Annotated in this window: 45 protein-coding genes (2 of these 45 running past the window's edge); 31 read left to right on the plus strand and 14 right to left on the minus strand. The window is 64.9% G+C overall.

Annotation, left to right across the window (positions count from 1 at the left end):
• The 3 genes from GL284_RS02855 to serB all read right to left on the minus strand — a co-directional run.
• On the minus strand, positions 1-524 hold the 5' end (the start) of the coding sequence (locus GL284_RS02855; protein WP_155043137.1) for an ABC transporter substrate-binding protein. It extends 952 nt beyond the left edge of the window; only the first 524 of its 1,476 coding nucleotides appear in the window; its start codon is at positions 522-524; its stop codon lies beyond the left edge, outside the window.
• A 58-nt stretch (positions 525-582) separates the two neighbouring features.
• Entirely contained in the window at positions 583-1,275 is a 693-nt protein-coding gene (locus GL284_RS02860) for a CDP-alcohol phosphatidyltransferase family protein (RefSeq protein WP_155043138.1), read from the minus strand.
• Between the two features lie 75 nt (positions 1,276-1,350).
• Entirely contained in the window at positions 1,351-2,226 is an 876-nt protein-coding gene (gene serB, locus GL284_RS02865; RefSeq protein WP_155043139.1) for a phosphoserine phosphatase SerB, read from the minus strand.
• A 195-nt stretch (positions 2,227-2,421) separates the two neighbouring features.
• On the opposite strand from serB, the gene GL284_RS02870 reads away from it, so the two are divergent.
• The 5 genes from GL284_RS02870 (at position 2,422) to hspQ (ending at position 7,054) form a co-directional block, all read left to right on the plus strand.
• Positions 2,422-3,576, plus strand: a complete 1,155-nt coding sequence (locus GL284_RS02870) for a phosphoserine transaminase (protein WP_155043140.1) — start codon at positions 2,422-2,424, stop codon at positions 3,574-3,576.
• A 128-nt stretch (positions 3,577-3,704) separates the two neighbouring features.
• Positions 3,705-5,294, plus strand: coding sequence for a phosphoglycerate dehydrogenase (gene serA / locus GL284_RS02875; RefSeq protein ID WP_155043141.1), 1,590 nt, complete (start codon positions 3,705-3,707; stop codon positions 5,292-5,294).
• A 61-nt stretch (positions 5,295-5,355) separates the two neighbouring features.
• Positions 5,356-6,105, plus strand: a complete 750-nt coding sequence (locus tag GL284_RS02880; RefSeq protein WP_155043142.1) for a metallophosphoesterase family protein — start codon at positions 5,356-5,358, stop codon at positions 6,103-6,105.
• A gap of 65 nt (positions 6,106-6,170) precedes the next feature.
• Positions 6,171-6,632, plus strand: coding sequence for a CreA family protein (locus tag GL284_RS02885; RefSeq protein WP_155043143.1), 462 nt, complete (start codon positions 6,171-6,173; stop codon positions 6,630-6,632).
• A gap of 89 nt (positions 6,633-6,721) precedes the next feature.
• A complete protein-coding gene (gene hspQ / locus GL284_RS02890) occupies positions 6,722-7,054 on the plus strand; it encodes a heat shock protein HspQ (protein WP_155043144.1) in 333 nt (110 codons plus the stop codon).
• Between the two features lie 31 nt (positions 7,055-7,085).
• Here the strand turns inward: hspQ and GL284_RS02895 are convergent, their stop codons facing one another.
• Positions 7,086-7,667 carry an ATP-binding protein gene (locus GL284_RS02895; protein ID WP_155043145.1) on the minus strand — a complete coding sequence of 194 codons (582 nt, stop codon included), beginning with the start codon at positions 7,665-7,667 and terminating at the stop codon, positions 7,086-7,088.
• Positions 7,664-7,978 carry an STAS domain-containing protein gene (locus GL284_RS02900; protein ID WP_230382952.1) on the minus strand — a complete coding sequence of 105 codons (315 nt, stop codon included), beginning with the start codon at positions 7,976-7,978 and terminating at the stop codon, positions 7,664-7,666. Before GL284_RS02900 ends, GL284_RS02895 begins: the two co-directional genes overlap by 4 nt.
• A gap of 330 nt (positions 7,979-8,308) precedes the next feature.
• Here GL284_RS02900 and GL284_RS02905 point away from each other — a divergent pair, with 330 nt between their 5' ends.
• The 7 genes from GL284_RS02905 to GL284_RS02935 all read left to right on the plus strand — a co-directional run bounded on the left by GL284_RS02905 (position 8,309) and on the right by GL284_RS02935 (position 16,233).
• Positions 8,309-8,689 (plus strand): hypothetical protein, encoded by a 381-nt coding sequence (locus GL284_RS02905; RefSeq protein ID WP_155043147.1) that lies wholly within the window; start codon positions 8,309-8,311, stop codon positions 8,687-8,689.
• 23 nt (positions 8,690-8,712) lie between these two features.
• Positions 8,713-10,659, plus strand: a complete 1,947-nt coding sequence (locus GL284_RS02910) for a M10 family metallopeptidase (RefSeq protein ID WP_155043148.1) — start codon at positions 8,713-8,715, stop codon at positions 10,657-10,659.
• Positions 10,660-10,844: 185 nt separating this feature from the next.
• Positions 10,845-12,251 carry a circularly permuted type 2 ATP-grasp protein gene (locus GL284_RS02915; protein ID WP_155043149.1) on the plus strand — a complete coding sequence of 469 codons (1,407 nt, stop codon included), beginning with the start codon at positions 10,845-10,847 and terminating at the stop codon, positions 12,249-12,251.
• A 10-nt stretch (positions 12,252-12,261) separates the two neighbouring features.
• On the plus strand, positions 12,262-13,221 hold the full coding sequence (locus GL284_RS02920) for an alpha-E domain-containing protein (protein ID WP_155043150.1): 960 nt from the start codon (positions 12,262-12,264) through the stop codon (positions 13,219-13,221).
• 10 nt (positions 13,222-13,231) lie between these two features.
• Entirely contained in the window at positions 13,232-14,032 is an 801-nt protein-coding gene (locus tag GL284_RS02925; protein WP_155043151.1) for a transglutaminase family protein, read from the plus strand.
• A gap of 74 nt (positions 14,033-14,106) precedes the next feature.
• Positions 14,107-14,832, plus strand: coding sequence for an Ntn hydrolase family protein (locus GL284_RS02930; protein WP_155043152.1), 726 nt, complete (start codon positions 14,107-14,109; stop codon positions 14,830-14,832).
• A gap of 123 nt (positions 14,833-14,955) precedes the next feature.
• Complete coding sequence (locus GL284_RS02935; RefSeq protein WP_196216727.1) at positions 14,956-16,233, plus strand: glycosyltransferase 61 family protein; 1,278 nt, start codon at positions 14,956-14,958, stop codon at positions 16,231-16,233.
• Here the strand turns inward: GL284_RS02935 and mutS are convergent.
• On the minus strand, positions 16,224-18,845 hold the full coding sequence (mutS, locus tag GL284_RS02940) for a DNA mismatch repair protein MutS (protein WP_155043154.1): 2,622 nt from the start codon (positions 18,843-18,845) through the stop codon (positions 16,224-16,226). The genes GL284_RS02935 and mutS overlap by 10 nt on opposite strands.
• A gap of 138 nt (positions 18,846-18,983) precedes the next feature.
• Here mutS and GL284_RS02945 point away from each other — a divergent pair, with 138 nt between their 5' ends.
• From GL284_RS02945 to GL284_RS02980, 8 genes are all read left to right on the plus strand, one after another.
• On the plus strand, positions 18,984-19,823 hold the full coding sequence (locus GL284_RS02945) for a 2-keto-4-pentenoate hydratase (protein ID WP_155043155.1): 840 nt from the start codon (positions 18,984-18,986) through the stop codon (positions 19,821-19,823).
• A gap of 139 nt (positions 19,824-19,962) precedes the next feature.
• Positions 19,963-21,069 carry an ABC transporter substrate-binding protein gene (locus GL284_RS02950; RefSeq protein WP_155043156.1) on the plus strand — a complete coding sequence of 369 codons (1,107 nt, stop codon included), beginning with the start codon at positions 19,963-19,965 and terminating at the stop codon, positions 21,067-21,069.
• An 81-nt stretch (positions 21,070-21,150) separates the two neighbouring features.
• Entirely contained in the window at positions 21,151-21,996 is an 846-nt protein-coding gene (locus GL284_RS02955; RefSeq protein WP_155043157.1) for an ABC transporter permease, read from the plus strand.
• On the plus strand, positions 21,993-22,775 hold the full coding sequence (locus GL284_RS02960) for an ABC transporter permease (protein ID WP_155043158.1): 783 nt from the start codon (positions 21,993-21,995) through the stop codon (positions 22,773-22,775). Before GL284_RS02955 ends, GL284_RS02960 begins: the two co-directional genes overlap by 4 nt.
• A complete protein-coding gene (locus GL284_RS02965; protein ID WP_155043159.1) occupies positions 22,772-23,812 on the plus strand; it encodes an ABC transporter ATP-binding protein in 1,041 nt (346 codons plus the stop codon). Before GL284_RS02960 ends, GL284_RS02965 begins: the two co-directional genes overlap by 4 nt.
• A 143-nt stretch (positions 23,813-23,955) precedes the next feature.
• Positions 23,956-25,971: a Hint domain-containing protein gene (locus tag GL284_RS02970; protein WP_155043160.1), complete on the plus strand. Its 2,016-nt coding sequence runs from the start codon at positions 23,956-23,958 to the stop codon at positions 25,969-25,971.
• Positions 25,972-26,169: 198 nt separating this feature from the next.
• Complete coding sequence (locus tag GL284_RS02975) at positions 26,170-28,293, plus strand: Hint domain-containing protein (protein ID WP_196216728.1); 2,124 nt, start codon at positions 26,170-26,172, stop codon at positions 28,291-28,293.
• Between the two features lie 149 nt (positions 28,294-28,442).
• On the plus strand, positions 28,443-29,687 hold the full coding sequence (locus GL284_RS02980; RefSeq protein ID WP_155043162.1) for a glycosyltransferase: 1,245 nt from the start codon (positions 28,443-28,445) through the stop codon (positions 29,685-29,687).
• On the opposite strand, the gene GL284_RS02985 is transcribed toward GL284_RS02980, so the two are convergent.
• Positions 29,623-30,390, minus strand: coding sequence for a WecB/TagA/CpsF family glycosyltransferase (locus tag GL284_RS02985; protein ID WP_155043163.1), 768 nt, complete (start codon positions 30,388-30,390; stop codon positions 29,623-29,625). The two genes, GL284_RS02980 and GL284_RS02985, sit on opposite strands and share 65 nt — an antisense overlap.
• 112 nt (positions 30,391-30,502) lie before the next feature.
• Here GL284_RS02985 and GL284_RS02990 point away from each other — a divergent pair, with 112 nt between their 5' ends.
• The 5 genes from GL284_RS02990 (at position 30,503) to GL284_RS03010 (ending at position 44,455) form a co-directional block, all read left to right on the plus strand.
• On the plus strand, positions 30,503-31,924 hold the full coding sequence (locus GL284_RS02990) for a hypothetical protein (protein WP_196216729.1): 1,422 nt from the start codon (positions 30,503-30,505) through the stop codon (positions 31,922-31,924).
• Between the two features lie 101 nt (positions 31,925-32,025).
• Positions 32,026-38,286, plus strand: coding sequence for a type I polyketide synthase (locus GL284_RS02995; RefSeq protein ID WP_155043164.1), 6,261 nt, complete (start codon positions 32,026-32,028; stop codon positions 38,284-38,286).
• 3 nt (positions 38,287-38,289) lie between these two features.
• Complete coding sequence (locus tag GL284_RS03000; protein WP_155043165.1) at positions 38,290-39,249, plus strand: glycosyltransferase family 2 protein; 960 nt, start codon at positions 38,290-38,292, stop codon at positions 39,247-39,249.
• On the plus strand, positions 39,246-43,835 hold the full coding sequence (locus tag GL284_RS03005) for a MupA/Atu3671 family FMN-dependent luciferase-like monooxygenase (RefSeq protein ID WP_155043166.1): 4,590 nt from the start codon (positions 39,246-39,248) through the stop codon (positions 43,833-43,835). Before GL284_RS03000 ends, GL284_RS03005 begins: the two co-directional genes overlap by 4 nt.
• A complete protein-coding gene (locus GL284_RS03010) occupies positions 43,832-44,455 on the plus strand; it encodes a 4'-phosphopantetheinyl transferase family protein (protein ID WP_341870310.1) in 624 nt (207 codons plus the stop codon). Before GL284_RS03005 ends, GL284_RS03010 begins: the two co-directional genes overlap by 4 nt.
• On the opposite strand, the gene GL284_RS03015 is transcribed toward GL284_RS03010, so the two are convergent.
• Both GL284_RS03015 and GL284_RS03020 read right to left on the minus strand, forming a co-directional pair.
• Positions 44,436-45,626 (minus strand): glycosyltransferase family 4 protein, encoded by a 1,191-nt coding sequence (locus GL284_RS03015; RefSeq protein WP_155043277.1) that lies wholly within the window; start codon positions 45,624-45,626, stop codon positions 44,436-44,438. The genes GL284_RS03010 and GL284_RS03015 overlap by 20 nt on opposite strands.
• A 410-nt stretch (positions 45,627-46,036) precedes the next feature.
• Entirely contained in the window at positions 46,037-46,648 is a 612-nt protein-coding gene (locus tag GL284_RS03020; protein WP_341870311.1) for a sugar transferase, read from the minus strand.
• 400 nt (positions 46,649-47,048) lie between these two features.
• On the opposite strand from GL284_RS03020, the gene GL284_RS03025 reads away from it, so the two are divergent.
• Positions 47,049-47,825 (plus strand): hypothetical protein, encoded by a 777-nt coding sequence (locus GL284_RS03025; RefSeq protein WP_155043168.1) that lies wholly within the window; start codon positions 47,049-47,051, stop codon positions 47,823-47,825.
• Positions 47,826-47,838: 13 nt separating this feature from the next.
• Here the strand turns inward: GL284_RS03025 and GL284_RS03030 are convergent, their stop codons facing one another.
• Both GL284_RS03030 and GL284_RS03035 read right to left on the minus strand, forming a co-directional pair.
• Positions 47,839-48,666 (minus strand): glycosyltransferase, encoded by an 828-nt coding sequence (locus GL284_RS03030; RefSeq protein WP_155043169.1) that lies wholly within the window; start codon positions 48,664-48,666, stop codon positions 47,839-47,841.
• Positions 48,663-49,610: a glycosyltransferase family 2 protein gene (locus tag GL284_RS03035; protein ID WP_341870312.1), complete on the minus strand. Its 948-nt coding sequence runs from the start codon at positions 49,608-49,610 to the stop codon at positions 48,663-48,665. Before GL284_RS03035 ends, GL284_RS03030 begins: the two co-directional genes overlap by 4 nt.
• Positions 49,611-49,810: 200 nt before the next feature.
• Between GL284_RS03035 and GL284_RS03040 the strand changes: the two genes are divergently transcribed.
• From GL284_RS03040 to GL284_RS03050, 3 genes are read left to right on the plus strand one after another with little or no spacing between them, the layout of a single operon-like run.
• Positions 49,811-50,521 carry a P-loop NTPase family protein gene (locus GL284_RS03040; protein ID WP_155043171.1) on the plus strand — a complete coding sequence of 237 codons (711 nt, stop codon included), beginning with the start codon at positions 49,811-49,813 and terminating at the stop codon, positions 50,519-50,521.
• Positions 50,522-50,562: 41 nt separating this feature from the next.
• A complete protein-coding gene (locus GL284_RS03045; protein ID WP_155043172.1) occupies positions 50,563-52,047 on the plus strand; it encodes a GumC family protein in 1,485 nt (494 codons plus the stop codon).
• Positions 52,047-53,405 carry an oligosaccharide flippase family protein gene (locus tag GL284_RS03050; protein WP_155043173.1) on the plus strand — a complete coding sequence of 453 codons (1,359 nt, stop codon included), beginning with the start codon at positions 52,047-52,049 and terminating at the stop codon, positions 53,403-53,405. The genes GL284_RS03045 and GL284_RS03050 overlap by 1 nt, the downstream gene beginning before the upstream one ends.
• Before the next feature lie 19 nt (positions 53,406-53,424).
• Here GL284_RS03050 and trhO read toward each other — a convergent pair whose 3' ends face one another.
• Positions 53,425-54,324: an oxygen-dependent tRNA uridine(34) hydroxylase TrhO gene (trhO, locus tag GL284_RS03055; RefSeq protein ID WP_155043279.1), complete on the minus strand. Its 900-nt coding sequence runs from the start codon at positions 54,322-54,324 to the stop codon at positions 53,425-53,427.
• Positions 54,325-54,419: 95 nt separating this feature from the next.
• Here trhO and pncA point away from each other — a divergent pair, with 95 nt between their 5' ends.
• Together pncA and pncB are read left to right on the plus strand one after the other, a co-directional pair.
• Positions 54,420-55,016, plus strand: a complete 597-nt coding sequence (gene pncA, locus GL284_RS03060; protein ID WP_155043174.1) for a bifunctional nicotinamidase/pyrazinamidase — start codon at positions 54,420-54,422, stop codon at positions 55,014-55,016.
• Positions 55,013-56,323 carry a nicotinate phosphoribosyltransferase gene (gene pncB, locus GL284_RS03065; protein ID WP_155043175.1) on the plus strand — a complete coding sequence of 437 codons (1,311 nt, stop codon included), beginning with the start codon at positions 55,013-55,015 and terminating at the stop codon, positions 56,321-56,323. The genes pncA and pncB overlap by 4 nt, the downstream gene beginning before the upstream one ends.
• Here the strand turns inward: pncB and GL284_RS03070 are convergent.
• Positions 56,320-57,441: a Hint domain-containing protein gene (locus GL284_RS03070; protein WP_230382953.1), complete on the minus strand. Its 1,122-nt coding sequence runs from the start codon at positions 57,439-57,441 to the stop codon at positions 56,320-56,322. The genes pncB and GL284_RS03070 overlap by 4 nt on opposite strands.
• A gap of 221 nt (positions 57,442-57,662) precedes the next feature.
• A protein-coding gene (locus GL284_RS03075) for an NAD+ synthase (protein WP_341870313.1) crosses the window boundary here: on the minus strand, positions 57,663-57,671 show its 3' end. 1,662 nt of this gene lie beyond the right edge of the window; 9 of the gene's 1,671 nt are visible here — the last part of the coding sequence; the start codon falls outside the window, past its right edge; the stop codon is at positions 57,663-57,665.

A 57,671-nucleotide genomic window follows, 5' to 3' on the forward strand; every position in this document is an offset into this window, starting at 1 on the left:
TGTGTGGCGATCTGCGCTATACTGGCCTGATCGACCATCACCGCATCGCCCCATGCCATCTTGAACGGCAAGCTGCCATCGGCGGCCTTCAGCGTGACGCGGACCGAAAGGGGGCCTTGCGGCTGAACGCTTTCGATGCCCTGAAACAGCGCCTTTTGCGCATTCGTGCTGTCGGCTGCCCGCGCGCGATCCAGAGAGAACACCACATCCTGCGCGTCGAAGCTGCTGCCATCGTGGAAGGTGACGTTCGGGCGCAGCTGGAACAGATAGGCCTTGCCGCCATCCTGGGCCTGCCAGCTTTCCGCCAGTCCGGGCAGGACCTGACCATCGGGGCCGATGCGGGTCAGGCCCGCGAAGACATTGGCATAGACGATTTCATCGACGGCAGCGGCGGCATTGCCGGTCGGATCAAGCGTCGGCGGTTCCAGCACCATGCCAAGGGTGATGCCGGTCTGGGGCTGGGCCAGCGCCGGGCTGGCCAGCATTGCCGCCAGCGCGGCTGCCTGCGTGATCCTTGCGAACATGGCCCTTCCCCCGTGCTGTGCGCCCGTGGCCGCAGAGTTCCGGCTGCGGCCCGCAAGATCAAGCCCGCTTGCGCAGCAGTTCCTGTGCAAAGCCCGCGCAGAGCAGCCACAGCGAGGTGATGAGCAGCCCCCAGCGCGCGAAGCTTTGCGGGTGGAAATCCACCATGACCGCCCAGACCGCAAAGACCACCCACGCCCCGCACATCGGCAGCGAGATCCAGCGCCAGCGCTCGGTCCGGACGGGGTGGATGAATTTCACATTGGCGAACATGGCCACGGCCAGCGCCACCACGATCAGCAGGATGATCCAGAAATTCGGCTTCAGCGCGAACAGCACCAGCACGACCATGTTCCAGCAGGCCGGGAAGCCCGCAAAGGAATTGTCCTTGGTCTTCATCCGCGTGTCCGAGAAATAGATCACGCTGCCATAGGTGATGGCGATGATGCAGATCCAGCCGGTCCAGCCGGGCAGCAGCCCCGACATGAAAAGCGCATAGGCCGGGATGAACACATAGGTCAGATAATCGATGATGAGATCCATCAGGACCCCGTCATAGGTCGGCCAGTTCTGCGTCACCTGATAGCGGCGCGCCAGCGGGCCGTCGATGCCATCGACGATCAGCGCGATGACCAGCCAGAAGAACATCTGCGACCATTCGGCATTCGCCGCGGCCAGCAGGGCAAGCATCGACAGGACCGCGCCGGTGGCGGTCAGCAGATGGACGGTCAGGGCTTTGAGGCGCAGGGTCATCCCATGGTTTCTGTCATTGAACGGACGCAATCGCAAGTTTGTGTTCGGATTTTCCGGCACGCTGTCTTGCGCGGATCATTGGATGAATTCTTCTGCCGCGTAACCTTGCAGATAAAGCAGCGCCGTCAGATCGCCGTGGTTGATGCGGACATTGACCTGCTGGGCGACAACGGGCTTGGCGTGCAGCGCAACGCCGGTGCCGGCCAGTTGCAGCATGCCCAGATCGTTTGCGCCGTCGCCCACGGCCAGCACATCGGCGGGCGTCAGGCCCTTGGCGGCGGCAATGTCGTTCAGCGCATCGACCTTGGCCTCACGGCCCAGAACCGGCAGCGCGACATGTCCGGTCAGCACGCCCTGATCGGCCAGAAGCGTATTGGCGCGGTGTTCATCGAACCCCAGCGCGGTCGAGACCGGGCCGGTAAAGACCGTGAACCCGCCCGAGACCAGCGCCGTATAGGCCCCCTGCGCCTTCATCGTGGCGATCAGCGTGCGGCCTCCGGGGGTCAGGGTGATGCGGCTGTCCAAGACCTGATCCACCACCGATTCGGAGAGACCGGCCAGCAGGCCGACACGGGCGATCAGGGCTTCGTGGAAGTTCAGCTCTCCGTTCATGGCCTGCGCGGTGATGGCGGCGACGCGTTCGCCGACGCCCGCCATATCGGCCAGTTCGTCGATGCATTCCTGCTGGATCATGGTGCTGTCCATATCGGCCAGCAGGATGGCCTTGCGGCGCCCGGCGGTGGGCTGGATGACAAGGTCGATGCCCTGCACCTGCAGATCCTGCCAGACTTGCCAGAAATCGGCGGGTTCGGCCTCGACCGGGAATTCGGCGGCGATGCCGGGGGCCAGCGTGATGACATGCCCGCCCTGCCATGCCTGGTGCAGATCCTGAATCAGCCGGTCGCTCAGATCGGCGCGGGCCGGGGCGGCAAGCAGGGTCACGGTGAACATGGGCAGATCCTTGCGCGGAAGATTTGGTGCAGCACTAGCCAATGCCGGGCGGGGGATCAATCGGGCGCATTTGTCCTGTGGAACTGTCGTGCAAATGGGTTGCAAATTTCGCTTGCGGGAATCTGCGGCGGTCTTTATGGCAGTCAGCGGGACACGCCGCCCCAACGCGGTGCTATATAGCTGTGAGGCTAGCTTATGACGACGAACGTTCCGGCCGCGCGCCCGGTCAATCCGCGCTTTTCTTCGGGCCCCTGTGCCAAGATCCCCCAATATTCGCTGGACATGCTTGCTGATGCGCCTTTGGGCCGCTCGCATCGTGCCGCCGTGGGCAAGGCGAAACTTGCCGAAGCCATCGACCTGACCCGCGAAATTCTGGGCGTTCCGGCGGATTACCGCATCGGCATCGTCCCGGCCTCGGATACCGGCGCGGTCGAGATGGCGCTGTGGAGCCTCTTGGGCCCGCGCAAGGTCGAGATGCTGGCTTGGGAAAGCTTTGGCGAAGGCTGGGTCACGGATGTGGTCAAGCAGCTGAAGCTGGATGCCGTGGTCCGCAAGGCCGATTATGGCCATATCGTCGATTTCGCCGAAGTCGATTTCGACAATGACGTGGTGTTTACCTGGAACGGCACGACCTCGGGCGTGCGGGTGCCGAATGGCGATGCGATCCCGGCGGATCGCGAGGGCCTGACCATCTGCGACGCGACCAGCGCCGCCTTTGCCATGGAACTGCCCTTTGACAAGCTGGATGTGGTGACGTTTTCCTGGCAGAAAGTGCTGGGCGGCGAGGGTGCGCATGGCATCCTGATCCTGTCGCCTCGCGCGGTCGAACGGCTGGAAAGCTATGTCCCCGCATGGCCGTTGCCGAAGATCTTTCGCATGACCAAGGGCGGCAAGCTGATCGAGGGCATCTTCAAGGGTGAGACGATCAACACCCCGTCGATGCTGTGCGTCGAGGATTATCTGGTCGCGCTGAAATGGGCGCAAGGTCTGGGTGGCCGTGCCGCGCTGGTCGCCCGTGCCGATGCCAATGCCGCCGCGGTGCGCGATTTCATCGCGGACAAGGACTGGATCGCCGATCTGGCCGTCGATCCTGCCACGGCCTCGACCACCTCGGTCTGTCTGAAATTCACCGATGCGCGCATCAAGGACGGTGCGGCCTTTGCCAAGGCCGTCGCCAAACGGCTGGAAAAAGACGGCGTTGCGCTGGATGCCGGGGCCTATCGCGATGCGCCTGCCGGGCTGCGGATCTGGTGCGGATCGACTGTCGAGACCTCGGATGTTGCGGCGCTGATGCCGTGGATCGAATATGCCTTTGAGGCCGAACTGGCCGCACAGGCCGTGGACGCCTGACATCGACGCCTGACATCCCGGTCGGACCGGGGGCGCTGCCCCCGGACCCCCGGAGTATTTTTGGAACAGAGAAGACGCAGCCGCGGCCCCGAGCCGCGTCCGTCCCGCATATCCAGAGGATAACAGAAATGCCCAAGGTTCTTGTTTCGGACAAGCTTTCGGAAACCGCCGTCCAGATCTTTCGCGATCGCGGCGTCGATGTGGATTACCTGCCGGATGTCGGCAAGGACAAGGAGAAGCTGGCCGAGATCATCGGTCAGTATGACGGTCTGGCCATCCGGTCGGCCACCAAGGTCACGGCGAAGCTGCTGGAGAACGCCACCAATCTGAAGGTTATCGGCCGCGCCGGCATCGGGGTGGACAATGTCGAGATCCCGGCGGCCTCGAAGAAGGGCGTCATCGTGATGAACACGCCCTTTGGCAACTCGGTGACGACGGCGGAACATGCCATCGCGCTGATGTTCGCCGTGGCGCGTCAGCTGCCCGAAGCCAGCGTTTCGACCCATGCCGGCAAGTGGGAGAAGAACCGCTTCATGGGCGTCGAGGTCTTCAACAAGACGCTGGGGATCATCGGTGCGGGCAATATCGGCTCGATCGTGATCGACCGGGCGCTGGGGCTGAAGATGAAGGTGCTGGCCTATGACCCCTTCCTGTCGGAAGAGCGGGCCGTCGAGCTGGGCGTGAAGAAGGTCGAGCTGGACGAGATGCTGGCGCGGGCCGATTTCATCACGCTGCATGTGCCGCTGACCGACAAGACCAAGAACATCCTGTCGCGCGAGAACCTGCTGAAGACCAAGAAGGGCGTGCGCATCGTCAATGCCGCTCGTGGTGGTCTGATCGATGAGGCGGCGCTGGCAGAACTGCTGCAATCGGGCCATGTGGCCGGGGCGGCTTTGGACGTGTTCGCGACCGAGCCTGCGACGGAAAGCCCGCTGTTCAACCTGCCGAACGTGGTGGTGACGCCGCATCTGGGGGCCTCGACCAACGAGGCGCAAGAGAACGTGGCGCTGCAGGTGGCCGAGCAGATGTCGGATTATCTGCTGACCGGCGCGGTGTCGAATGCGCTGAACATGCCTTCGGTCACCGCCGAGGAAGCCGCCGTCATGGGGCCGTGGATCAAGCTGGCGGGCCATCTTGGCGCCTTTATCGGCCAGATGACCGATGAGCCGATCAAGGCGATCAACGTGCTGTATGACGGTGTTGCCGCCGAAATGAACCTGAAGGCGCTGAATGCCGCGGTGATCGCCGGGGTGATGAAGGCGACGAACCCGGATGTGAACATGGTCTCGGCCCCGGTCATGGCGACCGAGCGTGGTGTGCAGGTGGCGACGACGACGCAGGCCAAGACCGGCGTGTTCGACGGCTATATCAAGGCGACGGTGGTCACCGAAACGCGCGAACGTTCGATCGCGGGGACGGTTTTCAGCGACGGCAAGCCGCGCTTCATCCAGATCCGCGGCATCAATGTCGATGCCGAGATCGGCGCGCATATGCTGTATACCCGCAACCGCGACGTGCCGGGTGTGATCGGCGCGCTGGGGATGACGCTGGGCGATCTGGGCGTGAATATCGCGAACTTTACCCTTGGCCGCACCAAATCGGGCGATGATGCCATCGCGATCCTGTATCTGGATGAGGAGCTGAAGCCCGAATCCATCGAGGCGCTGAAGGCCACGGGCAAGTTCCTGCAAGTGCGCCCGATCAACTTCGAGATCTGAACCTTGCACTTGAAGGCCTCCGGGGGGACACTCCCGGGGGCCTTTTCCTGTCGGAGCGATCATGCGGACCTATGTCATCGGCGATATCCATGGCCAGCTTGAACTGTTGCGGGCGGTGCATGCGCGGATCGCCGAGGATGACGGGGCACAGGGCGGCGATGGGCAGATCGTCCATGTCGGCGACCTGATCGACCGCGGCCCCGATTCGCGCGGTGTCGTCGATCATCTGATGCGCGGGCAGGCAGAGGGTCGGCCATGGATCGTGCTGAAGGGCAACCATGACCGCTTCCTGACGCGTTTCCTTCAGCAGCCGGGCTGGATCGATCCGGGGCTTGCCTCGGGGTTGCATTGGCTGGACCATCAGAATCTGGGGGCGGCGCCGACGCTGGCCTCATACGGGGTCGAGCGCGGGACGCGCAGTCATGCCGATGTGCTGGCCGATACGCTCCGTGCCGTGCCGCAGGCGCATGTGGACTGGCTGGACGCGCTGCCGCTGCATCACCGGATCGACGGTGCCGTGATCGTTCATGCCGGGATGCGGCCGGGCGTGGCGCTGGAGGATCAGACCGAGCATGACCTGCTGTGGATCCGGAAGGGGTTTCTGGACAATGCCTGCGATCACGGTGCGCTGGTCGTGCATGGCCATACGGTCGTGGACCGGGTCACGCATTTCGGCAACCGGCTGGCCATTGACACCGGCGCGGCCTATGGCGGTCCGCTGAGCGTGGTGGTCTTTGACGAAACCGGCCTGCATCAGTTGACCGAGGCCGGACGCGTCCCGGTCGCGCATGAGGCGGCCCCGGTCGGCTGAACCCGGCTTGCAGCGCGCCTTGTTGCGGCGCATCCTGCAGCGATCCGTTACTGCATGAGGTCGCGATGCGTCATCTGGTTGTTTTTCTGGCGTTTCTTGCGCTGCCCGCCCATGCCGATACGGTCGGTAAGGTCGGCGTCGACTGGGCCGGCAACGATATCATCATCGAGGCCATTGCCGATCCCGAGGTTGCGGGCGTCACCTGCCATCTGGCCTATTTCGACCGCTCGGTGTTCGACCGGCTGAAAAAGGGCAACTGGTTCGAGGATCCGTCGAATTCGGCCATCGAATGCGCGCGGACCGGTCCGATCCGGATCGGCGATATCCAGCGAGGTCCGAAGGGCGAGGATGTGTTCAGCGCCTCGCGTTCGTTGCTGTTCAAATCGCTGCGGGTCAAGCGCATCTATGATGAGAAAAACCAGATGCTGGTCTATCTGGCGCATGGCAATGAACTGGCCGAAGGCTCTGCCAAGATGTCGCTGTCCACGGTGAAGCTTGAGCCGGGCGAGACGCTGCCGCCGGGCTGACGCCACGCGGGTTTGGGCGCGAAACCGCGGGCCATGGTGGACAGCACGGCCATGTCGCGTTATGAGCGCGACAAAGCGGGAACATCAAAATGCGGATTCCGTCGAGAACGGCGAAATACAGTCTGGGTCAGGTCGTACGCCATCGCGAACATCCGTTCCGCGGGGTGGTTTTCGATGTGGACCCGGAATTCGCCAATACCGAGGAATGGTACGAGTCCATTCCCGAGGAATCGCGCCCGTCCCGCAATCAGCCGTTCTATCACCTGTTCGCGGAAACCGAGGCGACCTATTACGTCGCCTATGTGTCCGAACAGAACCTGCTGCCCGATGTGTCTGGCGAGCCGCTGGAGCATCCGGAAGTCGACGAGATGTTCGGCGAGTTCGAGGATGGCCGTTATCCGTTGCAGTTCGGTCTGAACTGAGCGGAGGCGTCCGGCGGATATCAGGCCGCGTTCAGGCGTGTCCGGCGGTCGACATGGCTGCGTCATCGGTCCAGTCCAGATCGCCCTCGGGCAGCGCCTCCACCGGCACGATGAACGCCAGAAAATTCCTGCGACCTTCGCGGAAATAGCTGAGCGAGGCGGTCAGGTCCTGGATCAGATACCAGCCGAACCCGCCTTCCGGCAGCAGCATGATCGCGTCGTCTTCGTCCGAGGTCACGTCGATATAGGGCAGGGTGCGCGGGTCCAGACATTCCGGGGGCAGCGGCTTGCCGTCATCGGTGACGGCGCAGGCAATGCCGCCCACATGACGCACCACGCACAGATGGATCAGCGGCGAATGGACGCGCCCGCCAAGGCGCTGCGCCTCGCTGCGGGCGCCATGTTCGCAGATGTTGTTCAGCACCTCGGCCAAGGCAAGTTCCAGCCGCGAGATCACCTCATCCCCGGCGCTGCCGTCGAAGCGTTCGCGCATGAAGACCAGCGCATCGCGGACGGTGACCGGATCGGCGCGGAAGATGCGATGGAAGATCGGCTGGCGCCGGTTGGGTGAGATACGCAGCCGGTCCTGTATCGGGGCGGTATGCAGGCTCATTCTGCGGCCTCCGGTCGGGGATCGGGCTGGTCGGGGTCGCGGGCGCGGATCGACAGCACCGTGTCCATGCGCGTCAGACGAAACACCCGTTCGACATTCGGCGACAGCCCGACAAGTTCCAGCCGCCGCCCGGTCGGCAGGGATTTGTAGATCGCGATGATCGCGCCCAAGCCGGAACTGTCCATGAAATCAACCGGCGTCAGGTCCAGAACGACACTTGATCCGGAATGCGCAACAAGATTGCGCACCCTGTCCTTGAACGCCGTCGCGATGGCGGCGTCCAGACGGGACTCATCCACGCGAATCGTCATACCGTCTTGCTGTGGCAGCAACGTCATCTGCATCATGATTCCCTTACGTCTTGGACTTCAGCAAAGTCCTAGAGCGAAATGGTTACCTTTTCGTAAGCTTGCCCCCGGATGACGCGAAACGGGAGTCTGATAATATCCAGAATTTTCGACAAGTTTTCCTGACATTCCGGGTTTGGGCCGCGCATTGGCCGTGGTTCGGCCGATGCTTTGGTGCCGCAGGTCACCGCGTGGTTCGGGCTGCGCCGGGTTCCGTCGTTGATCCCGCATGGCGGGCCGGGTTACGCTTGGGTCAACCCGATGTTCGGGCCTGTGGGTTAACGAGATTTTCACATGCGTGATGCCTTGGTCGGTTTGGCTGTCATCGCGGTTGTCGGGGCTGGTGCCTGCACCATGGCCCAAGCCGCGCCTTCGGTATCGCTGATCTGCGAAACCCGCAGCCCGCAGGCGCAGCGTCTTTGCGCCGCCGTTCATGACGAATTGCTGCGGCGCGGACATGTCATCGCCCCAGATGCACCCATGCAGCTTGTGCTGATCGCGGATGCGACGCGACGCGATGAAATACAGGCCAGCATGGATGTGATCCGGCAAGGCCAGCGCCAACGTGGCCAGACCGGAACCCTGACCGTCATGGACCGCGCCGAACTGCCCACCGCCCAGATCGAAAGCTTTGCCCGGACCTTGCTGGACAAGGCCGGCGTCACATCGCATTGATCCTTCATTAGCAGGAGTTTTTCATGACCTTTACCCGAGCCAGCGCCGAGGATGCGGTCTTCTCCGCCAGCCCCTCGGACCCGATTTCGCGCGCGATCCGCACCGAGACGACGGATGCGCCCGCCACGGTCCGCACGCCCTATTCCATGAATGTCGGCGACAGCTTCAACGGCAATCTGAGCTTTGGCGACGAGGACTGGGTGCGGGTCAGTCTGCAGGCCGGAACCTATGTCATTGCGCTGGACGGGCGTGGCGCATCGGCGCTGAGCGACCCCTATCTGCGGGTGATGAATGCCAGCGGCGTGCAGGTTGCCTATGACGACGATGGCGGCGCGGTCGGCTATAACTCGCGGCTGGTCTTTACCGTGGCGCAGAACGCGACCTTCTTTCTTGAGGCCAGCGGTTACGATGCATCCGATGTCGGCAATTACAGCCTGACATTGACCCGCTTTTCGCAGCCCGTGCGCCCGGTCTTCACCACCGATCAGATTGCCGCGCAGCTGACCGATGGCTATTGGGAAGGCACGGGGCGCAGCCGCAGATCCTTTGACGTGGATCCGGGCGGCACGCTCAGCGTCGATGTCTCGGCGCTGACGCCCGATGGCCGCAGGCTGGCCATGGCCGCGCTGAACGCATGGACAGATGTCAGCGGCATCCGCTTTGTCGCCAATGGCGGTGCCAATGCCGATATCGTCTTCGACGACAGCGACGGCGGGGCCTATTCGACCTCGCAGGTCTGGGGCAGCACGATCAGCAGTTCCTTTGTCAATGTCGGGACGGATTGGCTGAACAGCTATGGCTCCAGCTTCGCCAGCTACAGCTATCAGACCTATATCCATGAAATCGGCCATGCGCTGGGTCTGGGCCACGCGGGCAACTACAACTCGACCGCGACATACGGCGTCGACAATCATTACCAGAACGACAGCTGGCAGGCGACGGTGATGTCCTATTTCAGTCAGGACGACAACACCTTCATCAATGCCAGCTATGCCTATGTCATGTCGGCGATGATGGCCGATATCGCGGCGATCCGCGATCTGTATGGCACGGCGCATCTGCGCGGCGGCAATACGGTGTATGGCGAAAACAGCAATGCGGGCGGGAATTACGCGGTGATCTCGCGGCTGCTGGCGGGGCCCACCCGCGACGAGATCACCTTCACGGTCTTTGACAGCGGCGGTCTGGATACGCTGGATCTGGGCAGCGACACCACGAACCAGCGCATCAACATGGCCGCGGGCGGGATCTCGAACGCCTATGGGTTGATCGGCAATATCTCGATCATGGAGGGGACCGTCATCGAGAACCTGCGGGCCGGGTCGGGGAATGACGTGCTGATCGGCAATGGCGCAAACAACACGATCTGGGGCAATGCCGGGCATGACAGCATCATGGGCGGCGCGGGCAACGATATTCTGATGGGCGGGGCGGGGCGCGATACCGTGGTCGGCGGCGCCGGAAATGATACCTATCACGTCGATGCAAGCGATGTGATCGTCGAGGCGGCGAATGGCGGCCATGACATCGTGATCTCGACCATCAGCCGTCAGCTTGGCGCGAATCTTGAGGAATTGCGCCTGACCGGGCCGGGCCTGAAGAATGGCGATGGCAATGCGCTGTCGAACATCCTGATCGGCAATGCCGTCGGCAACCTGCTGCGCGGCTATGGCGGCAATGACCGGCTGGGCGGCTTTGGCGGCGATGACACGCTGATCGGCGGTGCGGGGCAGGACACGTTCATGTTCCACAGCGGCCGGGACGTGATCCGCGATTTTCAGGACAATATCGACACGATCCAGATCGACGACGCGCTTTGGGGCAATGCGCCGCGCAGCGTGGCGCAGGTTCTGCAATCGGCAAACGTGGTGAACGGCGATGTGGTGTTCAATTTCGGCAATGGCCACACCCTGACGGTCGAGAATCTGGCAAGCGTTTCAGCACTTTCAAACGACCTGGCCTTCATCTGACCCGCGCGTGATCCGGCGGGTGCGGGCGGCTGCATGGGCACGTCCGCAATCTGCTGAAAATGCAGGCATTGTTTGCCTTGCTGCATATCAACTGGGAACTTCGGTCATGTCATTACGGTTGCGCCTGTGGACACCGCCTGCCCGATTGCCAAGATCATAAGCAGGTGAGGGAGAGCGGGGTAACGATGTATTACAATGAGATGCTGGACGGGCAGGCGGTTCGCGCACCCTATGCGATGCTGTCGGACTGGGTGGAAACCATGCCCTCCGAGATCCGGCAGATGAAGCAGGCCGAGGCCGAGGCGCTGTTTCGCCGCATCGGCATCACCTTCGCCGTTTATGGCGAGGGCGGCGACCCGGACCGGCTGATCCCGTTCGACATGATGCCGCGCGTGTTTCTGCAAAGCGAATGGCGCAAGCTGGAACGCGGCATCAAGCAGCGCGCGCGGGCGCTGAATGCCTTTCTGCGCGATGTCTATGGCCGGGGCGAAATCGTCCGGGCCGGTCGCATCCCTGCCAAGCTGGTCTATCAGAACGAGGCTTATGAAAAGGCCTGCGTCGGAATCGTCCCGCCGCGCGGCGTGTTTTCGCATATTGTCGGCATCGACATCGTGCGCACCGGCCGCGACGATTTCTTCGTGCTGGAAGACAATTGCCGCACCCCCTCGGGGGTCAGCTACATGCTGGAAAACCGCGAGATCATGATGCGGATGTTCCCCGGACTGTTCCGCGGCAACCGGATCGAGCCGGTGGACCAATATCCCGAACTCTTGCGCCGCACGCTGGCCTCGGTCGCGCCCGCGAAATGCGAGGGCGCGCCGACGGTCGTCATCCTGACGCCAGGCCATTTCAACAGCGCCTATTACGAGCACAGCTTTCTGGCCAACCTCATGGGGGTGGAACTGGTCGAAGGCAGCGATCTGTTCGTCGATGGCGGCTTTGTCTATATGCGCACGACGCAGGGGCCAAAGCGCGTCGATGTGATCTATCGCCGGATCGACGATCCGTTCCTTGACCCCTTGTGTTTCCGCAAGGATTCCATGCTGGGCGTACCGGGGCTGATGGATGTCTATCGTTCGGGCGGGGTCTCCATCGCCTCGGCCCCCGGTGCGGGCGTGGCCGATGACAAGGCGGTCTATACCTTCGTGCCGGAAATGATCCGCTTCTATCTGGGCGAAGAGCCGCTTTTGCAGAACGTCCAGACCTGGACGCTGTGGAAGGATGACGATTACAAATACGTCATGGACAACCTGAAGGATCTGGTGGTCAAGGAAGTGCATGGCTCGGGCGGTTACGGGATGTTGATCGGACCCAAGGCGACGCAGGCCGAAATCGACCTGTTCGCGCTGCGCATCAAGGCCAATCCCGGCAATTACATCGCCCAGCCGACGCTGGCGCTGTCGACCAGCCCGACATTCGTTGATGAGGGCGTGGCCCCGCGCCATGTCGATCTGCGGCCCTTCTGCCTGTGTGGCGACCGGGTCGAACTGGTGCAGGGCGGGCTGACCCGCGTGGCGCTGAGGGAAGGATCGCTGGTGGTGAACTCGTCGCAGGGCGGCGGGGTCAAGGACACCTGGGTTCTGTCGGAATAAGGGTCACGATATGCTAAGCCGCACTGCCTCGAACCTGTTCTGGATGGGACGTCATCTGGAACGCGCCGATACCGCCGCCCGTCTGCTGGATGTGGGCGCGCGCATCACCTTGCTGCCGAATACCGACGAAGGTTATCGCAATGAATGGGAATCGCTGCTGCGGGCGGCAGGGGCGCAGATCCCCTTTGCCGAACGCTATGGCGATCAGATCAATCAGGAAAACATCGAAAGCTGGCTGTTCTTCGACACGGGCAACCCGTCTTCGGTCGTATCCTGTTTTGAACGGGCGCGCGAAGGCGGGCGGATCGTGCGCACCGCGCTGACCAGTCAGGTCTGGGACGCGCTGAACACCGCCTATCAGGAATTGCGCCAGTTGCAGCGCCAGCCCCGCGACAAGCTGGACACGGCAATGCTGACCGATTTCACCACGCGCCACAGCTCCACGGTGCGCGGCGCGATCAATGCCACGCAGCTGCGCAATGACGGCTGGCACTTCATCAATCTGGGCTATTCGCTGGAGCGCGCCGACGCGACATCGCGGCTGCTGGACGTGAAGTATTACGTGCTGCTGCCGCGGGTGGAATTCGTCGGCTCGGGTCTGGACAATTACCAGTGGCAGGTGATCCTGCGCGCGCTGTCGGCGCATCGGTCCTTTCACTGGGCTTACGGCGGAGAGATCACGGCGGCCAAGGTCGCGGATTTCCTGATCCTGAACGGCGAAAGCCCGCGTTCGCTGCTAACCTCTCTGTATGAGGCGGTGTGGAACCTTGACGGGCTGGTGCGCCGCTATGGCGAAGACGTGCCCTCGGCTGCGTCGAAACAGGCGCGGCAGACGCTGGAATCGCTGATGGCCCGCGATATCGAGGCGATTTTCGACGAGGGCCTGCACGAATTCCTGACATGGTTCATCGGTGAGATCGGCGCCATCTCGAACGCGGTGCATGAAGACTATTTCAGCGGCCGGATGTGAGGGGAGCGCAATGAGGCTGAAGATCACCCATGAAACCGCCTATAGCTATGACACTCCGGTCGAGGCTTTGGTGCAAAGCCTGCGGCTGACGCCATCTTCGCATGAAGGGCAGCGGGTCGGCGACTGGCGCATTCTGGTCGAAGGCGGCCAGCGCGGCGCCGCCTTCCGCGACGGTGCGGGCGACTGGATCGAAGGCTGGACCGTGCGCGGCCCCATCGGCACGGTGCGGGTCAGCATCGACGGGCTGGTGGAGACCCGCGACACGGCAGGCGTCCTGCGCGGCCACCGCGAGACGGTGCATCCGCTGGTCTATCTGCGCGAAACGGTCGCGACCAAGCCGGACGAGGCGCTGACCGAACTGGCGCATTCGGTTCAGGCGCAGGACACGCTGGATCTGGCGCACCGCCTTAGTGCCGCCATCGGCGAGATGGCCGAATTCGTGCCGGGCGTGACGCAATCGCAGACCTCGGCTGCGCAGTTCATGGAACAGCGGCAGGGGGTCTGTCAGGATTATGCCCATGCGCTGATCACCTGCGCGCGGGTGCGCGGGCTGCCGTCGCGCTATGTCTCGGGCTATCTGCATTCCGATCAGGACGGCCAGCCGCATGACGCAGCCCACGCCTGGGCCGAGGTGCATGTCGGCGCGTTGGGGTGGGTCGGGTTCGACGCGGCCAATGCCTGCTGCCCGGACGAACGCTATGTGCGGCTGGGATCGGGCTATGACGCGCAGGACGCGGCCCCGGTGCGCGGCATGGCCTTCGGCACCGGCGCGGAAAGTCTGGATGTCCGCGTCCACGTCGAAGAGCAATAACCAACTTTCAGCCATATTGCGCGGCGTCGCGGCGGAATTTATGTCTCGGTCAGGATCATCTTGAAGGGCGCGCGATGACTTACTGCGTGGGCATGAAGCTGGATGCCGGGCTGGTGCTTTTGTCGGATACCCGCACCAATGCGGGGCTGGATAACATATCGACCTATCGCAAGATGTTCTTCTTCGAGGAACCGGGCGAGCGGGTAATCGCCATCATGACCGCAGGCAGCCTGTCGGTCACCCAGACCACGCTGGGCCGCCTGCGCGAGGCGATCGACGATCCCGATGCCGATGAGACCACCTCGATCATGAAGACCGGCTCGATGTTGCAGGTCGCGACCATGATCGGCGAGACGCTGAACACCACCCGCCGCGAGATCGCCGAGCAGACCCGCGAATTAAGCCAGCAGGCCAGCGCCAGCATGATCGTCGCAGGCCAGCGCCGGGGCGGCGACATGCGGCTGTTCCTGATCTATCCGCAGGGCAACTTCATCGAGGCAACCGAGGACACGCCCTTTCTGCAGATCGGCGAACACAAATACGGCAAGCCGATCCTTGACCGCGTGGTGCGCCCCGATACCAGTCTGGCGGATGCGCAAAAGGCGGTGCTTCTGTCGATGGATTCGACCTTGCGATCCAATCTGTCGGTGGGGATGCCGCTGGATCTTGCCGTCATCGAAAAAGACAGCCTGCGCATTGGCTTGCGTCGCCGCATACTGGACGGAGACCCCGCCTTCATGGCAATGTCGGCGGCATGGTCTGCGGCTCTTCGGGACAGTTTCGGGAAGGTGACGATCTGACAACTCGACCTGTCCTGCCGGTTGCCTGACCTGTTTTTGTTCACGAGGAGAGTTGTTTGAATGGGCCTGGACTTCACCCGTCCGTCGACGGAGGTGTTCCACCTTCCGTCTGTGCACCCCGGAATGCACTATATCCAATCGCAGCCGGATCCGCTGCTGCGCAAGGTTCCCGCCGCTGATCTGCGGATCTTCGCGGCCAGCGACCATGATCCCATCCTTGAGATGCAGCAATCTGCCATCGACCGGCAGGAACAGCGCCTGCCGCGCGCCGCGATGGAAATCGCCTCGGCCCCAGTGGTGCTGCAGCGGGCGCAGTTTCGCCCCTATTTCACCACCATCGCCGGGCGGGCATGGCTGAACGGCGCCTCGGGCGACCGGCTGTGGCATCAGCTTGACAGCCATCTGCGCGACGACGCCGCGCGCGAGGCGCTGCATGACAGCTTTCGCCACGCCCGCGCGGCGGATCGTGCCCCTGCGCCGGTCTGGCCCGACGATGCGGGCGATCTGGAAATCGCGCTGGGTCTGATGCATGGCGTTGGCCATGAGCGGGCCTTGTCGGGCATGTTGTCGGGGCTTGCGCATTTCGCGCAGGACGGCTCGGACCAGATCATCAACCTGCATGTGCCCAGCGGCGGTTTTGCCGATGAGCTTGCGCTGTTCGTCGAGGCGCTGTTTCCCCAGCTTGCGCCCCGGCTGCGCTTTCGCAGCGCGCCCCGGCGCTATGAGGCGGTGCGCAGCGTCTTCAGCCATCGTCATTATCTGTATCAGGCGCAGGATGACGGCGTGGATGACAGCTTGCAGCAGGCGGGTTGGCCCATGCCCGGATCGGCCCCGCAAAGCCGTCGGCAGGTCGCCGTGGCGTCCTATGACAGCGGCATGCGGCTGGCGCGGCAGGCCGGGTTGGCGCAGGTGTCGCCGGAATTGCGTGCCTCGATGCCGTCGCTGGTCTGGATCGCGCCGCGCGGCGGCGACGGGGCGCTGACCGGGCAGGCGGCCTTGCTTGAGGATCTGCGCCAGCGCGGCTTTGCCCAGCTTCGCCCGGAACGCCTGACCCCGCTGCAGCGGATTGCGGCCATGCAGACCGCCGATATCGTGGTCATCCCGCAAGGGGCTGCGGTGTCCGAGACGTTCTGGCTGCGCCCGGATGCCTTGGTGATCCATCTGATGGCGTGCCAGAACCTGATCCAGAGCGCGGGCGATCTGTTGCCATTGGCCCATGTCGCGGGCTGCCGGTTCCATGTCGTCTTCGTGGATATTGCGGATGTCACCACGCCCGACGATATGCCGCGCCGCGCGGCTCAGCAGCACAGCCTGCAGATCGGCCGCCGCGCCACCGCCCGCGTCACCCAGATGATCGACGCCGAGTTGCAGGGCCGTCAGCGCAATACGCTTTACGCCTGAGACCCCAGCAGCCCACGCAGTTCATAGACCAGATCCAGCGCCTCGCGGGCGCTGATCGTGTCGGGATTGACCCCCAGCAGCCGGTCCTCGACCGCCGAGCCCTTGGGTTGGGCGGCGACCGGCGGCGGGGCTGCGCGAAACAGCGGCAGATCGTCCAGCAGCGCCGCCTGTTTGCCGCCGCCCTCGCCGTTTTCCAGCTGGTGCAGGATTTCCTTGGCGCGCTCGACGACCGAGCCGGGAAGCCCGGCCAGCCGCGCCACCTGCACGCCATAGCTGCGATCCGCCGCGCCCTTGCGGACCTCGTGCAGAAAGATCACCTCGCCTTCCCATTCGCGCACGCTGACGGTGGCGTTTTCGACGCCGGGCAGCCGGGCCGACAGGCTGGTCATTTCATGATAATGCGTGGCGAACAGCGCGCGGCAGCGGTTCTTGGCGTGCAGATGTTCCATCACCGCCCAGGCGATGGACAGCCCGTCCCAGGTCGCCGTGCCGCGCCCGATTTCGTCAAGGATCACCAGCGCGTGGTCATCGGCCTGGTTCAGGATGGCGGCGGTTTCCACCATCTCGACCATGAAGGTGGACCGTCCCCGCGCCAGATCATCCGCCGCGCCCACGCGGCTGAACAGCTGGCTGACAAGGCCGATATGGGCGCGGGTTGCCGGCACAAAGCCGCCAGCCTGCGCCAGAATGGCGATCAGCGCGTTCTGGCGCAGAAAGGTCGATTTGCCCGCCATGTTCGGGCCGGTCAGCAGCCAGATCGCCGGTGTCGCGGCTTCGGTCAGGGCGCAGTCATTGGCGACGAACGCCTCGCCCTTGCGGCGCAGGGCGCGTTCGACGACGGGATGGCGTCCGCCCTCGATCACGAAGGCGCGGCTGTCATCGACGGTGGGGCGCACCCAGCCTGCGCCGGTGGCCAGATCGGCAAAGGCGGCGGTCAGGTCGATTTCCGCCAGCGCCCGCGCCGCCTGACCGATCTGGGCCGCGCGGTCCAGCACGGCGCGGCACAGGCGGGCAAAGATCTCGCGCTCGATCTCAAGCGCGCGGTCGCGGGCGTTCAGGATACGGGTCTCCAGCTCGGACAGCTCGACCGTGGTGAAGCGGATCTGGTTCGCGGTGGTCTGGCGGTGGATGAAACGCTCGGGCATGGCCAGCATCCGCTCGGCATGGGTCGAGGTCGTTTCGATGAAATAGCCCAATACGTTGTTATGCTTGATTTTCAGGCTGATGACGCCGGTTTCGGCGATGTAATCGGCCTGCATCCCTGCAATCACGCCCCGGCCTTCGTCGCGCAGCCTGCGGGTTTCGTCCAGATCGTCGTCATAGCCGGGCGCGGTAAAGCCACCGTCGCGGGTCAAGAGCGGCGGCTCGGCCACCAGCGCGTCGTCCAGCAGGTCGATCAGCGCGTCATGGCCGGTCAGGTCGCGGGCGGCATCGGCCAGCACCTGTGCGCTGTCATCGCCCAACCGCGCGGCAATCGCCGCGCCCTGCGTCAGCCCGGCCCGGATCGCGGCCAGATCGCGCGGCCCGCCACGTTCCAGCGCCAGCCGCGACAGCGCGCGGTCCATGTCTGGCGCGCGCGACAGCGCCTCGCGCAGATCCGAGGTCAGGCGCGGATCATCCGTCAGATCCGCCACCGCCGCCTGCCGCGCATGGATGACCCCCAGATCGCGCGAGGGCGCGCTGATGCGCCGTTCCAAAAGCCGCGCCCCCGCGGCGGTCACGCTGCGGTCGATGGCGGCCAGAAGGCTGCCCTCGCGCCCGCCCGACAGGGCCTGCGTCAGTTCAAGGTTGCGCCGGGTCGCGGCGTCGATCTGCATGGCGCCGCCCGCCGCCTCGCGCACCGGCGCGCGCAGAAGCGGCATTCGGCCTTTCTGCGTCAGGTCCAGATAATCGGCGATGGCGCCCATCGCGGCCAGTTCCGGGCGGCTGAAACTGCCGAAACCCTCCAGCGTTTCGACCTGAAACAGCGCCGACAACCTGCGCGAGGCCGCGGCGCTGTCAAAGCTGCCGGGGGGCAGTTCGGTCAGCGCCACCCCGGCCTCGGCGGCGATATCGTCAAGCCGCGCGCCTTCGACCGCCAGCAATTCGCGCGGTGCGTGGCGCGCCAGTTCCGGGGCTAGCCGCGCCAGCGGGCAGGGCATGACGCGGAATTCCCCGGTCGAGATATCGACCCAAGCCAGCGCGCCATCGTCGCGCACGCTGGCAAAGGCCGCCAGAAAATTGTGCCGCCGCGCCTCCAGCAGCGATTCTTCGGTCAGGGTGCCGGGGGTGACAAGGCGCACCACATCGCGGGCGACGACGGATTTGCTGCCGCGCTTCTTGGCCTCGGCGGGGTCCTCCATCTGTTCGGCGATGGCCACGCGAAAGCCCTTGCGGATCAGCGTCAGCAGATAGCTTTCGGCGGCATGGACCGGCACGCCGCACATCGGGATCGGCTCGCCCAGATGCGTGCCGCGCTTGGTCAGTGCGATGTCCAGCGCGGCGGATGCGGCCAGCGCGTCCTCGAAGAACATCTCGTAGAAATCGCCCATGCGATAGAACAGCAGCGCGCCGGGATTGGCCGCGCGGATCGCAAGGAACTGCGCCATCATCGGGGTCGGTTGATCGCTCATCTTCTGGCCTGCCGCTGTCCGGGTAAGCCCTTCTAGGGGATGGGCGCGGCGATGCAAACCGTCCCGCACAAGAATAGCGGTGACAACGCCCCCGCCATGCGGCATCGTCTTGAAAAATGGAACGAAAACGAGGGCGGGATGAAAGCGTTGATTCTGTGCGCAGCCTTGGTTTGTCTGGCAGCCGCCGCGGATGCCGCATGTCCCGACACCTCTTTGATGCACAATGCCGCGCGCGGCTGGATCGCCGGACAGCGCGTGCCCGATCCGCTGGTGCGCAACATGGAGGATGCGAACTGCGCCTATGCCAGTTTCCGCGCCATCCTCGAGGCTGAACTGGGCCCGCCGGTCGGCGTCAAGGTCGCCTTCACCTCGGCCGGGGTGCAGCAGGCCTATGGCATATCCGAGCCGATGGCGGGCGCGCTGTTTGCCCCGATGCTGGTCGGCGACGGCAGCAGGATCAGCCTGAAGGGCAGTCGCAATCCGCTGTATGAGGCCGACCTGGTGGTGACGGTCGGCAATCCCGCGATCATGCGCGCCCGCACGCGCGAGGACGTGGCGGCGAACCTGCGCGACGTGCGTCCCTTCATCGAACTGCCCGACATCGCCCTGCCGCGCGGCGTGCAGCCGACCGGACCGCTGTTGGCCAGCTATGGTGCGATGCCGTGGCGCGGCGTGCTGGGGCAGGGCATCGCCATATCCGAGCTTGCCGATCCCGTCGCGGATCTGGCCGGGCTGACCTCGGTGCTGCGGGTCGATGGGCAGGTCGTCCACACCGCGCGCGGCGACAGCCTGCTGGATCATCCGCTGGATGTGGTGCTGTGGCTGGTGACGCGCGGCAATTATGACCTGAAAGCCGGGTCGATCATCTCGCTGGGGTCGCTGGGCACCTTTGGACCCGCGCAGCCCGGACGGCGGATCGAGGCGGAATACACCGTCGGCGGGCGGGTGATGAAAGTCGGCGCCACGCTGGTCCCGTAAGACTGTCACATATCTAAAAGTGCATGGTTTTACGAAAGTCTTTGCGGTCGGGCGTGCCTGTCGTAACACTGTCATCGGGCACGACTAGGTGGCAGCACATGCCGCCAAGGCGGCACCCGGATGCAACGGAGTTTGCCACATGACCATTCAATCGAAAGCGGCAAGCCTTGCCGCGCTGTTCGCGCTGACCGCCTCGGGTGCGGCTTCGGCACAGGATATGGCCGCGCTGGAAGCAGCCGCCAAGGCCGAAGGGATGCTGACCACCATCGCGCTGCCGCATGACTGGTGCGGCTATGGCGAGGTGATCGCCGGCTTCAAGGCGAAATACCCCGAAATCACCGTCAACGAGCTGAACCCCGACGCGGGCTCGGCCGATGAGCTTGAGGCGATCCGCGCCAACAAGGACAACAAGGGCCCGCAGGCGCCCGACGTGATCGACGTGGGCCTGTCCTTTGGCCCGCAGGCCAAGGCCGAGGGGCTGATCCAGCCCTATAAGGTCGCCACCTGGGACACCATCCCGGAAGATGCCAAGGATGCCGAGGGCTTCTGGTATGGCGATTATTACGGCGTCATGGCGTTCGGCGTGAACACCGACCTGATCGACGAAGCGCCGAAGTCGTGGAAAGATCTCAGCAAGCCGGAATATGCCAACGCCTTCGCGCTGGCGGGCGATCCGCGCGCTTCGGCGCAGGCCATCATCTCTGTCATGGCGGCGGGTCTGGCCAATGGCGGCGAGGCGGGTGAGGCATCGGGCCAGAAGGGCATGGAGCTGCTGGCCGAGGTCAACAAGGCAGGCAACTTCGTTCCGGTCATCGGCAAGTCGGCGACCATCGCGCAGGGTGCGACGCCCATCGTCACCGCATGGGATTACAACCTGCTGTCCTGGCGCGACGGTCTGAACGGCAACCCGCCGATCGAGGTCATCATCCCCGAGGACGGCGTCGTCGCGGGCGTCTATGTGCAGGCGATCTCGGCCTATGCGCCGCATCCGAACGCGGCAAAACTGTGGATGGAATACCTGTATTCGGACGAAGGTCAGCTTGGCTGGCTGAAGGGCTATTGCCACCCGATCCGCTTCAACGATCTGGTCGCCAATGGCAAGGTTCCGCAAGAGATGCTGGACGCGCTGCCCCCGGCTGCCGCCTATGAAAAGGCGATCTTCCCGACGCTGGAACAGCAAGAGGCCAACCGCAAGGTCGTGACCGAAGGCTGGGACAACGTGGTCGGCGCTGCCGTCAAGGAATAAGACCGGACGGCCCCGCCCATCGCGGCGGGGCCTTCCCAACACAGATGTCCAAACACGGACGTTGGAATACGGGGGACAGCGATGAAAGCAGGCTGGAACTGGCTGGGCGTGGTGCCCTTTTTCGCCTTTGCGGCGCTGTTTCTGCTCTTGCCGACGATGAACATCGTCATCGGCGCATTCCAGAACCCCGAGGGCGGCTTCACGCTGTCGAACCTTGCCGGTCTGACCGCACCGCGGATCATGGACAGCTTCAGGATCTCGATCCAGATTTCGCTGGCCAGCGCCATCCTTGGCTGCCTGATCGGCTTTGCCATGGCGGCGGCGGTGGTCTTTGGCGGGCTGCCGGGCTGGATCAAGGGGCCGTTGCTGACCTTTTCCGGCGTCGCCTCGAACTTCGCGGGCGTGCCGCTGGCCTTTGCGTTCATCTCGACGCTGGGCCGCGTGGGGCTGGTCACGATGCTGCTGCGCGAGTGGTTCGGCATCAACATCTATTCCTATGGCTTCAACCTGCTGTCGTTCTGGGGCCTGACGCTGACCTATCTGTTCTTCCAGATCCCGCTGATGATCCTGATCATCACCCCGGCGCTGGAGGGGCTGAAGCGTGAATGGCGCGAGGCGGCCGAGGTGCTGGGCGCCAGCACCGGGCAATATTGGCGCATGGTGGCGCTGCCGATCCTGTTTCCGTCGCTGCTGGGCACATTCGCGCTGCTGTTTGCCAACAGCTTCGGCGCGGTGGCCACGGCCTATGCGCTGACCGGATCGTCGCTGTCCATTGCGCCGATCATGCTGTTTGCGCAGATCCGCGGTGACGTGCTGCAGGATCCGCATCTGGGCTATGCCATGGCCTTTGGCATGATCGTCATCACCGGCATCGCCAATCTGGCCTATGTCATCATGCGGTCCCGCGCCGAAAGGTGGATGCGATGAGAAAGTTCTGGTCATGGGCCGCCATCGTCGTGGGCGGCCTGTATTTCCTGCTGCCGCTGATCGGCACGGTCGAGTTTTCGCTGCGGATGCGGCGCGGGGAATATTCGCTGGACGCCTATGCCTCGGTGCTGTCGGATCCGGCCTTCCGCGCCACCTTCGGCTATTCGGTGGTCATGGCGCTGCTGACCATCCTGCTGGGCATTCTGGTGGTGGTCCCCACCGCCTATTGGGTGCGGCTGCGCCTGCCGCGCCTGCGCCCGGTGATCGAGTTCGTCACCCTTCTGCCGCTGGTCATTCCGGCCATCGTGGTCGTTTTCGGCTATATCCGGCTGTATAACACCAGTTCATGGTTGCCGCTGACCGGATCGGGCGGGACGACCAACCTGTTGCTGCTGTGCGGCTATGCCACGCTGGCGCTGCCCTATATGTACCGCGCCATCGACACCGGCCTGTCGACCATGGACGTGCGTTCGCTAACCGAGGCTGCGCAATCGCTGGGCGCGGGCTGGACGCGGATCATCGTCACGCTGATCCTGCCCAATGTGCTGGCGGCGGTGATGTCGGGGGCGTTTCTGACCTTCGCCATCGTCATCGGCGAATTCACCATGGCGGCGCTGCTGAACCGCCCGGCCTTCGGGCCCTATATGCAATTGCTGGGTGCGAACCGCGCCTATGAGCCGGCGGCCCTGGCCGTCATCGCCTTTGCCGTCACCTGGGGCTGCATGGGCCTGATGCAACTGATTTCCCGCCTTGCGGGTGTGCGAAAGACCGCGAAATGAGCTTCCTCGTTCTGGATCATCTGCAAAAATCCTATGGCACCAACAAGGTCGTGCATGATTTCAGCATGACGGTGGACAAGGGCGAGTTCATCTCGTTTCTGGGGCCATCGGGCTGCGGCAAGACCACGGTGCTGCGCATGGTGGCGGGGTTTGAGACCCCCAGCGCGGGCCGGGTGCTGATCGGCGGGCAGGACGTGACGCGGCTGCGCCCCAACCAGCGCCAGATCGGCATGGTGTTTCAGGCCTATGCGCTGTTTCCCAACCTGACCGTCGCCGACAATGTGGGCTTCGGCCTGAAGGTCGCGGGGGTCGCCAAATCCGAACGCGCCGGACGGGTGGCCGAGATGCTGGAGCTGATCGGCCTGCCGCAGATGGGCGAGCGTTATCCCTATCAGCTGTCGGGCGGCCAGCAGCAGCGCGTGGCCCTGGCCCGCGCGCTGGCGCCGCGCCCGCGCGTCCTGTTGCTGGATGAGCCGCTTTCGGCGCTGGACGCCAAGATCCGCGTCAGTCTGCGCAACCAGATCCGCGAGATCCAGCATCAGCTTGGCATCACCACGATCTTCGTGACCCACGATCAGGAAGAGGCGCTGTCGATCTCGGACCGGGTGGTGGTGATGCATCAGGGCGTGGCCGACCAGACCGGCGCCCCGCGCGAGATCTATAACAACCCCGCCACCGATTTCGTCGCGGGATTCGTCGGCACGCTGAACCGCTTTGACGCCGATGTGGTGGACGCCGCGACCGGCCATGTGCGTCTGGGCCATACCGATGTGCTGCTGAACCGCCCGGTGAAACCCGGCCGCATCACGCTGGCCGCCCGCCCCGAAGGGCTGGTCGAAGGGCCGCACGGCATCGCGGGCGAGGTGATGGGGGTCGAGTTTCTGGGCTCGGTCCAGCGTCTGCGCGTCCGGGTCGGCGAACAGGAGGTGGTGATGGACCGCTTCAACGCCCCGGCGGTCGCTTTGCCCGAACCCGGCGCGCGGCTTTACATCTCGGCCTCTGACAGCAATTGGCTGGTTCTTGACGCGAAGGCCTGACCAAGGTCACTATCCAAAAGGATAACTCTCGGCGCGTCAGCATTTTGGGTTAAATCAACTGCGACAAGCCGACCGGAATCGCCGTCATATTCTCGGGTTCTCGCCTGGCAAGTTTATCAAGTATCACTTTTCAGAGGTTTACGATGGCCGAGATCAACGGAAGCGAAGGGCCTGATTCCCTTCTGGGCACCGGAGAGGCTGAAAGCATCAATGGCGGTGCGGGCAACGACACCATCAATGGTGGCGGCGGCAACGATACCGTCAACGGCGGCGAAGGCGCCGACCGGCTGTTCTGGAACGGCGCGGCCGGGGGCGGCGACAATGCTGTCTATCATGGCGGCGAGGGCCATGTGCCGGTCTTTGACGGCAACGGATATGTCACGCATCTGACCGGATCCGAGAACTATACCTTCGACCCCTATAACCATAATGGCGGCGATACGCTGTCGCTGAACCAGGCGTCCAATGTGGGCCTGAACCTGACCTACAGCTCGACCGAGGCCGGGACGGCGGTGGATGCCAATGGCAACCAGATCACCTTTGACGGCATCGAGCGGGTGTTTCTGGGCAATGGCGACAATTTCGTCGATGCCCGCGATGCCCAGATCCTGCATCAGGACGGCCCGCATCACTTCGTCGGGATGCGGCTGTATTCCGGCGCGGGCGATGACACGATCTATGGCAGCGCCGGCACCGACTATATCCAAAGCGGCGACGGCAATGACACGGTCTATGGCGGTGACGGCAATGACGTGATCGAAACCGGCGGCGGCGATGACATCGCCTATGGCGGCGACGGCGATGACGGCTATCGCTGGGGCAATGGCGGCAGCGCGGCCCAGATCGGCAACGATCTTTACGACGGTCAGGCCGGTTTCAACACGCTGAACGCATGGCAATCGGCCCCGGCCGAGCCGGGCCAAAGCAACGAAGGCATCAGCGTTTCGCTGGACAGTTCGTGGTCGGGCAATATCGTCGCCGGGGACGGTCAGGGCAACGAAATCGGCACGCTGCGCTTTCTGAACATGCAGAACCTGCGCACGGGCGGCGGGCATGATACCATCGACGGCTCTGATCCGAACGTGAACGGCTATCGCGTCTTTGCCGACTGGGGCAATGACTCGATCATCGGCTCGCGCGGGAATGACACGCTGGAAGGCGGCTGGGGCGCGGATACGATCATCGGCGGCAAGGGTAACGACTTCATCTCGATGAACGGCGACATCTTCGCCGGGACAAGCCGTCCCGATGCGCAGGTCGACACGCTGGTTCTGACCGATGACTTTGGCCATGACACCATCCGCGGCTTTGCCTTCGGCGGCGAGGCTGACAGCGATGGCAACCCGGCCCCGGCCGATGTGCTGGATGTCAGCGCCCTGCACGGCGAAGACGGCAACCCGATCCACGTCCGCGATCTGGCGATCCGGGGCGATGTGGATCAATACAACAACCAGTATGCCGTGATCCGTTTCCCCAATGGCGAAGAGCTTTGGTTCCAGGGCGTCGACCCCGAGACCCTGACGCGCGAGCGTCTGCTGGCCATGGGCATCCCCTGCTTTGCGCAGGGCACCATGATCCGCACCGACCGCGGCGAGGTCGCCGTCGAAGATCTGCGCGTCGGCGATCTGGTCATGACCCGCGACAACGGGTTGCAGCCGATCCGCTGGCTGGGCAATCGCAAGCTGGACCGCGTGGATCTGGCGCTGGCGCCGCGTCTGCAACCCATCCGCATCCGTGCCGGTGCGCTGGGGGACGGGCTGCCCGTCGCGGATCTGCTGGTCTCGCCGCAGCACCGCATCCTTGTGCGTTCGGCCATCGCGCAGCGCATGTTCGGTGCGCCCGAGGTGCTGGTCGCCGCCAAGCAGCTGGTCGCCATCGACGGCATCGATCAGGTGCAGCTTGAGGAGGTCAGCTATTTCCACCTGCTGTTCGCACGTCATGAACTGGTGCTGTCGAACGGGGCGGAAACGGAATCGCTGTATACCGGCGCACAGGCGTTGAAATCGCTGGGGCAGGCGGCCTGCGACGAAATCTTCACCCTGTTCCCCGAATTGCGCGACGCGCCCGCCGAAGCGGCGCGGCCCATCGTGCAGGGCAGCAAGGCCCGACAGATGGCCGAGCGGCACAGCCGCAATGGCAAGGCTCTGACGAGCTGCTGAAACACCGGGGCGGGGCGCTGCAAGGCGTCCCGCCCTTTGCTTTTCGTCCCTTCAGGGCGATTTCCTGCCGACCTGACCGCGTGGCCCGATCGAGCGAAAATCGTTCAAATGATCTTCTCCGCGCGTTTTGAAAACGTGAAGTGGCGGTAGGGTCGGCATTGCCCGGCCCTGCCTGTGTTAACGATGCGGAGATGTCAAATGCCGGTAATCAACGGAAGTTCGGGACGTGATACGCTGCGGGGCACGCCGGGGCGCGATACCATTCATGCAGGCGCGGGCGATGATGTCATCTCGCCCGGACGCGGGGACGATCTGGTCTTTGGCGGTCCCGGCGCGGATACGATGTATTGGGACCGCAACCCGGCGACGACGGGCGCTGTGGACGTTTACTATGGCGGTTTTGTCGGTGAGCGGTATGACCCCAACCCCTATTTCGACCGCACGGGCGGCGACCGGCTGATCATTGGCCAGCCAGACGCCTTTCAGGGCTATCGCGTGATCTATTCCTCGTCCGAGGATGGGTATGCGCTGGATGTGCATGGCAACCGCCTGAATTTCGAGCAGTTCGAGCGGGTGACGACCGGGGCGGGCAATGACAGGATCGACGCCTCGGGCGCGGTGATCGAACCGGCGCGGGGCACGCCGGGCGATCCGCTGCATTACGTCCCCGAACACGGCATCGACATCACCGCAGGCGCGGGCAACGATCTGATCATCGGGTCGTCAGGCGCGGATTACATCGACGGCGGTCCCGGCAATGACACGATCCACGGCGGCGACGGCTGGGATTTCATCCAAAGCTCGACCGGCAATGACCTGATCTATGGCGGCGGCGGCAATGACAATATCCGCTGGGGGCGCGGCAACCCGGATGAGCGGATCGGCAATGACACGATCTATGGCGGCGAGTCCAACGAACAGGGCGGCGATCTGCTGAACCTGTGGGCGCGCGACTGGGATGGCAACGGCGTCTCGGTGCAGTTCAACACGGTCGAAAGCGGCTGGGCCATCACCGATGTCGGCGGCCGCAGCACCGTCCGTTTTCATGAGTTCGAGAATTTCTTTACCCATGACGGGCGCGATACGGTCAGCGCCGCGCAGGCCACCCCCGGCGAGGATAATCGCGGCATCCAGTTCAACACGCGCTGGGGCAATGACATGCTGGTTGGTTCGCGCGGGAATGACACGCTGGAGGCGGGCGACGGGGCCGATACGGTCGATGGCGGGCGCGGCGATGATTTCATCTCGCTGGTGCAGGACTTCTCGTTGCCGCTGGGCAGCTATGTTCAGCCGGATGCACAGCGCGATGTGCTGGTGGTCCGCGACGGCGCGGGCTTCGATACCATCCGCGCCTTTCAGCTTGGCGATCTGCGCAATGGCGCGGGCCAGATCGTCCGGCATGGCGATGTGCTGAACCTGCAGGGGCTGCACAATGCGCGGGGCGATCTGGTCGGGATCAATGATGTGCGCATCTCGGAATCCAATGGCCATGCCGTGCTGAGCTTTCCGAATGGCGAGCGGCTGCTTCTGGAAAACATCCGCGCCGGGGCGCTGACCCGGCAGGCGCTTCTGGGCATGGGGTTCGAGGTCAATCCCGGCGCCGCGCTGGCCGCTCTGCAGCAGCGGATGCAGCCGGAACAGGTCGCCATGCAGGCGCGCAGCATTCCGCCCGAAGGTCAGGGCGGGTCCGGACTGCCCTGCAAGCCGGGCGCGCCCTGTTTCACCGCAGGCACGCTGATCGACACCCCCGACGGCCCCGTCGCGGTCGAGACGCTGCAACCCGGCGCGCGGGTGCTGACCCGCGACAACGGCGCGCAGCCGCTGCGCTGGGTCGGGCAACGCCGGCTTGAGGCCGGGGATCTGGCGCAGAACCCCAAGCTGCACCCTATCCGCATCGGCGCGGATGCCTTGGGGCCGGGACTGCCCAGCCGCGATCTGATCGTGTCGCCGCAGCATCGCGTGCTGGTCCGCTCGGCCATTGCGCAGCGCATGTTCGGCGCGTCCGAGGTGCTGGTCGCCGCCCGTCAGCTTCTGGCGCTGGACGGCATCACGCAGATGCAAGTGGCGCGCGTGACCTATGTGCATCTGCTGTTCGACGGGCATCAGATCGTCATCTCGAACGGCACCCCGACCGAGTCGCTGTATACCGGCCCCGAGGCGATGAGATCGCTGGGCAAGGCCGCGCGGGACGAAATCTTTGCGATCTTCCCTGAATTGCGGCAGCGGCCCGCGGTCGCGGCGCGGACCTTGGCCGAAGGCAGCAAGGCGCGGCAGATGGTGGCGCGGCATCAGCGCCATGGCCGGGCGCTGATCCTGTCCTAGGCGGCGGGGCAGATCGCCCTATTGGCGAAAATGGCAGGTGTGCGTCGCATGTTTCGCGTTGTCGCGCGGCTGCCTTTGCGCGCATGGTAGCGGCGGTTTCAGCAGGCAGCCGGCCGATCGAAAGGCCAGCCGATCGAAAGGAATGACGCATGTCGTCGCAAAATCCCGAACTGACGCTGTTCGCGGCTGTCCCTGCGGCGCGGGCGCAGGATGGACGGCTGCTGCTGGATGACAAGTTTGCCTCGGGAATGGCGCTGCACGCCCGGCAATGGCCCGGCCCGGTGCGGGCGGTGATGCGGGATATGGGGGCAGAGGCCTTGCCCTTTGCCTCGGCCATCGACCCGGCCACGCTGAACTTTCAGGTGACGCTTCTGCCGCCCGATGCGCCGTTGGAAACGGCGCTGGGGCAGGCGCCGGGGGTGATCCTGGCCTCGGCCGATATGACCGAGCAACTGGGTCTGGGCGATGCGGCGCGGGCGCGCGGGCTGTCGGTGGTCTATGGCATCGAATACACGCTGGACACGCGCCTGCAGATCGCCCGCATCGAACGCGGCCGCAGCTTGCCCAAAAAGCTGTGGTCGATGCTGTGGAACCTGCGGCAGGAACGCGGCCGCCGCGCCGCGCTGCGCGCCGCCGATGGCATCCAGATGAACGGCTTTCCCGCCGAACAGGATTACGCCGCGATGAATGCCCTGCCGCTGCGCTATCTGGACAACCGCATGTCCGCCCAGATCATGGCGACCGAGGCCGAGGTCGATGCCCGCCGCCAGCGCCACGGCGAACGCCGCCCGCTGCGCCTGATCCATTCCGGCAGGCTTGAGCCGATGAAGGGCGGGCATCTGCTGGTGCCGCTGGCACAGGCGCTGTGCGATGCGCGCGTGCCCTTTACGCTGGACATCTATGGTGCGGGCAGCCTTGAGGCGGACATCCGGACCGGCATCGCCGCCGCCCCGCAATTGCGCGAACGTGTGCAGTTGCACGCCCCCGTGCCGTTTGAAAGCGAGCTGGTCCCCATCTCACGCCAGCAGGCGGATGTCTTTGTCAGCTGCCATGTGCAGTCGGATCCGTCCTGCACCTATCTTGAGGCGATGGGCTGCGGCCTGCCGGTCGTGGGCTTTGCCAACCGGATGCTGGCGGCGCTGGTGCGCGACAGTCAGGGCGGCTGGTGCCTGCCGATGGGCGATGTGGCGCAGATGGCGGCGCTGATCGGCACGCTGGACCGCGACCGCGCCAGCGTCATGACCCATGCCGATGCCGCGCTGCGCTATGCCCGACAGCATGATTTTCAGGCCGAGTTCGACGCCCGGATGCGGCATCTGGCGCAGGTGGTCAGCCGCGTTTCGGTTCCTGCCGCTGACGCCACGCTGCCGCAGCATGGGCTGGCAGGATCGTGAAGCCCTTGGCATAGCGCGCGGCCAGCCGTTTCGGGTTCGACAGCATCCGCCACATCCATTCCATCTTGATCTGCCGCGCCCACTTCGGCGCGCGCTTCTGATGCCCGGACAGAAAGTCCAGCCCCGCCCCGATCGAGGCAAAGCCGACATTGCCCAATGCATCGCGGGCGCGGATGGCAAAGATTTCCTGCTTGGGCGCACCCAGCGCCAGAAAGCACAGACGCGCCCCCGAGGCGCGGATCTTGTCGATGATCTGCGCGCCTTCGGGGCCGGTCGGATCGAAGGGAAAGCCCGGCGCATGGGTCATGGCCACCTGCAATCCCGGCACGCGCGCCTGCATCGCCTTGGCGGCCAGCGCCAGTGAGGCGTCGTTGCTGCCGATCAGCCCGATGGGCAGGCCCTGCGCCGCGGCCTCTTGCGCCAGAGGCAGCACCAGATCGGACCCCGGTGCCAGACTGACGGGCTTGCCCGCGATTCGCGACAGCCAGACGATGGGGTTGCCATCGGCGCAGACCAGATCCTGCGCGGCATAGGCTTTGCGGAACGGCGCCTCTTCGCCCAGACGTTGCAGATGGTCCACGTTGATCGTCGCCAGCGCGAAGCCTTGCCCCACGCTCAAATTGTCGCGAACCTGCCGCAGCAGGGATGCTGAATCTGGACAATTGATCCGAACGGCATTGCCGTCGGGAAAGCTGAATTGCATGATGTAAATCTATCCGGCCCCGGTTGCGGGCAGGATGGGTCGGGTGTGCGGGGAAAGCAATGGCTTTCCGTTCGGCCCTGTCCAAACAGGATCGGCCAGGGAGTATCTGCCGTTGCCCGCATTTGCGCTGTTGATGCTGCTGATCTGGCCCATCGTGACTTCGGTCTATTTCTCGCGCATGGACAAGCAGAAGGCGTTGGTGTTCACCATCATCTCGGGCTACCTGATCCTGCCCCCGCTGATCGAGATCGACCTGCCGCTGGTGCCCGGCATCAACAAGGCGATGATCCCGGCACTGTGCGCGGCGCTGATGCTGTTTTTGCGCCGCGATCCGCATGACAAAGGCCCGACCGCGCCCGAAATGGGGGTGGTGGTGACGATCCTGCTGGCGATGAATTTCACCGCGCCCATGCTGACGACCTTCACCAATCCCGACACGCTGTTTGACGGCATCAACGTGCGGCCCGGCATGTCGATCACGCAGGGCATGGCCGATACGCTGCTGGTCTGGATGCAGTTGCTGCCGTTCCTGCTGGGCTACCGGCTGCTTTACGATGTGCGCGGGGCCGAGCTTTTGCTGCGCACGCTGGTGCTGGGCATCCTGTGCTATACCCTGCCGATGCTGTTCGAGCTGCGCTTCAGCCCGCAGACCAACATTCTGGTCTATGGCTATTTCCAGCATGATTTCGTGCAGACCATCCGCTATGGCGGCTATCGCCCCATCGTGTTTCTTGAGCATCCGCTGTGGGTGGCCTTGATCACCATGTGGGCCGGTCTGGCGGCCATCGTGATGGCGCGCCACAACAAGACCCGCCGCAATGTGCTGATCGCGCTGTATCTGTGCTGCATGATCGTGCTGTGCAAATCGGCGGGTGCGCTGATTCAGGCGCTGATTGCCGCGCCTCTGGTGGCGCTGGCGCGTCCGCGCCTGATGGTGCTGGTGGCGGCGGTGGTCGCCTCGATCGCCTTTGCCTATCCGACGCTGCGCACCACGCCGCTTCTGCCAGTCAATGACATCGTGAACGTCGCCATGTCCATCTCGCCCGAGCGGGGGCGGTCGCTGGAGTTCCGGCTGATGAATGAGGAGCAGCTTGTCGAGCGCGCGCTGGAACGGCCGCTGTTCGGCTGGGGCGGCTGGGGGCGTCCGCTGTTCTATGACCCCTATGACGGGCGGCTGAGCTCGGTGCCGGATGGCCAGTGGATCGTGTGGCTGGGGGCGCGGGGCGTCTATGGCTATCTGGCGCAGTTCCTGCTGTTGCTGGTGCCGATCTTTACCATGATGCGGGCGCTGATGGCGGTGCGCGGCACGACGAACAGGCCGGAATTCCTGACGCTGGGCTGTCTGTCGCTGATGCTGGCGATGAATTGCGTGGACCTGATACCCAATGCCACGCTGACCCCGGTGACATGGATTGCCGCGGGGGCGTTGCTGGGCAATGCAAGGCGGCTGCTGAGCCGCGCCGAACAGCCCGACACTCAGCCGTTGCCGGATGGGATCATGCCGAAAAAGGCAGGCCTTCAAACGGTTTTATAGGTTGGTGGGCGGCGCAGGATTCGCTATTTCGAATACGCGCAGCAGTTGTTTAAGTGTTTTCGCCTATTACGGCGTTTGTGAGTCTTCAGAAGGGGTTGCCCATGGCCTTCGATCAGGATCTGGTTTCGGACAGTGACATTGCGATCGTGGGGATGGCGGCGCAATTGCCGGGTGCCGCGACTGTCGCGCAATACTGGGACAATCTGTGCCGTGGGGTCGAATCGATCCAGCGCGTTCCGCAGGCCGATCTGATCGCGCGTGGCGAAGCCCGTGCCCGGCTTTCCGACCCGAATTATGTGCCCTCGGCCGCCATTCTGGACCAGTTCGACGAATTCGATGCCGAGTTCTTCGGTCTGTCGCCCAAAGAGGCGGCGATCATGGATCCGCAGCACCGCAAGTTTCTGGAAACCTGCTGGCACGCGCTGGAGGATGCCGCCCATACGCCCGAAGGATTCGACGGCCCGGTCGGTGTCTGGGCGGGCTGCGGCATGGGCAGCTATTTCTACTGGAACGTGTGTTCCAACCGCGATCTGGTCGATGGCGTCGGCCATTTCCTGCTGCGCCATACCGGCAATGACAAGGACTTCCTGTCCACCCGCGTCAGCCATGTGTTTGACCTGACCGGACCCTCGATCAACGTGCAGACGGCGTGCTCGACCTCGCTGGTGGCGATCCACATGGCCTGCCAGTCGTTGAACTCGGGCGAGGTGGATATGGCTCTGGCCGGGGGCGTCACCATCGAGATGCCGCATGGCGTGGGCTATCTTTACAAGGAAAACGAAATCCTGTCGCCCGATGGCCATTGCCACGCCTTCGATCACCGGGCGCAGGGCACGGTGTTCGGCAGCGGCGCGGCGGTGGTGGTGCTGCGGCGGCTGAAGGACGCGATTGCGGACGGGGACCATATCTGGGCCGTCATCAAGGGCAGCGCGCTGAACAATGACGGCGCGGCCAAGGCGGGCTATCTGGCCCCCAGCGTCGAAGGTCAGGCGCAGGCGATTTCTGAGGCGCTGGTGATGTCGGGCGTCGCCTCGGACAGCATCGGCTATGTCGAATGCCACGGCACCGGGACCGCGCTTGGCGACCCGATCGAGGTGGCGGCGCTGAATCAGGCTTATGCGCGGGTCAGCGACGGCACGCGGCAGGGGCCGTGCCATATCGGCTCGGTCAAGACGAATATCGGGCATCTGGATACGGCGGCGGGCAGCGCCGGGCTGATCAAATCGGCGCTGGCCGTGCATCATGGCCGCATCCCCGCCAGCCTTGGCTATGAAGCGCCGAACCCCGCCATCGATTTCGACGGCGGACCGTTCCGCGTGAATGCCGCGCTTGGCGATTGGCCGATTGCCGGGCCGCGCCGGGCGGGCGTCAACTCTCTGGGCGTCGGCGGCACCAATGCCCATGCCATTCTGGAACAGCCGCCCGAAATGCCGGGATCCGAGGAATCGGACTGGCCGTTCCACATCATCGCCGTCTCGGGCCGCAGCAAGGCGGCGGTCGATGCGAACGGGGCGGCGCTGGCGGCGTGGCTGCGCGCCCATCCCGACACCGACTTGGCCGATCTGTCCTTTACCCTGACCCAAGGCCGGCGACAGTTCGACCGTCGCCGCGTGCTGATCGCCCATGACGCGACCGAGGCGGCGGATCTGTTGGAAAGCGACGATACGCGTCTGGTGTTTGACCATCAGCATGTCGCCGATGGGGCCGAGCCTGTTTTCATGCTGCCCGGCGGCGGCGCGCAATATGCCGGCATGGCGCGCGGTCTTTACCAGACCGAGCCGGTCTTCCGCGACTGGATGGACCGTGGGCTTGACCACATGGCATCGGCGCATGGCACGGATCTGCGCGCGCTGTGGCTGCCCGAGCCGGGGGCCGAGGCAGGGGCGGATACGCGACTGCTGCAACCCTCGCTGCAGTTGCCGCTGCTGATGATCACCGAATATGCGCTGGCGCAGCTTTGGATGTCGTGGGGCGTGATGCCGACGGCGCTGATCGGGCATTCGATGGGGGAAAACACCGCCGCCTGTATCGCTGGCATCATGAGCTTTGAAGACTGCATCGGCCTTGTCCGGCTGCGCGGCCAGTTGATGGACCGCGTGCCTGCGGGCGGAATGCTGTCCGTGCCTCTGGAGCCTGCCGATTTCGCCGCCGAACTGGCCGAGCTGGATCTGGATCTGGCCGCCGTGAACGGCCCTTCGATGTCGGTCGTGTCGGGGCCGGATGCCGGTCTGGACCAGTTCGCCGCCCGCATGGCGCAGCGCGATATCGAATGTCAGCGCATCGCCATTTCCATCGCCGCGCATTCGCGGCTGCTGGACGGCGTGCTTGCGGAATTCCGCGCCTATCTGGCCAGCATTGCGCTGAACGCGCCGCAGATCCCGATCATCTCGAACCAGACCGGCCAGCCGCTGAGCGATGCGCAGGCGACCAGCCCGGATTACTGGGTCCAGCATCTGCGCGGCACGGTGCGCTTTGCCGATGGCATTGCGCATCTGGCCCAGAACCCTGACCGGATCTTCCTCGAGGTCGGCCCCGGTCGCGCCATGCAGGCGATGGCCAAGGCGCATCCTGCGGTGGGCGCCAATCAGGTCATCACCACGCTGCGCCATCGTGACCATGCGACGGGCGATGATACCTATTTCATGGGGGCTTTGGCCCGCGTCTGGACCTGCGGCGGGCGCATCGACTGGGATCAGATCTGGGGCGGTGCGCGGCGGCTGCGCCTGTCGCTGCCGGGCTATCAGTTCCAGCGCAAACGCTATTTCATCGAACGCTCGACCAGTGCCGCGACCGAGGCCGAGGCCGAGCTTGCCCGCATCGACGACACCGCCCAATGGGGCTGGCGTCCGGCATGGAAACTGGCCTCTCCGGCGATCGAGATCGGACCCAAGGGGCCGGTGGTGAACGGCACCCGCAACTGGCTGATCTTTGCGGATGATCTGGGGATCGGCGAACGGCTGGGCGGTTTGCTGGCGGATCTGGGCCAGCAGGTCGCGATGGTCCGCATCGCCGATACCTTTGCCGATAAGGGGCAGGGGCAGTTCACGCTGCCGGTCGAATCCGACCGCGAAGGCTATGAGATGCTGCTGGCCGCGCTGGCCGCCCAAGGCATGATCCCGGACCGCATCCTGCATCTGTGGTCGGTGACGCAGGGGGCGGCATTCCGCGCCGGTTCCAGCCTGCTGAACAGCCAGCTTGAGCGGGGCTTCTTTGGTCTTCTGCATCTGGCGCAGGCCATCGCGTCGGAACTGCCCGAGGCGAAGCTGGACCTGATCGCCATCTGCAACGACGCCCTGCGCGTGGCCGATGAAGACGCCGCCGCGCCCGAAAAGGCCACCGCCGCAGGCCCGATCCGGGTGATGCCGCATGAGATGCCGAACATTGCCGCGCGTCTGGTCGATATCCGCCTGCCCAAACGCCCCGCCGATGCCGCTGCCCTGCTGCTTGAGGAAGCGCTGGCCCCGCAAGGCGCGCCGGTCTGCGCATGGCGCGATGGCCGTCGGTTTGAACAATCGCTGGAGCATGTGGCGCTGGCCGATGACGGCATGGCGGGCATTCCCGATGGCGCGGTCTGCCTGATTACCGGCGGCTTCGGCGGCATCGGTCAGGCGATTGCCCGCGAGCTTGCGCCGCGCGGCGCAAAACTGGCGCTGACCACGCGCGGCTCGGTCGATGCAGCGCCTGTGCAACTGGCGCTGCAGCAGTTGCAGGCCTTGGGTGCGCAGGTCATCGCCCTGCGTGCCGATGTGACCAGCGCCGATGAAATGGCCCGCGCGGCGGCTGAAACGCGGGCGCGGTTCGGCGGGCTGGATGTGGTGCTGCACGCCGCGGGCGTCATTCGCGACAGCCTGATCGCGGCCAAGACCGACGATGATTGCTGGGACGTGCTGGCGCCCAAGCTGATGGGGACGCAGGCGCTGATCTCGGCCTTGGCCGAGGCGCCGCCGAAGCTGACGGTGCTGTTTGCCTCGACCAGTTCGGTGATCGCGCCTGCGGGTCAGGCCGATTACGTCGCCGCGAACGAATATCTGAACGCAGTGGCGCGGTCTGCGCCCAAGGCGCTGGGCCGCACGGTCGCGGTCAACTGGGGCGTTTGGGCCGATGCGGGCATGGCGGCCCGCGCGCTGGGTCTGGATCATGCGGTGGCGGCGGGTGCCCCCGTCGCGCGGCCCTTGCTGGATGAAGCGATGCCGCTGCCGGGCGGGCGCGAGTTCCGCACTGCGCTGCGCATGGATGACTGGATCATCGGCGGCCACAAGACCGCCTCGGGTCAGGCACTGATGCCCGGCACGGGCTGGATCGAACTGATTGCCGAGGCGGCGCTGGAATCCGGCCTGAGCCTGCCGATCATCATCCGCGAGCTGGAATTCCAGCGCCCCGTGCTGGTCGAGGAGACCGCCTTGGTCACCACGCGGGTCGAGCCTGCGGGCGAGGCGCTGCGCGTGACCATTCTGGACGATCCGCAAGGTGCGGCCAATGTCACCGCGCTGATCGCGCCCTTGCAGGAAGCCGCGCCCGAGCCGCTGGTGGCAACCGGGCCGTGGGATCAGGACGGGCAGGGGGCGGCCATCGCCTCGGCGCAGGAACGGCAGATGGATTTCGGGCCGCGCTGGAAAGTGCTGCGCCGGTTCCGCATCGCGGGCGACGAGGGCATGGCCGAACTGTCGCTGGCCCCGGAATTCGCAAGCGAGCCGGGCGACTGGCTGGCGCATCCCGCGCTTCTGGACATCGCGACCGGCTGGGCCATGGCGCTGATCAAGGGCTGGACGCCCGACGCGCTTTGGGCACCGATGGGGTATCGCTCGATCCGCATCCATGCGCCGCTGCCGGCGCGGGTCATCAGCCGCATCCGCAATGCGGGCGAAAACACCGATGCGCTGGGAATGGCGCAGTTCGACATCACGCTGGCCGCGCCCGACGGCACGGTCGTGGCCGAGATCAAGGGCTTTGCCCTGCGCAAGCTAAGCGCGGCTTTCTCGGCCCAGCCCAAGGCGCGGGTGCAGCCGCGCAGCATGTCGCCCGCCGAACGGCGGTTGCATCAGAACATCAGTCAGGGCATCCCGGCGGCGGTCGGTCCGGCCATGCTGAGCCGCGCGATCTCGTCCGGGTTGGCGCAGGTCTATGTGTCATCGCTGGATCTGAACGCGCTGATCGCCGAGGCGGCGGTCGTGGCCGATGCCGCCCCCAGCGAGGGCGGGTTTGAACGCCCCGATCTGGACAGCGATTTCGTCGAACCCACGCCCGGCACGCAGGCCGAACTTGCGGCGATCTGGTCGGAACTGCTGGGCATCGCGCAGGTCGGCGCGGCCGACAGCTTCTTCGATCTGGGCGGCCATTCGCTGATTGCCGTGCGGATGTTCGGGCAGGTGCGCAAGAAATTCGACGTGGATCTGCCGATCTCGACCCTGTTCGAGGCGCCGACGATTGCCGCGCTGGCCGCGCTGATCGAAGAGCGCACCGGCCCGCGCGAGGTGCATGTCGAAAACATCCGCAGCCTGCCCGCCGAACGTGTGCGGCACCGCTTTCTTGTCGATATGGGCGGGCGCGGCGACGGCACGCCGTTCTTCATCGTCGCGGGCATGTTCGGCAATATCATGAACCTGCGCCAGCTTGCGCAGCGCGTCGGCGCGGATCGCAAGTTCTATGGCCTGCAGGCGCGCGGATTGCTGGGCGACGACAAGCCGCATGACAGTTTCGCCGAGGCCGCGCGCGACTATCTGGCCGAGCTGCGGCAGATCCAGCCGCATGGTCCCTATCTGCTGGGCGGCTTTTCGGGCGGCGGGCTGACCGCGTATGAAATGGCGCGCCAGCTTCGGGCCGAGGGCGAAGAGGTCGCGATGCTGGTCATGCTGGACACGCCGCTGCCGCTGCGCGAGCCGCTGAGCAAGCAGGACCGCAAGCTGATCCGGCTGGGCGAATTGCGCGAAGGCGGGTTCGGCTTCGTCAAGAAATGGGTCGGCGACCGCGTGCAGTATGAAATCGGCAAGCGCCGCAAGGCGCAGGCGCTGGAAACCGGGACCGCCACCGAAGGCGCGTTCCACGATCTGGCGATCGAGGCCGCCTTCCTGTCATGGCTGCCGGGCATGACCGTCACCAACTGGGACGGGCCGGTCGCGATGTTCCGTCCGCCGCTGGACCGGCGCTGGAAGGTCTCGGGCGGGCGCTGGGTCACCACGGCGCGCGAATATCTGCTGGAGGATAACGGCTGGACCCCCTTCATGCCGCAGCTTCAGGTGATCGAGGTGCCGGGCGATCATGACAGCATGGTGCTGGAACCGAATGTGCGCCGCATGGCCAGTGTGTTGCGCGAATTGCTGCGCAATGCCGACGATGCCTCGGCCCGTGCCAAGGCGGCGGAGTAAGACATGAGCGTGCAAGTCGTTGTTCTGAACTGGCGCACTGCGGACATGTCGCTGGATGCCGCCGCCGCCGCCCTGCGCGAGATCGAGCTGCTGGACGGTGGCGTGACCATCGTCGACAACGACTCGGGCGATGGTTCGTTCGAGAAGATGTCGCAGGCGGCGCGCGACTGGCCGCGGGTTGCCGTGGTGCAGTCGGGCTGGAATGGTGGTTTCGGCGCGGGCAACAATCACGGCATCCGCGTGGGCCTGCCGGACGGGCGGCGCCCCGATCTGGTCTATCTGCTGAATTCCGACGCGATCCCGCAGCCCGGCGCGATCAAGGAGCTGGTCGATTATCTGGCCGCGCATCCGCAGGCGGGCATCGCCTGTTCGCGCATCGTCGGCACCGATGGCGCGCCGCATCTGACCGCGTTCCGCTTTCCCAGCGCGGCCGGAGAATTCGAGGCTGCCAGCCGCAGCGGCCCCGTCACCCGGCTGTTGCGCAATCGCGTCGTCGCCATGCCGCAGCCCGCGACATCGGGTCGCGTGGACTGGTCGGCGGGTGCATCCATGATGATGCGCAGCGACATGCTGGACCGGATCGGATTGTTCGATGAAGGCTTTTTCCTGTATTTTGAAGAAACTGACCTGTGCCTGCGCGCTGCGAAAGCCGGGTATGAGACCCATTACGTCGTCGAAAGCGTGGTCGAGCATATCGGCTCGGCCAGCACGGGGATGAAGACGTGGAAGCGCGTGCCGGATTACTGGTACGACTCGCGCCGCCGCTATTTCGAAAAGCATCACGGCCGGGCCGGCGCGCTTGTGGCGACGGCGGCTGTGCTGGGCGGCGAGGCGCTGTGGCGTTTGCGCTGTCTGGTGCAGCGGCAGGCCACGGGGGTTCCTCCCGGTCATCTGGGCCAGCTGACGCGCCACGCCTTGCGCCGCCAGCCCGCCCCTGCTCATGTTGAAAAGGGTAAGCCATGACGCAATTTTCTGCGATTCTGGTTGGAAATGAACTGCTGCTGCGTCACGCGGCGGATACGCTGATCCAGCGTGGGCATCGCGTCGCAGCCGTGGTGACGCGCAACCCGGAACTGGCGGGCTGGGCGCAGGGCGAGGGGCTGCGGGTCGAGGATCAGGACGCGCCGATCCCCGAGGATGCGCCGGTCGCGGATTGGCTGTTCAGCGTCGCGAACCTGTCGATCCTGAAGCCGCAGATGCTGGCGCGTGGCCAGAAGGGCGCGATCAACTTTCATGACGGCCCGCTGCCGCGTCTGGCCGGGCTGAATGCGCCGGTCTGGGCGATCATCGGGGCCCAGCCGCAGCATGGCATCACCTGGCACCTGATCGAAGGCGGCGTCGATGAGGGCGACATTCTGGCGCAGCGCCTGTTCGATCTGCGCGACGATGACACCGCGCTGACGGTCAATGCGCGCTGTTTTGCCCGCGCGGCGGAAAGCTTCCCTGATGTCGTGGCCCAGCTTGAGGGCGCGGGCCCGCAGCGCGTGGCGCAGGATCTGGCGCAGCGCAGCTATGTCGGCAAGGACAAGCGCCCCGAGGCGGCGGGGGTAATTGATTTCAACCAGCCCTCGGCCACGATCGGCGCGTTGGTGCGCGGTCTGGATCATGGCGGCTACTGGAACCCCCTGACCGAGGCGAAGGTGCTGGCGGGCGACCGTCTGCTGTCGGTGACGGGCTTTGGCGGTGTCGCGGCAGGATCGGCGGCGCCGGGAACGGTGATCTCGCATGACGGGAATATGGCGGTCATTGCGACGGCGGATGGCGCGGTGCGCCTGCAATTCCGCGAAGTGCCGCCCTTGGGCGTCGTGCTGGCACCGGGCGACCGCGCGCGGCTGACCGAACTGTCGCAGGCGGCGGCCAAGCAGGATGGCTGGTGGCGCAAGCGGCTGGGCCGGATGGTGCCGGCGGTTCTGGGCGGTGAGGCCTCGGGGAAGATGGCGCGGATCGAGCTGATGCCCGGCGCCTCGGCCGAGCGGGTGGCCCTGGCCGCCGCCCTGCTGGCGCGGCTGGCGGCGCAACCGCAGCTGGATCTGGCGCTGCGTCCGGCGGATCTGCCGACCGATTCGCTGGTCGCGGGCTGGCAGCCGCTGGAGGTGCAGGCGCAAGGCGACATGTCGCTGGCCGAACTGGCCGCGCAGATTGCGGACAGGCAGGCCGAGGCGCAGGCGCGCGGCTTCTTCCTTGCCGATCTGCCCGCCCGCGCGCCCGAACTGCGCGACGCGGCAACGCCCGATCTGGCGATCAACCTGCGTGATCTGGACCCGCTGGCCGATGCGGCGCTGACGATTGCGCTGTCAGGTGACGGCGCGGCGCTGTTTCACGATCCGGCGCGCGTCAGCGAGGTGCAGGCGCAGCGCATGGCGCGGGCGCTGGATGCCGGTCTGGTGCTGCCCGGCGCAACCGCGCTGAAGGATATTTCGCTGCTGGATGCCGATGAGTTGCGCGACCTGCTGGTGACGCGCAACGATACCGTGGTCGATCTGCGGCTGGCCTGCATCCACGATCTGATCGACGAGGCCGCGAAGGCCGATCCCGATGCCGTCGCGCTGGCCTTTGAAAACCGCAAGCTGAGCCGGGCGGAACTGGCGCGGGCCTCGGACGCGCTGGCGGCGCGGCTGGTGGAACTGGGTGTCGGTCCGGATCAGCCGGTCGGGCTGTTTGCCAAACGCTCGCCCGAACTGGTGATCGGGGCGCTGGCGATCTGGAAGGCGGGCGGCGCCTATGTGCCGCTGGATCCGGATTACCCCGCCGACCGGATCGAGCTTTACATCGAAGACAGCGGCGCGCGGGTCGTGCTGGTGCAGGACGGCATTGCCGACCGGCTGCCCAGCCATCAGGCGCAGGTCGTGCCGATCCCGACCGCGATCCCGGCGCAGGCCACAGCGCCCGCGCGGAGGGCGGGGCCGGAAAATCTGGCCTATCTGATCTATACCTCGGGTTCGACCGGGCGGCCCAAGGGCGTGATGGTCGAACATCGCAACGTCGCGAACTTCTTTGTCGGCATGGATGCGGTCATTCCGCATGCGCCCGGCGATGCTTGGTTGGCGGTGACCAGCCTGTCCTTCGACATCTCGGTGCTGGAGATTTTCTGGTCGCTGGCGCGCGGCCTGCGTCTGGTCATTGCCGGAGAGGAATCGCGGCTGGCGGTGTCCGGAACGGCGCCGGTGGTGCAGGGCGAAATGGCCTTCAGCCTGTTCTATTGGGGCAATGATGACGGTCCGGGGCCGCGCAAATACCAGCTTTTGCTAGATGGTGCGCGCTTTGCCGATGAAAATGGCTTTGTGGCGCTGTGGACACCCGAACGGCATTTCCATGCCTTTGGCGGACCCTATCCGAACCCGGCGGTGTCGGGTGCTGCGGTGGCTGCGGTGACGAAAAACATCGCGGTGCGGGCGGGCAGCTGCGTCTTGCCGCTGCACCACCCGGCCCGCGTGGCCGAGGAATGGGCGGTGATCGACAACCTGACCGGCGGTCGGGCGGGGCTGGCCATCGCCTCGGGCTGGCAGCCGGACGATTTCGTGCTGCGCCCCGAAAACGCGCCGCCGAACAACAAGACCGCGATGATCGCGGGGATCGAACAGTTGCGTCAGTTGTGGCGGGGCGATGCGGTCGAATTTCCGCGTCAGGGCGGCGGCAGTTTCGCTGTCGTGACGCAGCCGCGTCCGGTGCAACAGGAATTGCCGCTGTGGATGACCGTGGCCGGCAACCCCGAAACTTGGGTCGAGGCCGGGCGTCTGGGCATGAACGTCCTGACCCATCTGCTGGGCCAAAGCATCGACACGGTGGCGGCGCGGATCAAGGATTACCACGCGGCGCTGCGTGCGGCGGGTCATGATCCTGCCGACTTCACCGTCACGCTGATGCTGCATACCTGTCTGGCCCAGGACCGCGAAACCGCCCGCGAGATCGCGCGCGAGCCGATGAAGAACTATCTGCGCAGCGCGGCGGCCTTGGTGAAACAATATGCCTGGGACTTCCCGGCCTTCCGCAAGCCCGAAGGCATGACCAATCCCATGGCGATCGACCTTGGCTCGCTGTCCGAGGATGAGCTGGACGGCATCCTTGAATTCGCCTTCCTGCGCTATTTCGAGGATTCGGGCCTGTTCGGGTCGATGGACGATGCCATCGCGCGGGTCGAACATCTCAAGACGATCGGCGTCGGCGAAATCGCCTGCCTGATCGACTATGGCATCGCGCCGGAACAGGTCGTCGCGGGCTTCCCGATGCTGGCCGATCTGCGCGCGGCGGTGAATCCGGCGGGCGATGCGGATGCGGGCGACTATTCCATCGCCGCTCAGATCCGGCGCTGGGGGGTGACACATCTGCAATGCACGCCCAGCATGGGGCGGATTCTGGTCTCGGATCCGACCGTGGCTGCGGCGATGGCGCGGCTGAAATGCGTCATGCTGGGCGGCGAGGCGCTGCCTCCGGCGCTGCTGGCGGAGTTGCGCAATGTGACCAGGGCGCGCGTGCTGAACATGTATGGCCCGACCGAAACGACGATCTGGTCGACCACCGCCGATGTGACGGATGCCGCCGAAATCACGCTGGGCCGGCCCATCGCGAACACGCAGCTTTATGTGCTGGACCCCGATGGCGCGCCCGTCGCCCCCGGTGCCTTGGGCGAATTGTGGATCGGCGGGCATGGCGTCACGCGCGGCTATTGGCAGCGCGAGGATCTGACGGACAAGGCGTTCCGCCCCGATCCTTTCGTTCCTGCGGATCGCGCCTCGCCCTGGGGGGCGCGGATGTATCGCACCGGCGATCAGGTGCGCTGGCGCGATGATGGTGGGCTGGACTATATCGGCCGCGCCGATCACCAGATCAAGCTGCGCGGTTTCCGCATCGAGCTGGGCGAGATCGAGGCCGCGCTGGGTGCGCTGCCCGGTGTGCGCGAGGCGGTGGCGCTGGTGCGCGAAGACACGCCCGGCGACAAGCGGCTGGTCGGCTATGTGACCGGCACGGGGCTTGAGGAAAAGGCGATGCGGCAGGCTTTGGTGACGGCCTTGCCCGCGCATATGGTGCCGGGCCGGATCATCCGGCTGGAGACGATGCCGCTGACGCCCAATCGCAAGATCGACCGCAAGCAATTGCCGGTTCCCGGCTCGGTCGTCGTGCCGGTGGCGGTGGCGGCACCCGTCGCGGCGGTCGTGGCCGCGCCTGCCGCCACGCAATCCGCACCCAGTGCGGATCTGGCGGCGGATGTGCAGCGCCTGTGGTCCGAGGTTCTGGGCGTGGCGCAGATCGGGGCGCGCGACAACTTCTTCGCCTTGGGCGGGCATTCGCTGCTGGCGATCCAGTTGCACCGGACGATCCGCGACAAGCTGGCGCTGCCTCGGCTGGGGGTTACGGATATCTTCCGCTTCCCGGTTCTTGCCGATTTCCTGCGCCATGTCGCCACGCTGGCCCCGGCCAACGCGGTCGCGCCCGCGCCAGTTGCCGCTGCGCCAGTTGCCCCCACTGCGCCCGAGGTCGTCACCACCGCCGCGGCAGGCGACGACGCCATGGCCAAGCGCCGGGCCTTGCGCGCGCAATTGCGCGGCAAGTGAGCGGTGCCGAGGCGCTGCTGGATCTGACGCAGCGCCTGCTGCCGCGCGGCTTCGGCTGCGCGGCTTTAGTCTTGGATGAGGGATATATCCGCGACCTGCTGCCTGCCGAGGCGGCGGTCATTCAGCGCGCCGTGCCAAAGCGGCAAAAGGAATTCGCGACCGGCCGCGCGGCCCTGCGCCTTGCGATCAGCCGTGCCGGGCATGATCTGGCTGCCGACCGGCCGATCCTGCCCCGCGCGGATCGCGTGCCGGATCTGCCCGCCGGGGTCCGGGCCAGCCTGTCGCATAGCGGCGGGTTCTGCGTCGCGGTGGCAGCCCCCGCAGGCGGCCCATCGGTCGGCGTCGATCTTGAGCCCTGCGATACCGCGCTGCCCGACGGGCTGGCCGCGACCGTCGCGCCGTATCGCATGTCGCCCGATCAGCCCTTGCTGGCCTTTTGCGTCAAAGAGGCGATGTTCAAGGCGCAATATCCGCTGACCGGACAGATGCTGGATTTCAGCGCCGTGCCTGCGGTGCTGCGCGGCGACCGGGTCCGGGCCTGCATGGGCACGCGCCTGATCGGCGCGCGCTGGGGCCGTGCTGCGGGTTGTTTTCTGGCGGTCAGTCTGTTTCGCGGCTGAACAGCCGGGCAAGCTGCTGGGCCGAGGCGCGGATATCGTGGCGCTGGGTCACCCGATCCCGTGCCGCCTGGCCCATCGCGGCCAAGGTCGAGGGCGAGGTCTGCGCGGCCTGCAGCATCGCCTGCGCCAAGGCATCGGCATCGCCCGCCGGAACCAGCCAGCCTTCCTGCCCCGGTCGCACCAGTTCGGGGATGCCTGCGATATAGGTGGCGATGACAGGTCGGGCGCGGGCCATGGCCTCCATGATGACGACGGGCAGACCCTCGGCAAAGCTGGGCGTGACCAGCGCATGCGCATTGTCCATGGCGGCGCGGACGCCGGCTTCGTCCTGCCAGCCCAGCAGGTGAACGGCCTGCGCCATGCCTTCGGCGGCGATGGTCTGTTCGATCATGCCGCGCAGCTCTCCGTCGCCGACAAGGGACAGGCGCAGGTCGGGGTTCTGCCGCCATGCCTGCGCAAAGGCGCGGATCAGCAGGCCGAAGCCCTTTTGTTCGGCAAACCGGCCGACCGCCACCAGATGCAGCGGATCTTCGGGCATCGGGGCGGGATCGGACCAGCGCGTCAGGTCCAGCCCGCAATGCACGACCTGCACCTTGGGCAAGTCAGCCGTCGCCGCCCAGCGATACATCTGCGACCGCCCAAAGCTGCTGACGGTGACGCAGAATTCCGACAATGCCAGCTTGCCGCCCAGATCCAGTGGCTGGGGGCGGTCGAATTCTTCGGGGCCATGCACGGTGAAACTGAAGGGCGGCCCGCCCAGCAGGCGCGCATAGGCCGCCACGCGGGCCGAGTTCGTGCCGAAATGCGCATGGATATGGTCGAGCCCCAGCACCCGCGCGCGGGCGGCGACGCGCGCGCCCTCTGCCGCATAGATGATCTGCAGGGCAAGGCTGCTTTCGCCCGCCTTGGCCCGCGCACGGGCCAGTGGCAGGACCGCGCGGATTTGCCTGTTTCCACCAAGGTCGCGCAGCAGCCGCACGGCTCCGGCTTCCAGCACACGTTCGGTTTTAGCGTGCTCCGACAGGTCGGCGGGATCGGTCAGCGTCTGGGCATCGCCCCGCATGGCAAAGCGATGGATGTGAAAGCCCAGGGCTTCCAGCGCGTTGATCTCACGCCGGATGAAGCTGTGAGAGGGCCGCGGATAGGTGTTAACCAGATAACCGATTCGCAGTTTGTAAACCCTTTTCAAAACGCTTTTGTCCAAGCCCGGTGGTTGTCACCTACCGTCTGGGCCAGATTACGCTCAATTTTAACTATCATTGGGCGGAACTGAACCCCCCGCTTGCCATAGACTACGAATTGAGTAGCGATTCGTTAAGAAATTGGCACTAATCAGGTTAAGCGTTGATCTTGGCGGAGTAGTCAGCTGACTGGCATATTGACCATAGGTGTCGCGATTGCTGCGACGGTTGCAATTCTGGGGGGATCGTCCCTTGGATTGTCACTGTGGTCGATGCTGCTGATCTATTCGCTGGGCGGGACGGCTGCCACCTTCTTCGTCGCGTGGCGCAAGTTCCGTTGCATGGAACACGCAGAACAGGGCTGAAAATACAGCCCCGTTCCGCAGTCAGGTATCGGGTCTCAGTAGCCGGTGCAGCGGAAAACCACGCCGACGGTCTTGGTGATGATCGACGCATCGCCCTTGAAGCTGAGACCAGCCGCATATTCCGCATCGAAGGTCGCACGGGCGGCAAAGCTGCTTTCGTTGCGATCCGAGATCTGCCACGGGCCGGTGACGCCGGGGCGCAGGTGGTAGTAGTCGGCGCCGGGGTAAAGCTGCGCCTGGTCCAGCATCATCGGACGCGGGCCGACGATGCTCATGTCACCCAGAAACACGTTCAGAAGCTGCGGCAGCTCATCCAGCGAGGTCTTGCGCAGGAACTGACCGACCGGCGTAATGCGCGGGTCGTTCTTCAGTTTCTGGGTCAGATCCCATTCGGCCTTGGCTTCGGGATTGCTGGCCAGATACTCGGCCAGTTTCACATCCGCATTGTCCACCATGGTCCGCATCTTGAACAGGCGGAACGCCCGGCCCGAACGGCCGACACGCAGCTGGGTATAAAACGGCTTGCCGCCATAAGCGATGATCATCAGCGCCAGAATGGCCACGACCGGAATGACGATCGGCGCGGCAGCGGCGATGGCCAGCAGGTCCAGGGGACGCTTGACAAAACGTGCATAAAAGGACTGCACACCGATCGGCTCTGCAATGACGTTTTGCGTCTGTTGAAGCAGGGAACCGACAGAATCCAAATCAGAAGAAACAAAGTTCGTAGAGTTCGGCATTGGTAAAACCTACCTAATCGTTACAAGGGGCAGTATAGCTTCGACTTTTAATAAAACTAGATGCAATTGCGGGCCTAACCAAAAGGATAGGTTTGTTTAATTTCATATGGTTAGCTATAGTTCGCGGGGGTGCTGCGGCCGCGTTTGCGTCGTGACGCCGCGGTGACTCTTGGGTAACCGTTCTGCGGCTGCGAAGAAGTTTGCGGCGAAGCAGCATCCGGTCGCGTCGTGGTTGATCTGATCGCGAATCAAGCGGTTTCTAAAGTTGTATGTGCACAAACTGTGCGGTCTGTTTGGAGTGGTTGAAATGAGTTCAATTTTACAATTCATGATTGAGGGCGTCTCGGCCCTGTATATCGGGCACAGCCTTGTCAGCCCGACCCTGCCCGAGATGATGCGCGACGTGCTGGATGCTCCGGTCGAGTTTCAGATCCTGAATGGCGCACCGCTTGAGCTGCAGTGGAAGGAAAGCGCCAATGCGCAGGGGGTGAACGGCCGCGAATGGCTGCCGGGCAACCCCGTCGACATTCTGGTCCTGACCGAGCGTGTGCCGCTGGCCACCACCATCGAATATCACGCCAGCAGCCAATATGCCGCCGACTGGATCAAGGCTGCCGCCGCCGCGAACCCCAAGGTGCAGACCTATCTTTATGAGACATGGGACGATATCGACGACAAGGCGACGGGCTCGACCAAGGCGTGGCGTGACCGGATCGTCAGTGACCTGCCGCTGTGGCAGGGCATCGTGGACGATGCGAATGCGCAACTGCCCGAGGGCACGCAGCCGATGAAGCTGATCCCCGCCGGGCTGGGCATGGTCCGGCTGCACGATGCGGTGGCCGAGGGCAAGGTTCCCGGCGCCGCGACCATCCGCGATTTCTTCCGCGATGACATTCATCCGACGGATGCCGGTTTCTATTATGTGGCGATGATCCACTATGCCACGTTGACCGGAAAAAGCCCGGTCGGCCTGCCCGCGCAGCTTGATGGTGCCTATGGCCCCTATCCGGCGGTGCCGAAGGATCAGGCGACGGCCCTGCAGCAATTGGCGCAGGATACCGTGCAAGAGTTCAACGCGAAATGAGTGTGGGCGGGCCCTAGCGCCCGCGCGCCCATTCCTGATCGTTGCGGCCCAGACGCACGGCCACCGCCACCGCGGCATAGGTGGCAAAGCCGATCGGATCGGCCAGCGCAAGCCGTGCCAACTGGCCGCGGCTTGGGCGCACATGGCCCTGATGCTGCATCAGGTCGGGATATAGCCGCGCCAGTTCGGTGACGCCGGTATCCTGACGGCGGCGGACCCGCACCAGCGTCTGGAACCCCTCGACGATGGGCCAGACAAAGGGTTCGTCGATCAGCACCCGCTCGGCCTCGGTGAATTGCAGCCGCGCGAAGGTATCGTCCGAGATGATCTGCGGAAACTCCCCCCAACGGGCGCGGCCTGCGGGGTTGACGCCGTATTGCCCCGCGCCGGTCACGGTATCGGCGACAAAGGGCAGTTTCTGCCAGAAGCGGGCATAGGTGCGCGAGACCCAGCTTTTCGCCGGAGCCACGACCAGCCTGCCGCCCGCATAGCGCGGCTCGGGCACGTCCAGCACCTCGACCATGCGCGACAAGAGGCGCGGCGACATGCGCAGATCGGCGTCCAGATAGACGCGGATGCCGGGACCGGCGCAGGCATCGCCATGGTTCAGCGCGCCGATCTTGCCGCCCTGCGCCAGTTCCTCGACCTGAAGCACCCAGCCGCGCGCGGCGAAATCGCCCGCACGGGCGCGGGCGCGGGCGGCGGTGTCGTCATGGCAGCCATTGGCGATGACGATGACCTGAACCGGGCCGGCGTAATCCTGCGACAGGACGTTATCCAGACAGCCGTCGATGTAATCGGCCTCGTCATGGGCGGGGATCAGGATGCTGCAAGGCGTCATTTGTATTCGATCAGTCCCGAACGGCGGCCCATCAGACGGCGCAGGTGGAATTCCAGCACGCCCCGCGCTTCGGGGAACTTGCCGAACATGGTATAGAAGGCACGCGGCCAGCGGTCCTTGCGGTCGGGATCGCGCAGGGCCATGCGGGCGATCTGCACCGGATAGGCCCACAGCAGCCACCACGCCCAAGGCGTCACGGTTGCCGCCAGCACGATCAGCACGGGCAGCGCGATGGCCCAGATGACCGAGCGTTTCGTCTCGCGCTGCCAGAAGCGTTCGGGCCCGTCGCGATAGCGCCACGAGACCTCGGCAAAGGCATGGCCCGCCCGTCGCGAGCGGCGCGCCCATTGGCCATAGCGCGTCATGGCGGCATCGTGGATCGTCATCGGCGCGTCCAGCCTGCGGATCGACCATCCGGCGCGGGACATGCGCAGGCACATTTCGGGTTCCTCGCCCGCGATCAGGGTGGGGTCGAAGCCGCCGATCTGCTGCAGGGCGGCGCGGCGCACCAGCATGTCGCCGCCGACCGCCTGCGCGGGACCGATGGGCGTGTCCCATTCCGCATCGCAAAGCCGGTTATAGATCGACGCCTCGGGGTGACGCTCGCGTCTTCGTCCGGCGGTGATCGCCAGTCTGGGATCTGCGGCCATCGCGGCAAGCGCGGTGGCGATCCAGCCCGATTCCACCTCGCAATCGCCATCGACGAATTGCACGAATTCGCCGTCGCTTACCTTGGCAAAGCCTGCGTTGCGGGCGCGGGCGGCGGTGAAGGGCTTGGACATGTCCAGTTGCACGACTTCGGCCCCCATCTCGGCGGCGCGCTCGGCGCTACCGTCGGTTGATCCCGAATCGACAAAGATCACCCGCCCCACCTGCGGCAGAAGCGATTGCAGGCAGCGGATCAGACGCTCGCCCTCATTGCGGCCAATAGCGATGGCAGTCACCTGCTGTGGCGAAAACGCCGCGGTGATTTGCTTTGCATTATCGTGATCTGGCGTGTTTTCAGTTGTCGCACTCATGCGTCGGACGTTACCATGCGCATATCGGCAAAGTCATCGGCCCGCGGCTGGTTCTTCGCTGTCCAAGTTCCACCAGAGGCAGAGGGGCCACAGGTTTGCAGGCCGACACAGGAAAGACACCGGACATGACGCCGGCGGGCAAGGTTGCGCCCGACGGTTCGACGCGCAAGCAGGTCTCCAGCCGCTTCATCCGGCGCGAGGCTGCGCGGACTGCCTCGGATGCCGGCCATGCCGAAATCATCGCACAGCGCTTTTCGATCCTGCGCACCCGGATCTTGCGGGAAATGCGCAGTCGCGGCTGGCACAAGCTGGCCATCGTGCCGCTGACGAACGACGCGGGCGGAACCTATGTGGCGGTGCATCTGGCGCTTGCGCTGGCACGCCAGCAGCACACCAAGGTCGTGCTGATGGACATGGATCTGGGCCGCCCCAACGTCGCCCGCGAACTGGGCGTGCCGGGCTGCGAACCCGTGGCCGAGGCGCTGCGTCTGGGCCAGCCGCTGGCCGATCTGCTGAGCACGGTCGAAGAAGCACCGAATCTGTCCGTTCTGGCCCCGGAACAGCCGGAACATGACGCCGCCGAATTCTTGCAGGACGAGGTTTATGCCGCCGAGCTGGCCAAGCTGGGCGATCTTGAAAGCAACACGATTATCATCATGGATAACGCATCGCTGCTCAGCGAGGATGCGGCGCTGGCGGCGATCCCGCTGGCCGACGCCATCCTGCTGGTCGCGGACGGGCGCAACGGCACGGCGGCACATATGACGCAGGCCGAACGCTTGCTGAACGGAATGCCGCCGGTCATGGGCGTCGTCCTGAACAAATCCGAAGATTGATGCGCACACAGGATTAATGAGTTTTGGGACCGATACAATCCTTGCAAGACCTGATCTCGATGATCCGGCGGCGGCTGCCGCTGATCATGACGATCATGGTCTTCGGTATTCTGACTTCCTTGTATCTGATCATTTCGTCGCCTCGGATCTATGAATCCTCGGCGGTCATTCAGGTCGATACGCCTGCAGCCATCAGTCAGGGCAGCGATTCATCGCTTCCGGCCTCGCGCAGGGTGCAGCTGATCGAACAGCGGCTGACCGCGCGGTCGAACATTCTGGACGTGATCGAGCGGCTGAAGCTGTTTGCCGACAGCCCCGGCATGAGCGAAACCGACAAGATCGGCGCGCTGCGCAGTTCGATCCGGATCGAAAGCATTCAGGCCCCCGGCGTGTCCGCGGATTCCAGCATGTCGCTGGCGGCCATCGTCATCAGCGCGCGCGCCGAAACCGCCGAAACCGCCGCAGCCATCGCCAATGATTTTGCCAACAGCGTGGTGAACCGCGACCGCGAAAACCGCGCCGCCCGCATCGTCGAGACGCGCGACTATCTGACGAGCGAAGAGAACCGGCTGGGCGAATCGCTGGCCGAACAGGACCGCACGATGGCGGATTTCACCGCCCGTTACGAAGACGCGCTGCCCGCCGCGCAGGAATATCTGCAAACGGAACTGGCGCAGCTGAATGCCTCGGTCAACGCGCTGGAACGCGACATCATGGGCCTGCAGCGCGACCGCTTGGCGCTGGAGGAAACGCCGGTCGGCGCCGATGCCCGCCCCTCGGCCACGCTGGTCCAGCAGATCCGCACCGCCGAGATCGAGCTGGCGCAGGCCCGCCGCACCCTTGCCGCAGGCCACCCCGAGATCAAACGTCTGGAAGACAACCTTGCCCGGCTGAATTCCGGTGATGAAAGCACCTCGGATCTGGGCTTGCGCCAGGCGGCGCTGATCGACCGCCAGCAGGACCAGCTTGCTGCGCAGCGCACCGCCCTGCAAAGCCGGATTCAGGAAATCGAACGCGCCCGCAGCCGTGCGCCGCAGGTCGCGCGCGATCTGGAGAACATGACCCGCCAGCAGCGCCGCCTGCAGGACCGCTATAACGAAATCTCGCGCCAGCTTGCCAGTGTCGAAACCCAGCAGATGCTGATGGACAACGATCAGGCGGAACGCTTCGTCATGCTGGAACGCGCCTTGCCGCCGGAATATCCGGCGCTGTCGAACCGCAAGAAAAGCGCGGTGCTGGGGGCGGGCGGCAGCTTTGCGCTGGCCTTCGGCATCGCATTGTTGCTGGAGCTGATGCGCCCCGTGCTGCGCCGGACCGAACAATTCGCGCGCGCCACGGGCACCCGGCCCGTCATCGCGCTGCCCTATCTGCCGACCGCGCGCGAGATGCGCAACCGCAGGCTTAAATACATCTATGTCGCGGTGCTGCTGGCGGTAGGGATCTTTGTCGCGCTGTGGCTGATGGGCAGCATCCCCGGCCTGCAATCGCCCGCCGTGGTTCCCGATCCCAGTCAGGGGATCGGCTGATGAGCGGCGAGGGGGCCGAGGCACCGCGCAAAAGCTTCGCCTCGCGCGCTTTGGGCAGCGGCGCTTGGTCGATGGCGAATTTCGGGGGCGGGCAGATCATGCGCCTGGCCTCGAACCTTGTGCTGACGCGCTTGCTGAGCCCGGATGATTTCGGGCTGATGGCGCTGGTCTCCAGCTTCCTGATCGGGCTGAACATGTTCAGCGACATGGGGCTGGGCCCCTCGATCATGCAAAGCAAGCGCGGCGACGATCCGGCGTTTCTGAACACCGCATGGACGATCAAGGTCGTGCGCGGCTTCATCATTTTTGCGACGGCCTGCGTCTTGGCATGGCCGCTGGCGGTGTTCTATGACGCCCCCGCCTTTGCATGGGTGTTTCCGGCTGCGGCGACCTCGATGCTGATCGGCGGGTTCTTCCCGACCCGCATCGACACGGCGGCGCGCCACCTGCAGGTCGGCCGCCTGACCATGATCGAACTGGCCAACCAGTTGATCGGCATCCTGATCACCATTGCGGCGGCGCTGATCCTGCAAAGTGTCTGGGCGCTGGTCTGGGGGCAGGTGCTGGGCGCGTTCGTCCAGCTTGCGCTGTTTCACTATATGCTGCCCGGCCATATCGACCGGTTCGGCATGGAAAAGGCAGCGCGCGACGAAATCGTCAAGTTCGGCAAGTGGATCTTTTTCAGCACGATCTGCGGCTTCCTGCTGTTTCAGGGCGACCGGATCATTCTTGGCCGCGTCCTGACGCTGGACCATCTGGGGATCTACAATATCGGGTTGTTCCTTGCGACGGTGCCGGGCCTTCTGGGCACGGCCATTGCCGGGCGGCTGTTCATCCCGATGTATCGAGAGCACCCTCCGGGCGAAAGCGATCACAACCGGCGGACGATGCAGCGGACACGGGCCGGGTTCACGGCGCTGCTGATGTTCGCCGCGATCACGCTGGCGCTGGTCGGGCCGTGGCTGGTCGATCAGCTTTACGATGACCGATACCATCGCGCGGGGGGCATCCTTGTGGCCATCGCCTGCATCCAGATGCTGCTGGTCGTGCCGCTGAGCTATGAGACGGCGGCCCTTGCCGCAGGCGATTCGCGTGGCTTTTTCGTGATGCAGTCCAGCCGGGCGCTGATCTATTTCAGCCTCGTGATGATCGGGGCATGGTTGGGCGGTCTGACGGGGCTGCTGCTGGCGCAGGCGCTGGCGCATATCTTCTGCTATCCGGTATCGGCATGGACGGCGCGCCGGCACAAGGCCTGGGATCCACGCCACGACATCGTTGCCGCCATCGTCGCGGTGCTTGGAGCCGCACTGGCGCTGACGATGCATGGCGAGGTCGTCGCCGCGGCGCTGCTGCACTAAGGTGCAGCGCCGCGCGGGGTCAGGGCAGGTCCGGGCCGCCGAAGCATTCGCCGCGATCCGCCTGCCGCTGGCGTTCGCGGAAGCGGTCGCGGTCGGCGTCGCTGTAATCCGCATGGCAGCGATGGCAACTGACGCCCTCTTCATATTCCGGGCGTGCGCGATCTTCCGGAGCCAGTGGGCGGCGGCAGGCGTGGCACAGCCCGTGGCGCCCCTGCGTCAGCCCGTGACCCAGACTGACACGCTTGTCGAAGACGAAGCATTCCCCCTGCCACAGGCTGTCCGCCTCGGGCACGTCCTCAAGGTATTTCAGGATGCCGCCCTTCAGATGAAACACATCCGAAACGCCCTGCGATATCAGGTAATTGGTCGATTTCTCGCAGCGGATGCCGCCGGTGCAGAACATGGCGATGCGCTTGCCTTCAAAGCGATGCGCGTTCTGCGCCCACCATGCGGGAAAGTCGCGAAAGGTCCGGGTCTGCGGATCGACGGCCCCGGCGAAGCTGCCGATTTCGACCTCGTAATCATTGCGGGTGTCGATGACGGCGACATCGGGCGCGCTGATCAGCGCATTCCAGTCCCGCGCCGCGACATATTGCCCGACCGAGGCACTGGGATCCACATCGGGCTGGCCCATGGTGACGATCTCGCGTTTCAGCCGCACCTTCATGCGGCCAAAGGGCATCGTCTCGGCGCCGCTTTCCTTCCAGTCCAGATCTGCGCAACCGGGCAGGGCACGCAGATGCGCCAGAACCGCGTCGATGGCGTCGCGCGGTCCGGCAATGGTGCCGTTGATGCCCTCGGGGGCCAGCAACAGCGTGCCGCGCACACCCAGGGAACAGCACAGCTTCGCCAGCGGCCCTTGCACGGCGGCAGGGTCGGGCAGGCGGGTGAAATGATAAAGCGCGGCGACGATCAGCATGTTGCGCGAAATAGGCTCATGCGGCGGCGTGTTCAAGCGCGGCATTGACGCCCTATCCCCTGCCGCCTACCACTTGCCTTGTAAGGGAGACGCAGATGGCCAGAACTTTGATCGTTGTCGACATTCAGGTGGATTTCTGCCCCGGCGGACGGCTTGCCGTCGAGGGCGGCGACCAGATCATTGCGCCGATCAACCAGATGATGCAGGACTTCGACAATGTCGTGCTGACGCAGGACTGGCATCCCGCCGACCATTCCAGCTTTGCCGAGAACCATCCCGGCGCCGCGCCGTTTTCGATGACGCAGATGAGCTATGGCCCGCAGGTGCTGTGGCCCACGCATTGCGTCATCGGATCGCCCGGCGCGCAGTTCCATCCCGATCTGGATACCAGCCATGCGGCGACCATCATTCGCAAGGGCTTTCGTCCGCAGATCGACAGCTATTCGACCTTTTTCGAAAATGACTACAAGACGCCCACCGGCCTGGCCGGGTATCTGCGCGAGCGTTACCTGGAGGATCTGTATTTCGTCGGTCTGGCCTATGATTTCTGCGTGACATGGTCGGCCGTCGATGCGGCGCGGCTGGGCTTCAGCGTCTCGGTGATCGAAAGCGCGACGCGCGCCATTGATCTGAACGGCTCGCGCGATGCCGCGCGCAGCAGCATGATCGAGGCGGGGGTTCAGCTGATATGACCGGGGCGACCATCGACATCGCGACGCGGGTCTATAACCACAAATGGAAGATCGACCCGATCGTGCGGTCGCTGATCGATACGGATTTCTACAAGCTGCTGATGTGCCAGTCGGTGTTTCGCAACCGGCCCGACACCAATGTGACCTTCAGCCTGATCAACCGCTCATCCAAGATCCGGTTGGCCGAGCTGATCGACGAAAGCGAATTGCGCGAACAGCTGGATCATGTGCGCGGCCTGTCGCTGACGCGGGGCGAAAGCACATGGCTGCGCGGCAATACCTTCTATGGCAAGCGCCAGATGTTCCGCCCGGACTTCATGGAGTTTCTGGAAAACCTGCGCCTGCCTGCCTATCATCTGGAAAAGCGCGATGGTCAGTATGAGCTGACCTTCGAGGGCAAATGGCCCGAGGTGATGCTGTGGGAAATCCCCGCCCTTGCCGTCATCATGGAACTGCGCTCTCGCGCTGTGCTGAAGGATATGGGGCGGTTTGAACTGCAGGTGCTGTATGCCCGCGGCATGACCCGCCTGTGGGAAAAGGTCGAAGCCCTGCGCGAGCTAGGCCCGAACCTGCGGATCGCCGATTTCGGCACGCGGCGGCGGCACAGCTTTCTGTGGCAGGACTGGTGCGTGCAGGCCATGATCGAAGGGCTGGGCGACAAGGTGTTTGCCGGCACCTCGAACTGCCTGATCGCCATGCGCCGCGATATCGAGGCGATCGGCACCAATGCCCATGAATTGCCGATGGTCTATGCCGCGCTTGCCGAAACCGATGCCGAATTGCGCGAAGCACCCTATCGCGTGCTGGCCGACTGGCATGAGGAACATGACGGCAATCTGCGCATGATCCTGCCCGACACCTATGGCACGAAGCAGTTTCTGGCCAAGGCGCCGGATTGGCTGGCGGGCTGGACCGGCATCCGCATCGACAGCGGCGACCCCGCCGAAGGGGCCGAGGCCGCGATCGAATGGTGGCAAAGCCGGGGCGAGGATCCGCGCGAAAAGCTGATCATCTTTTCCGACGGTCTGGATGTCGCCAAGATCAAGGAGCTGTTCTTGCGCTTCACTGGCCGGGTCAAGGTCAGTTTCGGCTGGGGCACGCTGCTGACCAACGATTTCCGCGGCCTTGTGCCCAGCGACGGGCTGGCGCCGTTTTCGCTGGTCTGCAAGGCGGTCGCGGCCGAGGGACGCCCGACAGTGAAGCTGTCGGACAATCCCGAAAAGGCCACCGGCCCGCGCGACATGATCGAACGCTATCGCCGCGTCTTCGGCGTGGGCCAGCAGCAGCGCATGGAAGTGGTCGTCTAGACCGACTGCAATGCCTGCCCGTTGGCCTTGTGGCGCTGCGCAAGCTGATGCGCGCGGCGTGTCTGGCCGATCTGGCGCACCGGCTGTGCGGGCAGGTCGTCGCGCAGCAGGTCGGGAAACAGCGCCAGAAGCTCGGCCCGCGCCTCGGGTCCGGCGGCTTTCAGCGCCTCGGGGCCGGTAAACAGCGATTCCGTCTGTGCGCCTTCGGACATCACGATCTCATGCCGGTCGAACAGGATATGCAGATAGACCAGATCCTGATCGCTGTCGTCGATGTCGATGCCGTTCAGCCCGACCAGACATTTCGCCGCCACCAGCACCTCGGGCTTGCCAAACATCCGCTCGGCGATTTTCGAGGTGACCAGCACGCGATGCTGCGGCGAGACATACAGATCGCGCGTGGGCAGGCCGACCCCCAAAGCCCCGGCGCGGATGCGGATCGGGCGCAGCTGCGGGAATGCCGCAAGCACAGCGCCGCCCAGCGGCTTCGCCCCGATCCAGCGCACCGGCTGCGGGCCGTTGTCGCGGGTCATGACCAGATCGCCGGGCCGCAGATCCTCGACCTGACGCTGGCCGTCGGCGGTGCGGATCAGCGTGCCGTTGCGGAAGCACAGGAACACCGGCGCATCCGCCAGACCATAGCGGTTAACCGACAGCGCGTTGAAATTGTTCTGCTTGACCCCGGTGATGTGGATCGAGGCAATCGGCTTGTGGGTGACGGCGGCGATTTCGGCCTGCGTCGCGTCGGCGGGCGGCGGCACCATGAACAGGTTGCCGTCGCCGTCCTGAAGAATGCGCAGCGGCACATGCGAACTGGAGCTGCCATCCATATAGGTGACATCGCCCCAGTACAGCGTGCCGCCGTCGATGGCGTGGCTGGTGCCGTCAAACACCATGTATTCCTTGCCGACGCTGTGATTGCCAAAGGCGATCGACCCGTCCGAATTGCCGTCATTCAGCGTCAGCTTGCTGATGTTGTTGGCCAGCGGCGCATTCGCGCTGCCATAGGTGCTGCCGACCAGATCGGCGGCGTGTTCCGAGCCGATCGTGTTTTCATCCGTATCCAGTTCGGCGTGACGACCCAGCGAGATTGCCCGGATGCCGATTTCCTTTGCCATGACCCTTCTCCTGCCGCGCGGAGGCGATCCGGCGGGCATCCTTTGTCAGGCGCGGCCAAAGCCTGCCCGCAATGCGGCAAGCCATGGGACGGGCCCGATGATTGCTGTGGAATGCCCGGCGTCAAAAGAACCGGGCCGATGGGGGAAATATACCCCGCATCGGCCCATCCGCCTAATCGCATCTCGTGAAAAAACGCGTCAAATCCGCGCTTTAACCTGTGTTAAAGCTG

Origin of the sequence: Paracoccus shanxieyensis (assembly GCF_009711265.1) — a bacterium.
GTDB lineage: Bacteria > Pseudomonadota > Alphaproteobacteria > Rhodobacterales > Rhodobacteraceae > Paracoccus > Paracoccus shanxieyensis.

Excerpts from the sequence above, each read along its gene's own strand:
- GL284_RS02895 (WP_155043145.1), bottom strand. The coding sequence starts at position 7,667 with ATGAGCCTGCATACCGCCCCGATACAGGACCGGCTGCGTATCTCACCC.
- GL284_RS02955 (WP_155043157.1), top strand. The coding sequence starts at position 21,151 with ATGAAAGCAGGCTGGAACTGGCTGGGCGTGGTGCCCTTTTTCGCCTTT.
- GL284_RS02920 (WP_155043150.1), top strand. The coding sequence starts at position 12,262 with ATGCTAAGCCGCACTGCCTCGAACCTGTTCTGGATGGGACGTCATCTG.
- GL284_RS02870 (WP_155043140.1), top strand. The coding sequence starts at position 2,422 with ATGACGACGAACGTTCCGGCCGCGCGCCCGGTCAATCCGCGCTTTTCT.
- pncB (WP_155043175.1), top strand. The coding sequence starts at position 55,013 with ATGACCGGGGCGACCATCGACATCGCGACGCGGGTCTATAACCACAAA.
- GL284_RS02995 (WP_155043164.1), top strand. The coding sequence starts at position 32,026 with ATGGCCTTCGATCAGGATCTGGTTTCGGACAGTGACATTGCGATCGTG.
- GL284_RS02945 (WP_155043155.1), top strand. The coding sequence starts at position 18,984 with ATGAAAGCGTTGATTCTGTGCGCAGCCTTGGTTTGTCTGGCAGCCGCC.
- GL284_RS02860 (WP_155043138.1), bottom strand. The coding sequence starts at position 1,275 with ATGACCCTGCGCCTCAAAGCCCTGACCGTCCATCTGCTGACCGCCACC.
- GL284_RS02980 (WP_155043162.1), top strand. The coding sequence starts at position 28,443 with ATGTCGTCGCAAAATCCCGAACTGACGCTGTTCGCGGCTGTCCCTGCG.
- serB (WP_155043139.1), bottom strand. The coding sequence starts at position 2,226 with ATGTTCACCGTGACCCTGCTTGCCGCCCCGGCCCGCGCCGATCTGAGC.
- hspQ (WP_155043144.1), top strand. The coding sequence starts at position 6,722 with ATGCGGATTCCGTCGAGAACGGCGAAATACAGTCTGGGTCAGGTCGTA.
- serA (WP_155043141.1), top strand. The coding sequence starts at position 3,705 with ATGCCCAAGGTTCTTGTTTCGGACAAGCTTTCGGAAACCGCCGTCCAG.
- GL284_RS02965 (WP_155043159.1), top strand. The coding sequence starts at position 22,772 with ATGAGCTTCCTCGTTCTGGATCATCTGCAAAAATCCTATGGCACCAAC.
- GL284_RS03030 (WP_155043169.1), bottom strand. The coding sequence starts at position 48,666 with ATGACGCCTTGCAGCATCCTGATCCCCGCCCATGACGAGGCCGATTAC.
- mutS (WP_155043154.1), bottom strand. The coding sequence starts at position 18,845 with ATGAGCGATCAACCGACCCCGATGATGGCGCAGTTCCTTGCGATCCGC.
- GL284_RS02960 (WP_155043158.1), top strand. The coding sequence starts at position 21,993 with ATGAGAAAGTTCTGGTCATGGGCCGCCATCGTCGTGGGCGGCCTGTAT.
- GL284_RS02985 (WP_155043163.1), bottom strand. The coding sequence starts at position 30,390 with ATGCAATTCAGCTTTCCCGACGGCAATGCCGTTCGGATCAATTGTCCA.
- GL284_RS03000 (WP_155043165.1), top strand. The coding sequence starts at position 38,290 with ATGAGCGTGCAAGTCGTTGTTCTGAACTGGCGCACTGCGGACATGTCG.
- GL284_RS03040 (WP_155043171.1), top strand. The coding sequence starts at position 49,811 with ATGACGCCGGCGGGCAAGGTTGCGCCCGACGGTTCGACGCGCAAGCAG.
- GL284_RS02900 (WP_230382952.1), bottom strand. The coding sequence starts at position 7,978 with ATGACGATTCGCGTGGATGAGTCCCGTCTGGACGCCGCCATCGCGACG.
- GL284_RS02905 (WP_155043147.1), top strand. The coding sequence starts at position 8,309 with ATGCGTGATGCCTTGGTCGGTTTGGCTGTCATCGCGGTTGTCGGGGCT.
- GL284_RS02910 (WP_155043148.1), top strand. The coding sequence starts at position 8,713 with ATGACCTTTACCCGAGCCAGCGCCGAGGATGCGGTCTTCTCCGCCAGC.
- GL284_RS02975 (WP_196216728.1), top strand. The coding sequence starts at position 26,170 with ATGCCGGTAATCAACGGAAGTTCGGGACGTGATACGCTGCGGGGCACG.
- GL284_RS02885 (WP_155043143.1), top strand. The coding sequence starts at position 6,171 with ATGCGTCATCTGGTTGTTTTTCTGGCGTTTCTTGCGCTGCCCGCCCAT.
- GL284_RS02880 (WP_155043142.1), top strand. The coding sequence starts at position 5,356 with ATGCGGACCTATGTCATCGGCGATATCCATGGCCAGCTTGAACTGTTG.
- trhO (WP_155043279.1), bottom strand. The coding sequence starts at position 54,324 with ATGCTGATCGTCGCCGCGCTTTATCATTTCACCCGCCTGCCCGACCCT.
- GL284_RS03025 (WP_155043168.1), top strand. The coding sequence starts at position 47,049 with ATGAGTTCAATTTTACAATTCATGATTGAGGGCGTCTCGGCCCTGTAT.
- GL284_RS02915 (WP_155043149.1), top strand. The coding sequence starts at position 10,845 with ATGTATTACAATGAGATGCTGGACGGGCAGGCGGTTCGCGCACCCTAT.
- GL284_RS02970 (WP_155043160.1), top strand. The coding sequence starts at position 23,956 with ATGGCCGAGATCAACGGAAGCGAAGGGCCTGATTCCCTTCTGGGCACC.
- GL284_RS03070 (WP_230382953.1), bottom strand. The coding sequence starts at position 57,441 with ATGGCAAAGGAAATCGGCATCCGGGCAATCTCGCTGGGTCGTCACGCC.
- GL284_RS02930 (WP_155043152.1), top strand. The coding sequence starts at position 14,107 with ATGACTTACTGCGTGGGCATGAAGCTGGATGCCGGGCTGGTGCTTTTG.
- GL284_RS02925 (WP_155043151.1), top strand. The coding sequence starts at position 13,232 with ATGAGGCTGAAGATCACCCATGAAACCGCCTATAGCTATGACACTCCG.
- GL284_RS03005 (WP_155043166.1), top strand. The coding sequence starts at position 39,246 with ATGACGCAATTTTCTGCGATTCTGGTTGGAAATGAACTGCTGCTGCGT.
- GL284_RS02950 (WP_155043156.1), top strand. The coding sequence starts at position 19,963 with ATGACCATTCAATCGAAAGCGGCAAGCCTTGCCGCGCTGTTCGCGCTG.
- GL284_RS02935 (WP_196216727.1), top strand. The coding sequence starts at position 14,956 with ATGCACTATATCCAATCGCAGCCGGATCCGCTGCTGCGCAAGGTTCCC.
- pncA (WP_155043174.1), top strand. The coding sequence starts at position 54,420 with ATGGCCAGAACTTTGATCGTTGTCGACATTCAGGTGGATTTCTGCCCC.
- GL284_RS03050 (WP_155043173.1), top strand. The coding sequence starts at position 52,047 with ATGAGCGGCGAGGGGGCCGAGGCACCGCGCAAAAGCTTCGCCTCGCGC.